The following is a 49,539-nucleotide window of genomic DNA, read 5'->3' on the forward strand; positions in this document are numbered from 1 at the left end:
CCGATGGTAGTGTGGGGTTTCCCCATGTGAGAGTAGGTCATCGTCAAGATTAAATTCCGAAACCCCAATTGCGAAAGCAGTTGGGGTTTTGTTTTGCCCGCAGGAAAGTCACCGAAAGCGCTTTTAACAAGATAATGGACAGCCGCCACCCAGCGCGCCGCAACCTGATAGGCCGAAGTGAGCCAGCAGCGAGGGAATTAACAGGTGAGTGTCTTTCTGGCAGGCATTAAAAAGCCGGCTTGTGGCCGGCTTCTCGGGGACTGGCTTGGTTCATTTTTGGTAAACCGCGCCAGCCTTCAAAACGTACACCCGGATCTTGCGTCCGGCTGTGGGACTTGGTCAGAGGTTGGTCTGCCGCGTCGGGCGCTATCAGAACCGCAGGGCGGGTCGATGCGCAAATGTGGGGCGAAGGATACTGATTTTTACCGCAGATTCCCAGCCCGAAGTGCGGATTAGAGCTGTCAAAGCATCAGAAATAGCGTTGTGCACTGACGATCATTAGAGAAACGGCACCACCGGCCGACGCTTGCTCAGTGTCGACCACCAGAACACCCAGCCCAGAATATGAATCCGCTGCTCGTCCAGTTGCGCTGCACGGAAGATCTCGTCCGGGTATTCGGCACTGTTGTGGCTACGCAGGCGCAAGCCATTGCCCGGCATGCGATGCAGATACTTGATGCGCAACATCCCGTCGTGTTCGATCGCATAGATCTCGCCATCGACGACCTGAGTCAGTCCTCGATCAATGGCAACGATGGATCCGTCTTCGATTCGCTCGGCCATGCTGTTGCCGATCATGCGTGCACAGATAGCGTCAGAGTGTTTTATTTCAAGTTGATCCAGCTGTGCGCGAAGCAGGCGGATGGATTGATCCGTATCTTCGATGACGTGTGTTTTGCCGGTATCGGTGAGAGGTTTCTCATTGAAAAACACCAGGTCGATGTCGTTGGGATCAATGACCGTATAGACGCCGCGCACAGATTGGGCGTCGAAGGTGTCGCCATTGCTGGCAGGGGCATGGAGACGCGGCGACTCCTTGTGGCCTTCGCCAGTCTTCAGCCATTCGCTGTTCACGGACAGCAGGCGTGAGACCTCTTCCATGCGATACGCCGGGACGCCCCGGGTGTACCAGTTGTGGACATTTTGGGCTTCCGTGCCCCAGAACTTTGCGAATCCCGTGGTGGAGGTGTTCGCTGCTTCCAGGAGTGCCTTGAATCTTGGACCGCTCGTGTTCTTTCTCATAAACACGGAGTCTACGGCCGTGCCAGAGCGGTTTGAATAAACCGAGCGTTCAAAAGCAGGCTGAATTTTACGACGGGATGTAAGACGTTCTTGTGGGAAATTAAACAGGTCACAACAATATCAAGAAAGCGATAAACAGCCTGTTTAAGCGGCTGGCTCACGTCGATAAAAAAACCCCGGATATCCGGGGTTTTCTTCAAGCATCACGCGAGTCGAAGCGTCTTAGCCTTTGTAGGCTGCAACCGACTTTGTGATTGCTTCGCGGGCGGCGTCTGCACCGGCCCAGCCTTCGATCTTGACCCATTTGCCTTTTTCGAGATCTTTGTAGTTCGCGAAGAAGTGCTCGATCTGCTGGATCAGCAGAGGCGGCAGGTCGGTGTATTCCTTAACGTCCACGTACAGCTGGGACAGCTTGTCGTGTGGCACTGCGATGACTTTGGCATCGCCGCCGCCGTCGTCGGTCATGTTCAGGATGCCAACTGGACGTGCACGGATAACCGAGCCTGGCGCAACCGGGTAAGGGGTTACAACCAGCACGTCGAGGGGATCACCGTCGTCAGCCAGGGTGTTCGGGATGTAACCGTAGTTGGCCGGGTAGAACATTGGGGTGGCCATGAAACGGTCAACGAACAGGCAATCGCTGTCTTTGTCGATTTCGTATTTGATCGGCGCGTGGTTGGCCGGAATCTCGATCGCGACGTAGATGTCGTTCGGCAGGTCTTTGCCAGCCGGAATCTTGCTGTAGCTCATTGGGCGTTGCCCCCGTAGTTGACCAAAAACACTTGGCCGGATTGCCAAAAAGTGGCGGCGATTATAGGCATATTCTGCCGTCGACGCCATTCACCGAAAGTCCTGAAGGTCGTGCAGACCTTAGTCGTGAGCCTGATAGACCGGGTCGCTGGCCTGAAGTTGCCGCAACCTGCTCAATGGATCCTGACGATAGAAAAGTCGCAACTGCTCATAGACCTGTGGATAAGTCTCATGGAGCAGATCGGGTGCGCTGAAGAAGTACTCACTGGTGACGGCAAAGAACTCTGCCGGATTCTCAGCCGCGTAAGGATCGATCGCGGTCTCGGCGTCAGGATTACGCTCCAGTTGACCGTCAAGATCATCGTAAGCGGCCTGCATCACCTCGGCCCAGTCGCTGACGCGCATGTCCGCGTGCAGCGGTGGCAGGCCATTGGCGTCGCCATTGAGCATGTCGAGTTTGTGCGCCAGCTCGTGGATCACCAGGTTGTAACCTTCCCAGCCACCACTGGCCATCACCCCAGGCCAGGCGAGAATAATCGGCCCCTGCTGCCAGGCTTCGCCGCTGTGTTCGCCATCCCATTCGTGCTCGACGCCGCTGGCATCGCGGTGTCGTTGCGGGCTGACAAAGTCATCGGGATAAAGGACGATTTCGTGAAAGCCCTGATACCAGTTCAGATCACCAAGATTGAGCAGCGGCAATTGCGCCTGAGCGGCGAGCAGCAGGCGTTGTTCCTGATGCAGTTCGACGCCGGGCAGGGCGGTCAGGTGTTTTTCTTCGAGGAACAGGACGCAGGCTTCGCGCAGCCACTGATCTTCGGCAGCAGTAATGCCGTCGAGAAAACTCAGGTGGTGGCGCACCCGTTGCCACATGTCGTCGGCAATCGGGTGCTTGGCGAGGATGCGTCGACGCCGCCAGGCGCTTAGCGACCACATCGCTTAGTGCGATTGGGCTTTGGTGCCGCCGAAACGGGCGCGAACCACGCCAAGAATCATCGGTATCAGCGACAACAGTATGATCGCGACCACCAGCAACGACAGGTTCTTCTTGATGAATGGAACGTTGCCGAAGAAATAGCCCAAGGTCACGAGGCCACCCACCCAGAGGATCGTACCCAGAACACTGAAACCGAAGAAGCGCGGATACGGCATACGCGCAACGCCTGCCACGAACGGAGCGAAGGTACGGATGATCGGTAGAAAGCGCGCAAGCGTTACGGTTTTGCCGCCGTGCTTGTCATAGAAGTCATGGGTCTTTTGCAGATAGTCACGACGGAAGATTTTCGAGTTCGGATTGCTGAACAGCTTCTCGCCGGCCGTTCGTCCGATCACGTAATTGGTACTGTCGCCGAGAATCGCCGCGAGCATCAGCAAACCGCCCAGCAGTACTGGATCCATGCCGCCGCCAGCCGCCACGGCACCGGCGATGAACAGCAGCGAATCACCCGGCAAGAATGGCATCACCACCAGACCGGTTTCGCAGAAAATCACCAGAAACAGGATGGCGTAGATCCACGGCCCGTAGTTGTTAACCAGCAAATCGAGATAAACGTCGAGATGCAGGATCAGGTCGAGCGGGTTGAAATCCATGGAGGCACCTGTATGGCGGCCCGACTCGGCAGGCCTGTGCGGATAACTTCGTGTAAGCCTACAGCGAGGTGTAGTTTTTCTTACAAGCTGGGAAGCTCGAGATTATACGGCCTGAAACATCAAAAGCGCGTTGGTTTTGTAGCGAGGGATGTCGGTGTGTGAGTAATTGTCAGGGAGTGGATCGCAGCCCCGTAGGAGCTGCCGAAGGCTGCGATCTTTTGACTTCAGAGCTCGTCGCTGATCGGCAACACGTAGTTCTTGAACTCGGTGTCTTCCTTGAACCCAATCGATTCGTAGGTTTTCTGCGCCACTTCGTTGTTGCTGCTGGTGGACACGCGCATGCGCACAGCCTGGGTTTCCTTGGCCATCTTCTTCGCAGTGCGGATCAGGTTGTCGGCGACCAGTTGGCGGCGGGCGTCTTCGGCGACGTAGATGTCGTTGAGGATCCACACGCGCTTGAGTGACAGCGATGAAAAGCTCGGATAGAGCTGACAGAAACCCATGAGCTTTTTGTCGTCATCATCGGCCAGCGCCAGATAAATCACCGATTCCTTGCGGCGCAGGCGTTTTTCGAGGAAGGCGCGGGACGAGTCGGGATAAGGCAGGGAGCCATAAAACTCGCGGTATTTGACGAACAACGGCGTGAGCAAATCGAGGTGTTCAAGGGTCGCTTGGATAATCCGCATGTCAGGTCTCGTCCTTCAAGTGGCTGTCTTCACGTGTTGTGACGGCGACGGTAAACCCTGGCGGCCGTGCATCGATCCTGCCTCAAACAGGATCAGAAACGCAATGCAGAAACGGTTCAGTTTGGCGGCGGATCCAGTAGGAAGTTTCCTTTCATGTCCTTATCAGCGTCCGACTCCAGCGTCTGAACTTGCGCTTCATCCTTCAGGTTGACCCCCGACAGCTGCCGCCGGCACGCTTCGCGCATCAGGTACAGCAAGCGATGCGCCGCCATGCCATAGCTCAAACCCTCCAGCCGGACATTGGAAATGCAGTTGCGATAGGCATCGGTCAGACCAACTTTTGGGTTGTAGGTGAAATACAGCCCCAAGCTGTCCGGCGAACTGAGCCCCGGACGCTCACCAATCAGCATCACCACCATTTTCGCGCCGAGTAATTGCCCGATTTCATCGCCGATGGCGACGCGGCCCTGTTCCACCAATACCACCGGGGCGATTGACCAGCCATCGCCGCTCATTTGTTCTTCCAGCCGGTTGATAAACGGCAGTGTGTGGCGATGCACTGCCAGTGCCGACAAGCCATCTGCGACGACAATGACCAGATCGACCCCGCCGGGGTGCGCGGCCAAGTAGTCGCGAAGACTTTGCGCCGAGTCATCGCTGAGTTTGCGTCCCAGATCCGGGCGTTGCAGGTAGCTGTTGCGATCCAGCGCCGCACTGTGAAGCAGCAAACTCTCACGCCCTCGTTCACTTAATTGCGCACTGAGCCCCGCGTGATCAAACGGCAAATGCACCGCATCTCGCGCCTGAGCGTGAGCAAACTGGAAATCCAGTTGCGCGCTGGTCGGCAGACTGGTGCCGGTGCGGCCAAGGGCAATCCGCGCCGGGGTCAGGCGGCGCAGTTCCAGCCAAGGGTTTTGCGGATCGACGGGCGGTTTATCCATGCGACTCATCCCAGTTGCGCCAACGCCTGGCGGAAGGCCGGCGGCAGATTGTTACCGAAGCGAACCTTGCCGTCCGCCTGCGTGAAGATGCCCATGTTGGCCAGCCATTGTTCAAATTCCGGGGCTGGTTTCAGGCCTAGTGTCTGGCGAGCGTAGAGCGCGTCATGAAACGAAGTGGTCTGGTAATTGAGCATGATGTCGTCGGAGCCAGGAATGCCCATGATGAAGTTGATCCCGGCGACACCGAGCAGAGTCAGCAGGGTGTCCATGTCGTCCTGATCGGCTTCGGCGTGGTTGGTGTAGCAGATGTCGCAACCCATCGGCACGCCGAGGAGCTTGCCGCAGAAGTGGTCTTCGAGGCCGGCGCGGATGATCTGTTTGCCGTTGTAGAGGTATTCCGGGCCGATAAATCCTACGACGGTGTTCACCAGAAACGGTTTGAAATGCCGTGCCACGGCGTAGGCTCGGGTCTCGCAGGTCTGTTGATCGACACCGTGGTGAGCGTTGGCCGACAGCGCGCTGCCTTGACCGGTTTCGAAATACATCAGGTTTTGCCCGAGGGTGCCGCGATTAAGGCTCAGGCCGGCGTCATAACCCTCCTGCAAGACATTCAGGTTGATACCGAAACTGGCGTTGGCCGCTTCGGTGCCGGCAATCGACTGGAACACCAGATCCAGCGGCACGCCCCGGTTGATCGCCTCGATCGAGGTGGTGACGTGGGTGAGCACGCAGGCTTGAGTCGGAATGTCGTAGCGCTGGATGATCGCATCGAGCATTTCCAGCATCGCGCAAATCGAGGCGATGCTGTCGGTGGCCGGGTTGATGCCGATCATCGCGTCGCCATTGCCGTAGAGCAGACCGTCGAGAATGCTCGCGGCGATGCCGGAGGGTTCGTCGGTCGGGTGGTTCGGTTGCAGACGCGTAGACAGGCGCCCGCGCAGGCCGAGAGTGCCGCGAAATTTCGTCACCACGCGGATCTTCTGCGCGACCAATACCAAATCCTGCACGCGCATGATTTTCGACACGGCGGCGACCATTTCCGGCGTCAGGCCGGGGGCGAGATTGCGCAGGCTGGTTTCATCGGCGGCGTCGCTGAGCAGCCAGTCGCGGAAGCCGCCGACGGTGAGGTGGCTGACCACGGCGAAGGCCTGTTTGTCGTGGGTGTCGATGATCAGTCGGGTGACTTCATCGGATTCGTAGGGGATCAGCGCTTCTTGCAGGAAATGCGTGAGCGGGATGTCGGCCAACGCCATTTGTGCCGCCACGCGTTCGCCATCATTGAGCGCGGCGACACCGGCGAGGAAATCTCCGGAGCGCGCCGGGCTGGCCTTGGCCATGACGTCCTTGAGGCTGTCGAAGCGATAGGTCTGGGCGCCGACGGAATGGGCGAATGCGGCCATGGGCGGTGTCCTCCAGTAATCGATTAACCCCTGTAGGAGCTGCCGCAGGCTGCGATCTTTTGATCTGGCTTTTAAAAGATCAAAAGATCGCAGCCTTCGGCAGCTCCTACAGGGTTCCAGCACAGTGCCTGAATGGGCGCTGTGCACTTTTATATGTCAGCTAGATACCTTCGAGCATAGCGTCTGTCGGTGCATCGGCGCGTTGCTTGGCGGTTAACTGGAAATACAGATAGCCAGCGGCCATAAAGCCAAGGAACACACAGCCGATCAGCGTGTTGAACCACGCCATCGCCACCAGACACACCATCGCCAGAAACAGTGCAATCGCCGGCACCACCGGATAACCCGGCGCACGGAAGGTGCGTTCCAGGTTTGGCTCGGTTTTGCGCAGTTTGAACAGGCTGAGCATGCTGATGATGTACATCACGATCGCGCCGAACACCGACATGGTGATCATCGCGGCGGTCAGGGTCATGCCTTGCAGGTTAACCAAACCATCGCTGTAGATTGCCGCAATGCCGATCACGCCACCGGCCAGAATCGCCCGGTGCGGGGTCTGGAAGCGCGAGAGTTTGGCCAGCCCTTTAGGCAGATAACCGGCGCGGGCGAGGGCGAAGAATTGTCGCGAGTAGCCGAGAATGATCCCGTGGAAACTCGCCACCAACCCGAACAGGCCGATCCACACCAGCATGTGCATCCACGAAGAGTTATTGCCGACCACGGCTTTCATCGCCTGCGGCAGCGGATCGTTGATGTTCGACAGCTGACGCCAGTCGCCAACGCCGCCAGCCATGACCATCACGCCGATGGCCAGAAACACCAGGGTCAGAATGCCGCTGACGTAAGCCTTGGGAATCGTCCGTTTCGGGTCTTTCGCCTCTTCGGCGGCCATCGCCGCGCCTTCGATGGCGAGGAAGAACCAGATCGCGAACGGTATCGCCGCGAAGATCCCGGGGATCGAGGCCATGGTGAATTCGTTGGAGCCCGACCAGCCATTCAATACAAAATTACTGAAGCTGAAGCCCGGCGCCACCACGCCCATGAATACTAAAAGCTCGGCAACGGCCAGCACGGTGACCACCAGTTCGAAGGTCGCGGCGATGCTGACGCCGAGTATATTCAGGGTCATGAACACGAAATACGCGCCGACCGCCGCGATCTTCGGATCAAGCTCTGGGTATTGCACATTTAGATAGGCGCCGATGGCCATGGCAATGGCGGGGGGCGCAAAGACAAACTCGATCAGCGTGGCGATGCCGGCGATCAATCCGCCTTTCTCGCCGAACGCCCGACGGCTGTAGGCAAACGGCCCGCCGGCGTGTGGGATAGCGGTGGTCAATTCGGTGAAGCTGAAGATGAAGCAGGTGTACATGGTCGCGACCATCAACGCCGTGACCAGAAAACCCAGGGTGCCGGCGGTGCCCCAGCCGTAACTCCAGCCGAAGTACTCGCCGGAAATCACCAGGCCGACGGCAATGCCCCAGAGGTGCAGGGTGCCGAGTGTGGGTTTGAGCTGTGTGGTTGAAGTCATAAGTCCTCGCTGTCTTTTTATTGTTCGATTTTTTGGACTTTCGGGTGATGCGGTTGGGGTGGATGGGGCTGTTCACGCAGCGGCAGTTTTTCTGCAAATCCTGAATGACGGGTACGCAAGGGCCGTGCCAGAGCGGCCAGGCATGTTGTGGGTGGTGTTATTGAGGACGCCATCGCTGGCAAGCCATGCTCCTACAGATCCTGCGTAACCCTGTAGGAGCAAAGCTTGCTCGCGAACGCCGTTACACGATCAAAAGTCAGGTTTAGAAGAAACCCAACGGATTGATGTCGTAGCTCACCAGCAGGTTTTTCGTTTGCTGATAGTGATCGAGCATCATCTTGTGCGTCTCACGCCCCACGCCGGACTTCTTGTACCCGCCAAACGCGGCATGCGCCGGATACAGGTGGTAGCAGTTGGTCCACACACGACCGGCCTTGATCGCGCGGCCCATGCGGTAGGCGCGGTTGATGTCGCGAGTCCACAGACCGGCACCGAGGCCGAACTCGGTGTCGTTGGCGATCGCCAGCGCTTCGGCTTCGTCCTTGAACGTGGTGATGCTCACCACTGGCCCGAAGATTTCTTCCTGGAACACGCGCATCTTGTTGGTGCCCTTGAGCAGGGTCGGCTGGATGTAATAGCCGGTCGACAGATTGCCCTCGAGTTTTTCCACCTTGCCGCCGGTTAACAGCTCGGCGCCTTCGCCCTTGGCGATTTCCAGGTACGAAAGAATCTTGTCGAATTGTTGCTCGGACGCCTGTGCGCCAACCATGGTGTCGGTGTCCAGCGGATCGCCACGTTTGATTTGCAGGACTTTCTTCATCACCACGGCCATGAACTCGTCGTAGATCGATTCCTGTACCAGTGCGCGCGATGGGCAGGTGCAGACTTCGCCTTGGTTGAAGAACGCCAGCACCAGACCTTCAGCGGCTTTCTCAATGAACGTCGGCTCGGCCTGCATGATGTCTTCGAAGAAGATGTTCGGCGACTTGCCACCCAGTTCCACGGTCGACGGAATGATGTTCTCTGCCGCGCATTTCATGATGTGCGAGCCAACCGGGGTCGAGCCGGTGAAGGCAATCTTGGCGATGCGTTTGCTGGTGGCCAGTGCTTCGCCGGCCTCTTTGCCATAGCCCTGAACAATGTTCAGCACGCCCGGCGGCAGCAGATCGCCGATCAGTTCCAGCAACACGGTGATGCCCAGCGGGGTTTGCTCGGCAGGCTTGAGTACCACGCAGTTACCGGCGGCCAGCGCTGGTGCGAGTTTCCACGCGGCCATCAGGATCGGGAAGTTCCACGGGATGATCTGCCCGACCACGCCCAGCGGTTCATGAATGTGATACGCCACAGTGTTGCCGTCGATTTCGGCAGCGCTGCCTTCTTGGGCGCGCAGGCAGCCAGCGAAGTAGCGGAAATGGTCGGCGGCCAGAGGGATGTCGGCGTTGAGGGTTTCGCGGATGGCTTTGCCGTTGTCCCAGGTTTCGGTGATCGCCAGCAATTCGAGGTTCTGTTCGATGCGGTCGGCGATTTTCAGCAGGATCAGCGAGCGCGCCTGCACGGAAGTGGAACCCCATGCATCGGCTGCGGCGTGAGCGGCGTCCAGTGCCTTGTCGATGTCTTCGGCAGTGGAGCGCGGGAATTCGGCAATCGGTTGGCCATTCACTGGCGAGGTGTTGGTGAAGTACTGACCTTTGACAGGCGCGACGAACTCGCCGCCGATGTAGTTACCGTACTTGCTCTTGAACGAGACTTTGGCGCCTTCAGTACCGGGGTGAGCGTAACGCATGATGATGTTCTCCTTGGCTTTGTACTTATTAGAGAAACGCGCAAGTGCGCTTGCTATAAGCGTAGAGCAAGGGTCGGGCCACTGCCGCGCGGAGCCGTGAAATCAAGGGGTTGGCAGGTTTTTGTCGGACGAGCGGAATGGCGCTGTGACGCTATCGGTACAGGCGGGGTGACAGTTTGTACCGCTTTTGGCACAGCCTGTGACCGGGCAGTCTTGCCAGCATTGCAATGGTGCGTGAGCTGGAGGATGCTCAACCCACAGCAACCCCTGTAGGAGCTGCCGAAGGCTGCGATCTTTTGATTTTGCTTTTTTGCAGATCAAGATCAAAAGATCGCAGCCTGCGGCAGCTCCTACACGGGGAATATGGAGAACAATAAGAAATGCACGACAATCATTTGAGTCGCCATGCCCAGCAGGTTCTCACCGTCAGTCAGGGCAAACCGCACCTGCACGGGCCCGGTGCTGATCCGTCGATCGCCCGCTCGTGGCTGCGCTGTCTTGAGGACTATCACCTCGACCCGGCGCTGACCATGGCGCCGACCGTGCTCGAACACGGACGTGTCCTCGAAAGCCGCGAACGTCTGCAACAAGTCCTGCAAATCGCCGGCAATGAAATGAGCAGCCTCCATCAACAGCTTTCCGGCGCCGGCCACGCGGTGTTGCTGACCGACGCGCGCGGGGTGATCCTCAATTGCGTCACCGCACCCGCTGAACGGAAGATTTTCGAACGCGCCGGTCTCTGGCTCGGTGCCGATTGGAGTGAGGCTTGTGAGGGCACCAACGGCATCGGCACCTGCCTGGTCGAACGTCAGGCGCTGACGATTCATCAGGACGAACACTTTCGCGGTCGCCACACCGGCCTGACCTGTTCGGCGAGCCCGGTGTTTGATCCGCATGGCGAACTGCTGGCGGTGCTCGACGTGTCCTCGGCCCGTCACGATGTCTCGCGGCAGAGCCAGTTCCACACCATGGCGCTGGTCAATCTGTCGGCGAAAATGATCGAGAGTTGCTACTTTCTGCGTTGTTTCGATAACCAATGGTTGCTGCGTTTCCACTTGCAGGCCGAGTCGGTCGGGCTGTTCAGCGAAGGTTTGCTGGCGTTCGACGGCGAAGGGCGGATCAGCGCGGTTAATCAGAGTGCGCTGAACCTGCTCGGGCATATTCGCGGCGGGCTATTGGGGAAACCGGTCGAGGCGTTTTTCGATTGCTCGCTGGATGAGTTGCTCGGCCGCGCCAGCGCGAATGCCAGCGCCAGTTGGCCGCTGCGCACCCGTGACGGGCGCCATCTGTTTGCTGTGTTGCGCGGTGAATCGCGCAAACCCGCGCCGATCATGCCGCTGGCAAAAATTGTCGAAGCGCCGCGCCTGTCCGGGATCTGTCTGGGTGACGCCGCGCTGCAAGCGGATTTCCGCAAAGCACTGCGCGTGTTCGAGCGGGATGTGCCGCTGCTGATCAATGGCGAAACCGGTTCGGGTAAAGAAGCCTTTGCCAAAGCTGTACATCAAGCCAGTCAGCGCTCGGACAAAGCTTTTGTCGCGCTCAACTGTGCGGCGATTCCTGAAAGTCTGATTGAAAGCGAGCTGTTCGGTTATCGCGGCGGCAGCTTTACCGGCGCAAGAAAGGATGGCATGCGCGGCAAGTTGCAGCAGGCCGATGGCGGCACGTTGTTCCTCGATGAGATTGGCGATATGCCGTTGGCCTTGCAGACGCGTTTGTTGCGGGTGCTGGAGGATCGACAGGTGGTGCCGATCGGTGGCGAACCGGAATCGGTCAACGTGCGCATCATCAGTGCGACGCACCGCAATCTGTTGGCGCGGGTTGAGGACGGCAGCTTTCGCGAGGATTTGTATTACCGCTTGAACGGGCTGGAAGTGGCGCTGCCGGCGCTGCGTGAACGCAGTGATAAATCGCAGCTGCTGGATTTTCTGCTGGCTGAAGAGGCGGGCGGTGAAACGATCCTGATCGAAGAGCCGGCGCGGCAGGCGTTACTGGCGTTCAACTGGCCGGGGAATGTGCGGCAGTTGCGTAATGTGTTGCGCACGTTGGCGGCGTTGTGTGATGAGGGGCGGATCGGGGTGGACGATTTGCCGGCGATGATTCGGCAGGTGCGCCCACCAGTGGTGGAGTCCGCTCTGTCCGAGCAACCACTTGAAGATGCCGAACGATTGGCGTTGCTCAGTACACTGGAGCGCACGCGCTGGCATATGACCCACACCGCCGAGCAACTCGGCGTGAGTCGCAACACCCTCTACAGAAAGCTGCGCAAACACGGCATCGTCCGAACTGCATAAATCCCCCTGTAGGAGCTGCCGAAGGCTGCGATCTTTTGATCTTGTTATTTTCAAGATCAAAAGATCGCAGCCTCGTTGCACTCGTCAGCTCCTACAGGTGGGGTAGTGATCGTGGTGGTGGGTGATGGTGATCACCTAAAGAGTGCGATTTCCCCCTCCCTACGCTAACCTGCGGCCATGTTTTACGAGGTCGACTATGCACATTCATATTCTGGGTATCTGCGGGACTTTCATGGGCTCGATGGCGGTTCTGGCCAAAGAGCTGGGCCATCACGTGACCGGCTCCGACGCCAACGTCTATCCGCCGATGAGCACGCAGCTTGAAGCCCAAGGCATTCAACTGACGCAAGGTTACGACCCGGCGCAACTCGATCCGGCACCGGATCTGGTGGTTATCGGCAATGCCATGTCGCGCGGCAATCCGGCGGTGGAATATGTGCTGAACAAAGGCCTGCCGTACGTTTCCGGCCCGCAGTGGCTGGCTGATCACGTGCTGCAAGGTCGCTGGGTGCTGGCGGTTGCCGGCACGCACGGCAAAACCACCACCAGCAGCATGCTCGCCTGGGTGCTGGAACACGCCGGCATGAGCCCGGGTTTCCTCATCGGTGGCGTGCCGCAGAATTTCTCGGTATCGGCGCGACTGGGCGGCACGCCGTTCTTCGTGATCGAGGCTGACGAGTACGACAGCGCGTTCTTCGACAAACGCTCGAAGTTCGTTCACTACCGCCCGCGCACCGCGATCCTCAATAACCTTGAGTTCGATCACGCTGACATCTTCCCGGATCTGCCGGCGATCGAGCGGCAATTCCATCACTTGGTGCGCACCATTCCGAGTGAAGGCCTGGTCATCCATCCGACCACCGAGCCTGCCTTGCAGCGGGTGATCGAAATGGGTTGCTGGACGCCGGTGCAGACCACCGGTGCTGGCGGGCAGTGGCAGGTCAAACTGTTGAGCGAAGACGGTTCGGCATTTGAGGTGATGTTTGAAGGCGTGTCGCAAGGCACTGTCGAGTGGGAACTGACCGGCCAGCACAACGTTGCCAACGCCTTGGCGGCTTTGGCAGCGGCGCGGCATGTTGGCGTGGTGCCATCGATGGGCATTGCCGGTTTGAGCGCGTTCAAAAACGTCAAACGTCGTATGGAGAAAGTCGCCGAAGTGCGCGGCATCACCATTTACGACGACTTCGCTCACCACCCGACGGCCATCGCTACGACCCTCGACGGCTTGCGCAAACGTATCGGCGACGCACCGCTGATCGCGATCATCGAACCGCGCTCCAACTCGATGAAGCTCGGCGCCCACCGTGACGGCTTGCCGGCCAGCGTGGTCGATGCCGACCAAGTGATCTGGTACGCCCCGGCCAACCTCGGCTGGGATCTGGCTGGCACCGCCGCGTTGTGCACCGTGCCGTCGATTGTCAGCGATTCGCTGGAAGGCATCATCGAACGCGTGAAGAGCCAGGCCCAGCCCGGCACGCACGTGGTGATCATGAGCAACGGCGGCTTCGGCGGCCTGCACGGCAAACTCGCCGAGGCGCTGCAATGAACACTTTTTCGCAGGGCAACGGCCCGGAGCGCATCACGCTGGCGATGACCGGCGCCTCGGGCGCGCAGTACGGTTTGCGCCTGCTCGATTGTCTGGTGCGCGAAGATCGCGAAGTGCACTTTTTGATCTCCAAGGCTGCGCAACTGGTCATGGCCACCGAGACTGATGTCACGCTGCCGCCGAAACCGCAGATGATGCAGGCGTTTCTCACCGAATACACCGGGGCGGCCGCCGGGCAGATCCGTGTGTACGGCAAGGAAGACTGGATGTCGCCGGTGGCTTCGGGCTCTGGCGCACCGGCGGCGATGGTCGTGGTGCCGTGCTCGACGGGCACGTTGTCGTCGATTGCCACGGGCGCCTGCAACAATTTGATCGAGCGCGCTGCGGATGTGACGTTGAAGGAGCGTCGCCAGTTGATTCTGGTGCCGCGTGAAGCGCCGTATTCGAGCATTCATCTGGAGCACATGCTCAAACTGTCGAACATGGGCGTGACCATTCTGCCGGCGTCGCCGGGTTTTTATCACCAGCCGCAGACGATTGATGATTTGATCGATTTCGTTGTGGCGCGGATTCTCAATCTGCTCGGTATTCCGCAGGACATGCTGCCGCGTTGGGGTGAGCATCATTTGAGCAGCGATGAATAAGCTGCTGCTGATCGGACTGGTGGTGTTGCTGACCGGGTGCGCCACGGCGCGCACGCTGGATGCGGCGAAACCGGGCGCGCCGGTGGTGTACTCCGGGACGCGGCTGAATTTGTACGCGATGAATGGCGGGTGCTGCGCGATGGATCGGTTCGGGGCTGAGGCGCCGAGCTATCCGGGGGTGGATCTGCCGGGGAGTGCGTTGCTCGATACGCTGTTGTTGCCGTTGTCATTGCTGACGGTGATCGGCGTTAGTTTTCAGGCGACTGGCGGGTTGTAGAAGCGCACACAACCCCCTGTGGCGAGGGGATTTATCCCCGATCGGCTGCGCAGCAGTCGTCGCTTTTAAGATTCTTGGGGGCGCTGCGCACCCCATCGGGGATAAATCCCCTCACCACAAAGTCCCGGAACTATTTGCCTAACTTGCGCAAATCATCCGACTCAATCACCCGAACCCCATCCTGCTCTTCCAGCGCCAATCGCCACATCGCCCGCGCCAGTTGGCACGCCTCGATGCCGCGATATTTACCCGGAATCAGCTTCGACAACGGCCCGGCCAACTGCTCGGCCAGTCGCGGCTCCGTGCGTTCGCCCAACAACAGCGAAGGCCGGCAAATGGTCAGCTGCGGCCAGTCCTGCGCGCGCAGTGCCTGCTCCATTTCGCCTTTGACCCGGTTATAGAACACCGATGACTTCGGATCCGCGCCAATCGCGCTGATCACGATCAGATGCCGCGCGCCCATCTCCCGCGCGCGCTTGGCAAACGCCACGACCATGTCCAGATCGACCGCGCGAAACGCCGCTTCGGAGCCTGCCTGTTTGATCGTGGTGCCGAGGCAGCAATAGGCGATATCGACGCGGCCGCTGAGCTGCGGCAGAAACGCCTGTGGATCGCCGACCGGGTTTTCCAGGTGCGGATGTTCCGCCAATGGCCGACGCGACGGGGCGAGCACGCGAGAAATCGTTGGCTCGTTGAGCAAACGGTCGAGTAGATGTTCACCGGTCAAACCGGTGGCTCCGGCAAGCAATACGTGCTGAGGCGTCAAGTACATAGTGTCTCTCCCTTGATACTGTTCAGCTTAGTTGCTCTTTGTCGCTCCGTCGTTCAATGCAGCACTTTGCAAAGCTTTTCTTGCTTGTTGTTTGCGCAGCGTTTGCCAGTGCGACAGCACGGTTTTCGGCGCCCAGATCTGCGGCTCCGAGGCTTCGAAATTGTCCGCCAGTTCACGCTCGGCGACGGTGGCCTTGGCCAGTTTGAAGGCTTGCTCCAGATCATCGGTCTGGTTCAGTGCCTGGGCGAACAGCGCATCGCCGAAGTAGGTGAAATTGGCCTCTTCCGAGCAACCGAAGGACACCCGATCGGCGCGCGAGGCGGTCATGATCAGCGTGCGTTCGTCTTTCAGCGCCGGGATGAAACCGCCGGAGTAGCACGAGGAAATCACGATGATTTTGTCGCGGTTTTTCAGCGGCGCCAGCACTGCAGCGAGTTCGTCGGCGGGCAAGTCGGCCAGTTCCATGCGCGGTTGATCGAGCACCAGTTCATGTTCGGCGGTGCCGTGGCTGGTCAGGTAGATAAACAGCAAATCTTCCGGGCCAGTACGTTCAGCGAGGGTTTGCGCGGCACGACGCAGGTTTTCGCGGGTGGCCATCGGTCGGTCGGCGAGGTGGTCGCGATGGTTGACCAGACGGATCTGGCCATAAGCACCGAACCGCGTGCGGAGCATATTGGCGACGAAGTCCGATTCGCGCAGGAACACGCTTTGCTTGCCGTCGCCGCCAAGAGTCAGCGTGTACAACTCGACCGCTGGCGTTGACGCCGGGATGGCGGCCAACGCTTCATCGAGCAAACGGCCCTGAGCGAGCAAACCGAGTTCGAGGGTGTCGGGCAGCAACTTGCCATCGGCGTCACGCACGCGCTGGCCGTTGATCCAGGTGCCGCTCATGACGCTGCCATCGGTCAGCACCAACGTGCCGCGCCCTGCGTAGCTGTCGTTGTCGAAACCACCGATGTAGAAACTGCCATCAGACAGATTCAAACGGCCCGGCCCGCTGAAGCGCCAATCGCTGAACGAGCCGATGTAATGGCTGCCGTCGGCGCCGATCAGTTCGCCCTTGCCGGTCAGCGCGCCTTCTTTGAACTGGCCGAGCCAGACATCGCCGTCAGCGTTTTCGTAGCGGCCCTTGCCGTGCAATTGATTGTTCTTGAAGCCGCCGACATAGATGTCGCCGTCAGCGCTGTTGAACGTGCCGTTGCCTTCCAGCTGACCGTTGACGAAATGCCCGCTGAACGTGTTGCCGCTGGAGTCGCCGCGCTGGCCTTCGCCGTTGGGTTTGCCGTGGGCGAACTGGCCTTGATAGGAGCTGCCGTCATCCATTTCCAGACGACCGAGCCCGGAATACTGGTCAGCCTTGAATTCGCCACGGTAGGTCATGGCGTTTTCTTTCAGCGTGCCTTCGCCATCGCGTCGGCCTTGTTTGAAACCACCGGTGTAGCTGCTGGCGTTGGTGGTCAGGCTGCCCTGACCGTCGAACAAGCCTTGCTGGAACTGGCCGCGATAGACCTCGCCATTGCTGCCGTGCCATTCGCCCTGACCATGCCACTGACCTTTGTCGAATTGCCCGGCGTACCAACTGCCATTGGGATAATCGACGCGCCCCTGACCTTGCAGCAAGCCATCGACCAGTTCGCCACGATAGCGTCCGCCGTCCGGCAGACGCGCATCCGGGGGCAACAGCGATTCGCCGTCGCCGCACGCGGTGAGCATCAGGGTCAAGGCAATGGGTGCGAGGGAAGCGAGTGAGCGCATAGCGGGATCCGGGCAATTAGGCGACCGAGTATGCCGCAGCTATGCGTCGCATATATAGAGACGTGACGCGAAACAGCGTGCGCTGCTTCGCATCCGGAACGCTTAGACGAAGCAGAGCGACAGTGGCTCAGCGATATAGGCCGGTTTGTCCGAGCCTTCTATCTCCAGTGTTGCCGTTGCTTTGAGCAGCCATTGGCCGGGTTTTTTCTCGGTCACTTCGCCCAGATCGACCTTGAGACGAACTTTCGAATTGACCTTCACTGGCTGGATGAAACGCACGCTGTCCAGACCGTAGTTGACGACCATCTTCACGCCTTGCGGCAGGATGAGGATGTCTTCCATCAATTTCGGGATCAGCGACAACGACAGGAAACCGTGGGCAATGGTGCTGCCAAATGGCGTTTGCGCGGCTTTGACCGGGTCGACGTGAATGAACTGAAAATCCCCGGTGGCTTCGGCGAACAGGTTGATGCGCTCCTGATCGATGGTGAGCCATTCGGAACGTCCGAGTTCCTTGCCGACATAATCTTTGAGCTCTGCAACTGGAACGTAGGGCATTGAGACTCTCCTTGGGTTCATCGGTTTTATAGTTTTTCAGGTGGGGGATTTGACCGCCCTGCGAACCACTGTAGATCAACATGGCAATTTGCTCCGGTCAACTGACCATGCTTTTGGCGAATGCCGATCCATAGCGCAGGCGTGCTTATAATGCCGGCGATGAACGGGAGAGAGACGGGGAGAGAAGTCGGATGTTGTTACGTGGCCTGACCATGCTGGTGCTGTTTCAATTGCTCGGCACGGCACTCAATCATTTGCTGTTGCCGGTGCTGCCGGGGCCGATTATCGGCCTGCTGCTGTTGCTGATCTTCCTGATCGTTCGCGGTGAAGTCGGCGAACCGCTGAACCTCGCGGCCGGCAGTCTGCTGCGTTATCTGCCGTTGCTGCTGGTGCCGCCGGCGGTAGGCGTGATGGTGTATGCGAGCGACATTGCCGCTGATTTTTGGGCAATCGCCGGTGCGCTGGTGTTGTCGCTGGTCTTGTCGATGGCCTTCGCCGGTGTGCTGATGCAGCGCATGGTCAAGCGTCACGCGCCGCCGTCGGAGGAGTCCTGATGCTCTTCGATTGGCAAGGTGCCTGGGCCTCGGTCATCCATCATCCATTGTTCGGCATCGGCATCACCCTCGGCGCCTATCAAGTGGTGCTGGCGGCGTTCGAGAAAACCCGCTGGATCTTTCTGCAACCGGTGCTGGTCTCCATGCTGTTGGTGATCGGCGTATTGCTCGGCTGCGGCCTGACCTACGCCGAATACCGCAAGAGCACCGAGATCCTCAGCATTCTGCTCGGCCCGGCGACCGTGGCACTGGCGGTGCCGCTGTATCTCAACCTGCGGCGCATTCGCCAATTGTTCTGGCCGATTTTTACTACGCTGGTGATAGGCGGGGTGGTCGCTACGGGCATGGGCGTGCTGTTGGGCTGGTGGTTCGGCGCTGAGCACATGATCTTGATGACCATGGCGCCGAAGTCGGTGACCTCGCCGATCGCCATGCTGGTCGCCGAACAGATCGGCGGCGTCGCGGCGCTGGCGGCGGTGTTTGTGTTGATCACCGGGGTGATCGGCGCGATTTTCGGCCCGGCGCTGTTGACCCGTCTGGGTGTACACAGCCCCGAAGCGCGCGGCATGGCGCTGGGCATGACCGCCCACGCGGTCGGCACCTCGGTGGCGTTGCAGGAAAGTGATGAGTGCGGCGCGTTTGCGGCGCTGGCGATGAGTCTGATGGGCGTGGCCACGGCGGTGTTCCTGCCGTTGGCGGTGTCGATGGTGGTGTAAGGAAATGTCTATGAGTCTGCCGCTTTTTCCGCTGAACACAGTGCTGTTTCCCGGCTGCAACCTCGACTTGCAGATCTTCGAGGCGCGCTACCTCGATATGATCGGCCGCTGCATGAAGCAGGGCGGCGGTTTCGGCGTTGTGTGCATTCTGCAGGGCAGCGAAGTCGGGCTGGCGCCGGAAGGCTATGCGCTGGTCGGCTGCGAGGCGCGCATTACCGATTTTCAGCAACAGGACAACGGCTTGCTGGGGATTCGCGTGCAGGGCGGGCGGCGTTTCAACGTGTTGCGCACCGAAGTGCAACGCGATCAGCTGATCCTCGCCGACGTCGAATGGCTCGACGATGAGCCCGAGCAACCGCTGCAGGACGAGGACGCCGATCTGGTCGCGCTGCTCAAAGCGCTGGCCGAACACCCGATGGTCGAAGCGCTGAACATGGGCACTGACGCGCTCGGTCAGCAGTCGTTGGCCAATCAGTTGGCGTATCTGCTGCCGTTCGCCGAAGAAGACAAGATCGATCTGCTGCAACTCGATGATCCGCAGCAGCGACTGGATGCGATCCAGGCGCTGCTTGATGAGTTGCAGGGCGAGTTGTTTGCCTGACGTTCGATTATTCCGGCCAGACAATATCGTTGGCGAACCAGTCTTTCCTGGCAGACAAGGTCAGTACGGGCTTACCAGCCTTCGCAACGGCGTCAATCAGTGCATCGTATTCACGCTGGTTGTTAACCCCGCTGTGGGTACGCGCTTCAATCTCGCTGCCCCAATCGCTGCTCTGGGCTTCGGCAGCCACGTCGTCTACCTTGGCCCCGCGAGTGAACGTCGAGTCGAGTAGCCAGAGCCGTTGCGATGGAATACCGCTTTTGGAGGTTGAGATCAGTGCCTCCAACTCGTCGTCAGGAAACCAGGCGCCCTTGTCCAGCGCCGCCCGATTGAGTAAGTGGTTTTCTTCATTGAGAACCACTTCCATCCCTCGCGTATCGATAATGTAAGAGAACACGAATTGCTGATCGTGACGTTTCGTTTCGTAGTTGCGCTCCAAGTCCAGATCCACGTCTGATGCGTCGGACCAATCGTCATCGGATTGACCGGAGTCGTTATCGGACTCGCCCGGTTTCTTTCCTGGATACTTATTCTTCTGATTGTTGTAGCGCAGGTATTCCGGATCAGGAGCATCGGTGCCTTTACCCGCATATGTCTTGACTGACTCCAGGCTGACCGTTGCACTGATTGGTTTGGCCGTCGTGGCCCCGCGTGGATGTTTCAAGCGCGGCAGCATTCGCCCGTCGTTATAGAACTCAAAGGACGTGCGCTCATCGGCCCGGAATAAAGCGGGGATGTCGGTTCGATACAGGCAGTCGTTTGCATTGCGCAAATAGCCGGTTTTGGCGAGAAAGGCGTCGAGAAACGCAGGGCTGACACTTTTATCAAAGTCCACCAGATGGCTATGCGATGCTCCGTTTCTCACGGACAGAAGCAGGGGTTCGATTTCTGCATACAACGGGTCGAACCGGTTCGGAGCAGTTGTATCCATCGAGCGCAACTTCTGCTGGTTGGCCCAACTTGGCATCTCACCGGGATTGAGGTTCAAGTCGTCGTGTAACTGCACATGTTGTCCGGGCGAAAGATTGTAAGAGCGCAGATATTCGACGCGCTGGCCGTGAGTCATGTGCGGGTACAAGCCAACCAGAAAGTTGCCTGTCAGTCGGGAGGTTGCCTCATTTACCGACACCGGCGAGTCGCGTAGTTTTTTATTCGGTACTGTTGAATCGCTGTCGTCGACAACGGGAACGGGACGTTTCGATGGCTTTGATGACTCAACGGGTGCGGCCAGTCGCCAGGTGGCTTCGCCGCTATTTTTGACCAGTACCGGGCCGGGTGGCAGCTTCTTGTAGAGATCCATTACCCGATATTCACCCGTGGCGCTATCAAGCGTCACGTGCACGGTGCCTATGCCCTCGATGTCGGCGAATCCACGCCCGACCACATAGCGAATGCCCTGGTCATCGGCAGCGCCCATGTTGCGCAGCAAGGCCGGGTTCAACAGGTAACGGTGCAGTTCATGGGAGAGGGCGGGTTGAGCGCTGTGAATATCGGTAATTTCGACACCCGATGGGCCTGGGCCATTATCGGCAACACTCATCTGAGGCTGACGGTCGCCATCGGGTCTACGGGTGCCGGTCAATTGTGGCTGATGGAGCAATGGCGGACTGGCGTCCGCGCGGACTCGGTTTGATCCCGGATCAAATTGCGTCGGCACTCTTGGTTTCGGGCTGTTGGGGGGCGCAGGGGGTTTCGGTCGCATGGGGTCATTCCTTGACAATTGAATAGCGCTCAGGCGCGTGATTGCTTTTCGGCTAATGACAAATCCTGAATGATCAGGTGTGCAGCGGTGATAAGGCGTGCCGGATCGCTGCTGATCTGCCAGCGGCGAGTGTCAGCGTTGTAAACAATCTGTCCTGGTGTGGAATCCGTCAGTCGAATGTTCTCAATGTGCACTTCATCACTCTCGAGATCATCCTGCTGTTTGTGCTCTTCGATCAGCGCAACAATTGCCTGAGGCGATACACAAGCCAATGCATTGATGGTGTGCAGACCGATGACTTCAAACAAGGCGTTGATCCGATAACGATGTCCGGCAGAAACAAACACATCAACACTCTCCAGGGGTAGTGCCGGGTCGCTGCTGTCTGGCAGATGAATATGGATACTGCCGATCTTCAACAGGTTGTTGCTGATGCTCAGTTGGCCGCGGGTGATCTTTTCTGGCAATTGCTCTGTGTGGATCTCCCAGGTCGAAGATCCCGTCAGCCTGGCATCGCCCGCCTTGGTCGATAACCGAATGGACATGTTGCTCGCCGGGTAGATTGCGTAGTGCGCTGACCTGCCTTCCAGTGCATAAACGGCGGTGTGCGGTGCGGATCGGAAGTCGATACGTTGCGCGCTGTTCTTCAGCGTTCGCTGGTCGAGTGCTGGTTGGACGAAGGTGTATTTCCCGGCACGCTTACGCAGCGATTCGCGTGTTTGAATCGTGTGGTAACCGGCTTTCTTTGCATCTTCCCGATAATTGTTATGAGGGTAATCGAGGTGGTAGGAAACGCCGTCGCGCATGACCAAAATGAACGTGTGATCAAGCTGCCAAGGCGAGGCCAGAATGCCGGCACCCATGTCGACTGTCTTGTTGGTCTGTTCACTCATCGCGCCGAACAACGAGAGCAGCCCGCCTCCTTGAGTAAAGGTAAGGGTGAAGTGCAAACTTTCATAACTCAGTACTGTGTAGGCGCCTTGCTTCGTTGTCTCCACGATGTAACTGGCCCTGACTTCATCTATTTCCGTACTGTCGTAGTCGACATACAGCGTGCTGTGAGCAATTGCGGGGCGTTTGCTTGCCCGCAGGGTGGTGTGACGGGTATCGCGTGAAACGTAGTAGTACGAATGCGGACTGTTCGAGACAGTCTGTGGGCGGTCGTGTAACAGGAATGGCGATGTTTTGCTGACACCTGCGTTAATGACGACGGCGTCGAGTGTGTGCTCCGTCAGATCCTCGGTATCGACTGGCCAGTCCGGTTGCAGGTGGTAGCCGTCCTGTGTGACGAAAAGCCATTTGTCGTTGAGCAGCCTGCGCTTGCCATTGATCGTCTGGAACACCGCTTCGATCGTCAGAGTGCGCTGCGACACTTGCGGGTCTTCGTCACGCAGGCTCTCGATCACCAGCGAATTGCCACGGACGTACCAGCGCTGGATCGCCTCCAGTTGCACGCCGAGGTACACGGTGCTTTGTTCCTGATCGTCATCGGTGATCGACACATCGAGGCTCATCGGGTCAATGTGATAGATGTCGGCTCCGCTACCGCCGTTGACACTGGCGTGGGTGCCCCGGATTGAAATCTGATCATCGCCGGCACTAGCATCGATATGGTCTGCACCGTTGGCAGTAATGATGTCTGGTTTGTCCGAGCCGGTTACCCGGTTGGCTGCGCCGGCCAGGGTTTCGACTCTTTCTATGGAGTCGAAGGTCGAGTGTGGAACGGGTTCGGCTGTCTTGTCGGATGAGCGCAAGCCGAGCTTGCCGTTCTTCAGGTCGAAGTCGTAACCGATGTAGTCCGGGGCACCAGGTTTGGGCTCCTGGTGGATGTGTTTGCCTTGTAGCCACAGAAGATCAGTGCCGTCGCCGCCGCTCAAGTGGTTGACCCGGTTCGGGGCCGAGGCCAGTCCTGCAGAACCCGCCTGAAAGAGAAATGAATCATCTTTGTCACCGCCGCTGAGGCGTTTTTCACCGGCGCCAAAGTTAAAGTGATTGGACTTGTTTCGCACGCCGTAAACCCGGTCGTCACCTCCCCCCAGGTTCCACAGCACGCCTTTGGCCGGGTCGCTCTGCACACTGATAATGTTGGCGTCGGCGGATGGCAGACCTTCCCGGGCATCGTAGACATCGTCGATTTCATGTATGACCGGCGTATTGACGGTCAGGTAGGCCGATTCACCGCTGTCCTCGTCCCACTGGTGTTTATAGACACGGGTCGGCTGCAGATGAACTTCGAACCGGCCAATCACCACTGAATCGACACTTTCTTTCAGTTCATTTTTGAGCCAGCTGAGGCTGCTGCTCTTGAGTGCCTTTTCGTAGTCGCTGTAAGTCTTGGCCGCGGTAAAACGATCGATGACATCTGCGTCCTGTTCTTGCCCGGTAAAGGCGAACCAGCCGGCGCGCCAGCGTTCATTGATCGTCAACTCGATGTAGTCGTCCATGTCATCGACCACTCGGGCCGCGCCGTAGATACGCGCGCCGACAATCAGGATCGCGGCAGCGGCAAGGCCGACCGGGCCAGCGCTTTGAAAACCCATCAGCGCAGCGGCGCCGAGCATGAGTGAGAGCCCGGCACTGAATACACTCAAGCCACCGGTGACGTACAAATCCTGAGCCTCTTTGCCCTCGGCTTTGGCTGCATCGCTGAAAGACTTGATGGCCGTATACAGGTCAAAAGGCAGCGTCAGCACGCTGGCGATCAGCCCCGCGCCGCGACACAGCCATTTGCCCATGCTGGTTTTGCCGAATTGTTCAAAGGCCAGGGCGCCTTGGCGCAGCATCTTGTCGCCGGTTTTGGTCAGGGCATATTCCAGGCCCAGTGAGCCTATCTCCGCAACGCCGCCGCCGATATTGATCAGCACCTCAGCGGTATCACCTTTCTTCAGAGCGTCGATGCTGCCGATGTAGGCACTGTACAGGCCATAGGCTTGCAGGCCCGCGCCCATGCTGGTCATGCCGCGACTTTTGGTTTTGTTGACCCAGGTTGGCAAGTGCTCGGGTAACGGGCTGCGGTGGATATCCAGGCGTTGGGTCGCGGTTAGCAGATTGCTGATTTTGCGGAGTGGGTCGGTAGCGGTGCTCGAGGGAAGATCTCGCAGCAGTGGCGCCGCATCTGAGGAGCGCTGCGTGACGATTTCATAAAGCAATTGCGGTATTCGCTGGCGGTCTTGCGCGTCGACGGATTTGATTCGTTGCTCGATCTGAACCGAGTCGAGTTCCAGAGAGTCGGTAAAAGTCTGGGAGGGCTCGGAAAAATAGGTGTCAGCCGCTGTAATGAGCTCGCCGCTGACTCGTGCTCCAAGCGCTTGAAGTTCCTGGCGGCTGACGGTCAACTCACCAAATCGAAGCGGTCCGAACAATTGATCCAGATCTCTCAGGCTGGGTTGATTGCCAGGATAGGCGCCCGCTTGCGCAGTCGATGGCGTCGCTTCAGTGTCGATGTCGGAAATGGTTATTGGCGCTGCATGACTAGTTTCAGCGCGGGTTGTAAAGGGTTCGGCCAAAATCAATACTCTGTTGTGATGTGTCGATGGAATCTGACACGAAGAGCAGCAGGCTTCATTGGTAATTGTTTTTCTGGTTGTATTGTTGAATTTTGTATTGTGTCTGAAGTGGTTTGTGTAGTGTTTTTAAATTAGGGTGAAGTTTGGCTTGCTCGGCGCAAGTTTTTATCGATGGTGAAAGTAAGTTGATGTTTTATAACAATGAGAAGGTATCTTGCAGTTGTATTGCAAAAAGTTTGATGGCGATGTGTGAATCTTGATTTGACGGCGGATAACACGGGGGGAAAGTTGCATTCATGATGTATTTGAATGATAGATAAGCCTGTCTTTAAGCTGCGATAAAACGACGCCGGGCACTATGCTTGCAAACCTGTGCCCGTGTCTTTTGTTTTTGGTACTTGGCTGTTGTTGACGTCTTCTGCCATTTAGTACGAATAACGCAGCAATGTATGTGGCAAATGCCGCAATACAAAGAAACCGAACAAAGCGAGCATCGCCGGCAGAACCAGCCACCAGACCTTGAACGGCATGGCATTCAGCGGCTCTTTGCGCTGGCTCAACCACAACCCCGCCGCACACACGCACGCCGCGAGCATCGCGCCGGCGAGAATGTCCGTCGGCCAATGCGCCCCCAGATACACCCGCGACAAGGCAATCGACAGAGCCGGAATGCAACCGACAAACAGCCAGGTCAGGCGCATGCGTGGCGGTTGGCCGCGACCAGCCAACACCGCGAGTACCAGAAACAGCGCGAACGACCCCGACGCGTGGCCGCTCGGCATGCTGTAACTTGTCAGCGGATCACTCAGTACTTCCGGGCGCACCCGGGCAAAAAACATCTTGGTGCCGGTATTGAGCATCGCTGTGCAGAGCAACACGCCGCCGGCAAAGATTGCCTGGCGCCATTGCCGGCACAGCAGCAACAGACCGGTGAGCAGGGCGCTGAACATCAGCATGTTGCGGAATTCGCCGATAAGGGTGAACGTCACCGCGATCTCATCGAGCAGCGGCTGGCGATGCTCCTGCACCAGCGTCATCACGCCTTGGTCGAGCGCCGTCAGATAGGGATACCCGATGAACAGGCCGATCAGGATCAACAGGCTCATGCTGCTGATCCAGATCGTCGCACGCCGATGGCGGCGCAGGCTGCTGTTGACGCTGAGGCCGACCATGACCGCAATGCTCGCGGCGACAATCCCGGCCTGTAGCCAGAAACCTTCCGGCAGCGGCAGACGAATCGCCGCGCCAGTGGCCCAGCCTGGCAGCAGATAGGCGACGCTCCAGCCGGCGGCGGCCAACAGGCTGACAGCGGCAAAACGCGGGAACGGCATGTCGCACATGCCGGCGACCATTGGCAGCATTGGTCGCAACGGGCCGATAAAGCGACCGACCAGCAAACTGGCGATGCCATAACGCTGGAAATAGCTTTCTGCGCCGGCCATCCATTCTGGGTGATGGCGCAAGCCCGGCAGACGGCGGATGTTCTGGTGAAAGTGGCGACCGAGGAAATACGAAATCGCATCGCCGAGAATTCCGCCGAGGAAACCCAGCAGCAAGGTTTCGCTCAACGACAGCGCACCGCTGCCGGCCAACACGGCCACGGCAAACAACAACACCGTGCCGGGCACGATCAATCCGGCAATCGCCAGGCATTCCACGCAGGCAACAATGAACACCGCTACGGCCAGCCACTGCGGATTGGCCGCCAGCCAACCGGTCACGCTATCGAGCCATGGGCCCATACCAAAAAACTCCAAACCATTGATGATCCCCTGTAGGAACTGCCGAAGGCTGCGATCTTTGTTTTTAAAAGATCAAAAGATCGCAGCCTTCGGCAGCTCCTACAGGGGTTTGTGTTTACAGCAAAAAATAATCCCGGCCTTCGACCTGACCGCGGCGCAGCGGGTTCCGCGTGCACCATTGCGCATAAGCGGCGTCGACAAAGCGGTACATCAGGTGTTCGTCACGGCCATGGGGGATGCCCAGTCGCGTGGTTTGAATGATCTGCGAGGGCGCCGGGCCGGTGTCTTCGACCAGAATCAGTTCATGATCGAAACGCTTGGCGTCCCACATCGGCACCTTCAACCCCAGCGCCTTGCACAGCAAAGTCTGCCCGGCACAGAGCTTCTGCGACGGTCGCGCACGCCCTTGAGCGTCAGGATTGTTCAGCAGCATCTGCGCCAGACTCGCCGGCCCGCTGACTTCATCGACCCACGGATAGGCCGATTTGATCAGCACCGCATTGCCCGGCCCTTGCGCGCTGAAGTTCAGCGAATCACCGCCACGGGCGTAATACATATAGATGTGTCCGCCATCCAGAAACAAAGCCTTACGCTTTTCCGTGTAACCGAGCGAGGCATGGCTGCCTTTTTCCGCGCAGTAATAGGCTTCGGTTTCGATGATTCGCGCGCTCAGCCACAGACCGCCAACGCGATGGCGAATGACTTTGCCGAGCAGATCCTTGGCGAGGACTTGTGCGTCACGGTCGAAAAAAGCGTCGGCAAGCCCCGCAGGCTGGCGCTCGGCGCTGGCGCGAACAGTCAGGTTGGACATGGCAAGCGATGTTTATCCGGGCTGATGAGGTCGTGATGATAACAATTCAATGCTTAATTACGGCTGAACGTCGGCAAATTGCAGTCCATTTCGACCATCCGCCTGTCACCGCTGTTAGTCCCGGGACGCGACAGCTATAATCTGCCGCTTTCCTCTTTGCCAAGACCCCAGCAGACCATGACTGAGTCCGTTCTTGACTACATGACCCGATTGGGTCGCGCCGCCCGCGAAGCTTCCCGGGTCATCGGCCGTGCCAGCACCGCGCAGAAAAACCGCGCCCTGCAGGCTGCTGCCAATGCCTTGGACGCCGCTCGCGCCGAGCTTGCTGCAGCCAATGAGCAGGATCTGGCCGCCGGTCGCGCCAATGGTCTGGAACCGGCACTGCTGGAGCGTCTGGAACTGACCCCGGCGCGCATCGACGGCATGATCGTCGGTCTGCGTCAGGTGGCAGCGCTGCCGGATCCGGTCGGCGCGATCCGTGACATGAGTTTTCGCCCGTCGGGCATTCAAGTCGGCAAGATGCGCGTGCCGCTGGGCGTGATCGGGATCATCTACGAGTCCCGGCCCAACGTGACCATCGATGCCGCCAGTCTGTGCCTGAAGTCCGGCAACGCGACGATTCTGCGTGGTGGCTCCGAAGCGATTCACTCCAATCGGGCGATTGCTGCGTGCATTCAGCGCGGTCTGGCCGAGGCCGAACTGCCCGCCGCCGTGGTGCAAGTGGTCGAAACCACCGACCGTGCCGCCGTTGGCGCGATGATCACCATGCCCGAGTACGTCGACGTGATCGTGCCGCGCGGTGGCCGTGGCCTGATCGAACGCATCAGCCGCGATGCCCGTGTGCCGGTGATCAAACACCTGGACGGCATCTGCCATGTTTACGTGAGTGCCCACGCCGATCTGGCGAAAGCCCAGCGCATTGCCTTCAACGCCAAGACTTATCGTTACGGTATTTGCGGTGCGATGGAGACGTTGCTGGTCGATCAAACTGTTGCGAAGGATTTCCTGCCGGCGATGGCCGCTCAGTTCCGCGAAAAAGGCGTCGAACTGCGTGGTTGCGAGCGCACCCGGGCAATCATCGAAGCGGTCGCGGCCAGCGAAGAAGACTGGAACACTGAATATCTGGCGCCGATTTTGTCGATCCGCGTGGTCGACGGGCTGGATCAGGCGATTGAACACATCAACCATCATGGCTCGCATCACACCGACTCGATCGTCAGCGAAAACCTCGCCGACACCCGCCGGTTTGTGGCGGAAGTCGACTCGGCGTCGGTGATGATCAACACCCCGACGTGCTTCGCCGATGGATTTGAATACGGATTGGGTGCCGAGATCGGCATTTCTACTGATAAGCTGCACGCCCGCGGCCCGGTGGGCCTCGAAGGACTGACCTGCGAGAAGTACATCGTGGTCGGTGATGGCCAGTTGCGCGGCCAGGCGACGGTCTGAGTTGACCGACCTCGACCTGACCACGGTGCCCGCCGGCAGCGACGTTCGACCTCAACGCATTGGCGTTCTGGGCGGTACGTTCGACCCGGTGCACATCGGCCATTTGCGCGGTGGGCTGGAAGTCGCCGAAGCGCTGGCGCTCGACGAGTTGCGCTTGATGCCGAACGCGCGGCCACCGCATCGCGGCATGCCGCAGGTGTCGGCGCAGGATCGGCTGGCGATGGTTGAATGCGCAGTGGCCGGCGTGCCGCCACTGGTGGTGGACGCCCGTGAGTTACAGCGGGACAAGCCGTCCTGGACTATTGATACCCTGGAGTTGATGCGCGCCGAAATGGCCGCCGAGACCCAGGTTTTTCTGCTTTTGGGCTGGGACGCATTTTGCGGCCTGCCCACTTGGCATCGCTGGGAAGAGTTGCTCCAGCATTGCCACATCCTGGTGCTACAGCGCCCGGACGCCGACAGCGAACCGCCGGATGCCTTGCGCAACCTGCTGGCAGCGCGTTCGGTGAGCGACCCGCTGGCCCTGAAAGGGCCGAGCGGACAGATTGCATTCGACTGGCAGACACCGCACCCGGATTACGCCACCCAGATCCGTCAACTGCTGGCCAGCGGTAAGTCGGTACGTTTCCTGGTGCCCGACGCGGTCCTGGCCTACATCGATGCGCACGGTCTATACCGTGCGTCGAACTGAACAAGGCGTGCTTCACTGATACGAATCACCGTGTCCCCAAGCCGCCGAATACACGAGCAAAACGAGTTTTATATGACTGACAAAGACGTAAGCAAAGTTAAGCGCAAAGGCACGTTCAAGAGCGCACCGCTGCCGGTCGAAATAAAAACCGGCCCAGAGCTGGCTGGCGAAGAGCTGGTAAAAGTCGCTGTCGCTGCCCTTGAAGACGTCAAGGCGCAAGACATCCAGATCCTGGATGTTCGCGACAAGCAAAGCATCACCGACTTCATGATCATCGCCACCGGTACCTCCAACCGCCAGATCGGCGCGATGCTGGACAAGGTTCGCGAAGCGGTCAAAGCCCAGGGCGTCAAGCCATTGGGTGAAGAAGGCAAGGGCGACAGCGACTGGGTTCTGCTGGATATGGACGACGTGATCGTGCACATGATGACCGCCTCGGCGCGTCAGTTCTACGACCTGGAGCGTCTGTGGGCCGGTGCCGAACAAAGCCGTGCGGCCGATGCCAAGCACCACAGCCCGGAAAACACCCACGAGCATTTCACCAAGCTCAACAAAGACCAGCTGTAAGGGATTGCTGTGCGACTGCGCCTGATCGCCGTCGGTTCACGCATGCCCAAATGGGTGGAAGAAGGCTGGCATGAATATGCCAAGCGTCTTCCTTCCGAGCTGGCGCTGGAACTGGTGGAAATTCCGCTCAACACCCGTGGCAAGAATGCCGACGTGGCCCGCTTCATCCGTCAGGAAGGCGAAGCCATGCTGGCCAAGGTCGGGCCGAATGAGCGAATTGTGACCCTCGAAGTCCATGGCAAGCCCTGGAGCACCGAGCAGTTGGCGGTTGAACTCGACCGTTGGCGGCTGGATTCGCGCACGGTCAATTTCATGGTCGGTGGCCCGGAAGGGCTGGCGCCGGAAGTCTGTGCCCGCGCTGATCAACGCTGGTCGTTGTCGCCGCTGACGTTGCCGCACCCGCTGGTGCGGATTCTGATCGGCGAACAGTTGTACCGTGCCTGGACCGTGCTGTCCGGTCACCCTTACCACAAGTAATCCTGCCCTCATGTCTCAGCCGATCCGCATCAAGGACCACGAAAAGGACGCACGCCTGGTGCGTAGCCGCGTCGTGTTCGGGGCCGTGGCGATTGTGCTGTTGATTGGCGTGTTGATCGCGCGGCTGTATTACTTGCAGGTGATCCAGTACGACTATCACTCGACGCTCTCGGAAAACAACCGCGTCCATGTGCAGCCGATTCCGCCTACGCGCGGGTTGATTTTCGACCGCAATGGCGTGGTGGTGGCGGACAACCGTCCGAGCTTCAGCCTGAGCATGACCCGCGAGCGTTCCGGCGACTGGCAGCAGGTGCTCGACGTCATCGTCGAAGTGCTTGAGCTGACGCCGGAAGACCGGGTGATTTTCGAGAAGCGCATGCGTCAGGGGCGCCGGCCGTTCGAGCCAGTGCCGATTCTGTTCGAGCTGAGCGAAGAACAGATCGCCCGCATCGCGGTGAATCAGTTCCGTCTGCCGGGCGTCGAAGTGGTGGCGCAATTGGTTCGTCACTACCCGCAGGGCGCGCATTTTGCGCACTCGGTGGGTTACATGGGGCGGATCAACGAGAAAGAGCTGAAGAGCCTCGATCCGGTCAACTACAGCGGCACCCACCACATCGGCAAGACCGGCATCGAGCGTTTCTACGAGCCGGAATTGCACGGTCAGGTCGGTTACGAAGAAGTGGAAACCAACGCCCGTGGCCGCGTGTTGCGCGTGCTCAAGCGTACCGATCCGATTCCCGGCAAAGACATCGTTCTGAGCCTGGACATCAAATTGCAGGAAGCCGCCGAAGCTGCACTGGGCGGGCGTCGTGGCGCGGTGGTGGCGCTCGATCCGAAGACCGGCGAAGTGCTGGCGATGGTCAGTCAGCCGAGCTTCGACCCGAACCTGTTCGTCACCGGCATCAGCTTCAAGGCTTACGCCGAGTTGCGCGATTCCATCGACCGGCCGCTGTTCAACCGCGTACTGCGTGGTCTGTACCCGCCGGGCTCGACGATCAAACCGGCGGTGGCGATTGCCGGTCTCGATTCCGGTGTGATTACGGCGTCGAGCCGAGTGTTCGACCCGGGCTACTACATGCTGCCCAACTACGATCACAAATACCGTAACTGGAACCGCACCGGTGACGGCTTCGTCGACCTCGACACGGCGATCATGCGTTCCAACGACACCTATTTCTATGACCTGGCGCACAAGCTCGGCATCGATCGGTTGTCGGCTTACATGAACAAGTTCGGCATTGGCCAGAAGGTCTCGCTGGACATGTTCGAAGAATCCCCCGGCCTGATGCCATCGCGCGAATGGAAGCGAGCGACGCGCAAGCAGGCCTGGTTCCCGGGCGAAACCCTGATTCTCGGGATCGGCCAGGGCTACATGCAATCGACCCCGCTGCAATTGGCGCAGGCCACCGCGCTGGTCGCCAACAAAGGTATCTGGAATCGTCCGCACCTGGCCAAGTCCCTCGAAGGGCAGAAGCCAGTGGACGAGAACCCGATGCCGGACATTGTTCTGCGCGATCCGTCGGACTGGAACAAGGTCAACCACGGCATGCAGCAAGTGATGCACGGCGCGCGGGGGACTGCGCGTAAAGCTGCGATCGGCGCGCAATACCGCATTGCCGGCAAGTCCGGTACCGCGCAAGTTGTGGCGATCAAGCAGGGTGAGAAGTACGACCGCTCCAAGGTTCAGGAGCGCCACCGCGACCACGCCTTGTTCGTCGGTTTCGCCCCGGCTGACGATCCGCGAATCGTTGTTTCGGTGATGGTGGAGAACGGTGAGTCCGGTTCCGGCGTTGCCGCGCCCGTAGTGCGTCAGGTCATGGACGCCTGGCTGCTCGATCCCGAAGGTCGATTGAAGGCCGAATACGCCAGCCCAATCAGTGCGGAGGCTACGGCCCGTGATGAATAATTTTGATCGCATGCTCTCTAGCGAGGATGTGATGCGTCGTCGTGCGACGTTGCTGCAACGTCTGCACATCGATGGCCCGTTGTTGATTCTGTTGCTGATCCTCGCCGCCGGCAGCCTGTTCGTGCTGTATTCAGCGAGTGGCAAGAGCTGGGATCTGCTGGCCAAACAAGCCACCTCGTTTGGCATCGGTCTGGTCTCGATGATCGTCATCGCCCAGCTCGAACCGAGGTTCATGGCGCGTTGGGTGCCGCTCGGTTATGTGGTCGGGGTGGTGCTGCTGATGGTCGTGGACATCATGGGCCACAACGCCATGGGCGCAACGCGCTGGATCAACATTCCCGGGGTGATCCGCTTCCAGCCCTCGGAATTCATGAAGATCCTGATGCCGGCGACCATTGCCTGGTACCTGTCCAAACGCACGTTGCCGCCGCAACTCAAGCACGTCGGTATCAGTTTGATGTTGATCGGTGTGCCGTTTGTGCTGATCGTCCGTCAGCCTGACCTGGGGACTTCGCTGCTGATTCTTGCTGGCGGGGCTTTCGTATTGTTTATGGGTGGCTTGCGCTGGCGCTGGATTCTCAGCGTGCTGGCGGCGGCGATTCCGGTGTCGGTGGCGATGTGGTTTTTCATCATGCACGACTACCAGAAGCAACGAATCCTGACGTTCCTCGATCCGGAAAGCGATCCGTTGGGCACCGGCTGGAACATCATTCAGTCGAAAGCGGCGATCGGTTCCGGCGGCGTGTTCGGCAAAGGCTGGCTGCTCGGTACTCAGTCTCACTTGGATTTTCTGCCGGAAAGCCACACCGACTTCATCATTGCCGTACTGGGCGAAGAGTTCGGCCTGGTGGGCATCTGCGCGTTGTTGCTGATTTATTTATTGCTGATTGGCCGGGGGCTGGTGATCACCGCTCAGGCGCAAACGCTGTTCGGTAAATTGCTTGCCGGTTCGTTGACCATGACGTTTTTTGTTTACGTTTTCGTCAACATCGGTATGGTCAGTGGCCTGTTGCCGGTTGTAGGGGTGCCGTTGCCGTTCATTAGCTACGGAGGAACTTCGCTGGTGACGCTGCTGTCAGCGTTTGGGGTTTTGATGTCGATCCATACCCATCGCAAGTGGATCGCACAGGTTTGAATAAGGTGAAGAGTTCAATGCAAGTAATGCGTGGCTGGGCGACTCGATGCGCGCCGTGGGTTGGCCTGGTTGGCCTCCTTGGGAGCGTACAGGAAGCGCTGGCTGGCGAATACGAAGGCTCACCTCAGGTGGCCGAGTTCGTCGGTGAAATGACCCGCGATTATGGTTTCGCCGGTGAACAACTGATGGGTGTGTTCCGCGAGGCGCAGCGCAAACAGTCGATTCTCGACGCCATCTCCCGACCTGCCGAGCGGGTCAAACAGTGGAAAGAATATCGCCCGATGTTCATCACCGACGCGCGCATCGCCCGTGGTGTGGACTTCTGGCGTCAGCACGAGGCCACGCTGGCCCGTGCCGAGCAGGAATACGGCGTGCCGGCACAAGTCATCGTGTCGATCATCGGCGTCGAGACCTTTTTCGGACGTAATACCGGTAATTTCCGGGTGATCGATGCCTTGTCGACGCTCGGTTTCGACTATCCTCCCCGTGCCGAATTTTTCCGTAAGGAACTGCGTGAGTTCCTGCTGCTGGCGCGTGAGGAACAGGTCGATCCATTGACCCTCAAAGGCTCGTACGCCGGGGCGATGGGCTTGCCGCAGTTCATGCCGAGCAGCTTCCGCGCCTACGCGGTGGATTTTGACGGTGACGGCCACATCAATATCTGGAACAACCCGGACGATGCGATCGGCAGCGTTGCCAGCTATTTCAAGCGTCACGGCTGGGTCGCGGGTGAGCCCGTGGTCAGCCGCGCCGATGTCCGTGGCGAGCAGGTCGATGAAGGCCTGACCACCGGCATCGAGCCGACAAAAACGGTCGGAGAGTTGCGGGCGCTGGGCTGGTCAAGTCATGATGCGCTGCGCGATGATATGCCGGTTACTGCATTTCGCCTCGAAGGCGAGAGCGGCCCTGAATACTGGATGGGCCTGAAGAATTTCTACGCGATCACGCGTTATAACCGCAGCGTGATGTACGCCATGGCCGTACATCAACTGTCTGAACAGCTGGTACAAGCACGGGGCGTCAAGTAATGCAGGCATTGCCTAACAATAAACCCCTGAAGCTGGTGGCCTTCGCTGCGTTGGCAGTACTGGTCGCCAGTTGCACGACCAGCCGTTCGCCGACGCCGAAAACAACCTCATCCACTGCTGTGCGTGCGCAGCCGGGTCTGGACATCAACCGTGCGCACAAAGACGGCGCACCGTGGTGGGACGTCGATGTCTCGCGTATTCCCGATGCCACACCGACCCTGCACACCGGCCCGTACAAGGCCAACCCGTACACGGTACTGGGCAAAACCTACTTCCCGTTGCAGGAATCCAAGACCTACGTCGCGTCCGGCACGGCGTCCTGGTACGGCACCAAGTTTCACGGTCAGAACACCGCCAACGGCGAGGTCTACGACCTGTACGGCATGAGTGCCGCCCACAAGACATTGCCGCTGCCAAGTTACGTTCGGGTGACCAACCTGGACAATAACCGCACGGTGATTCTGCGCGTCAATGACCGTGGGCCGTTCTATTCCGATCGCATCATCGACTTGTCCTACGCCGCCGCGAAAAAACTCGGTTACGCCGAAACCGGCACTGCGCGCGTCAAGGTCGAAGGCATCGATCCGCAGCAATACTGGGCCGCCAAGGGCCGTCCGGCACCGCTTATGCTCAACGAGCCGCAGGTCGCGCAGAACAGCGCGCCGGTGATCACGGCCTCGGCCGGCACCGTCGAGCAATGGACGCCGCCACCGCAGCAACATGCCTCCGACACCGTCCCTGTGCCGATGAGTGCAAAAAAAAACGCTTCTGCAACAGCAACTGGCCAGTATCTGCAGGTGGGCGCGTTCGCCAACCCGGACGCTGCAGAACTCCTGAGGTCGAAGCTCAGCGGGATGGTGAGCGCTCCGGTGTTTATCAGCTCGATCGTGCGCAATCAGCAGACCCTGCATCGGGTACGCCTGGGGCCGATCGGCTCGCCGGGTGAAATTGCCCAGGTGCAGAACAGCGTGCGCCTGGCCAACCTTGGTTCGCCAAGTGTGGTCACTGAATAAGTAGCAACGTAGAACTTGATTGACGGTTCACCAGCGATTGGGGGGTGAACCAGGTTGTTGGCTCGTCGAAGAACAAAAGCCCGGCAAGGGTGACTGGAGTGAGCAACTGAACCCGCGATGGCCCGTTAGAAAGCCATCTGATTAAATTTTGTCCGCAAGGGCAGTTTCCATTAGCGATTTCGAGAGACGGATGAACATCACCACCTTTGCCAAACGCCTGTGTCTGCTAGTCCCGCTGCTCCTCTCGCCAGCCGCCTTCGCGGCCGAGATGATGCCGTCGCCACCACAACTGGCCGCCAAAGCCTACGTTCTGATGGACGCCAGCAGCGGCAACGTGCTGGTAGAGAACAATGGTGACCAGCGTCTGCCACCGGCCAGCCTGACCAAACTGATGACCGCGTACATCGCGACCCTGGAAATCCGTCGCGGCCAGATCGGTGAAAACGATCCGGTGACCGTCAGCGAAAACGCCTGGCGCACCGGCGGTTCGCGGATGTTCATCAAGGTTGGCTCGCAGGTGACTGTCAGCGACCTGCTGCACGGCATCATCATCCAGTCCGGCAACGACGCCAGCGTCGCACTGTCCGAGCACATCGCCGGCAGCGAAGATGCATTCGCCGACCTGATGAACAAGACGGTCACCGATCTGGGCATGACCAATACCCACTTCATGAACCCGACCGGTCTGCCAAACCCTGAGCACTATTCGTCGGCTCACGACATGGCGATTCTGGCCCGCGCGATCATCCACGAAGACCCGGCTCACTACGCGATCTACTCGCAGAAAGAGTTCTTCTGGAACGGCATCAAGCAGCCTAACCGCAACCTGCTGCTGTGGCGCGACAAGACCGTTGACGGTCTGAAAACCGGTCACACCGACGAAGCCGGCTACTGCATGGTGTCCTCGGCTGTACGTGACGGCCAGCGTCTGATCGCCGTGGTGTTCGGCACCAACAGCGAAGTGGCCCGCGCCGCTGAAACCCAGAAGCTGCTGACTTACGGTTTCCGCTTCTTCGAAACCCAGACCTTCTATCAGAAGGGCACCGAACTGGCTCAAGCCCCGGTGTGGAAAGGCACCACCAATCAAGTCAAGGCCGGCCTGGCTGAAGACCTGACCATGACCCTGCCAAAAGGCCAGCTGAAGAAGCTCGCTGCGAGCATGACCATGAACCCGCAACTGATCGCGCCAATCGCCAAGGGCGACGTGATCGGTAAAGTCGAAGTCAAACTGGAAGACAAGGTGGTGCACAGCGCTGACCTGATCGCTCTGGATGGCGTCGAGGAGGGTGGTATCTTCCGCCGCATGTGGGATAGCATCCGTCTATTCTTCTTCGGCTTGTTCAACTGATTTGTGTTGACCTGCATGGCCCCGCCCCGATCCGGTGCGGGGCCATGCGCGTTAACACGGCTTGCGCTCTAGAGGCCGTTACGCCATGACCGATACCGAAGTAAAGGCGCCAAAGATCGAATTCCCTGTAACGGATTATCCCGTTAAGGTGATCAGCGATACCGGTGTGGGCAACAAAGACAAGATCATCGACATCGTCAAAAAACACGCGACCATCAATGATGAGCGCATCGACGAGCGTCAAAGCACCAACGGCAAATACACCACCATCCAGTTGCACATCGTGGCGACCGATCAGGATCAGCTGTACAACATCAACAGCGAACTGCGGGCAACCGGTTTCGTGCACATGGTGCTGTGATGTCCGGCACGCTGGGCTTTCGTGAGCTCGGCCAGATGGCGTACGAGCCGGTCTGGCATGCCATGCAACGCTTTACCAACGAACGTGGCAGCGATGCCGCCGACGAAATCTGGCTCGTCGAACACCCGCCGGTGTTCACTCAGGGCCAGGCCGGCAAGGCCGAACACTTGTTGCTGCCGGGTGATATCCCGGTGGTGCAGGTCGATCGCGGCGGGCAAGTGACTTATCATGGCCCCGGCCAATTGGTCGCTTACCTGTTGCTGGATGTACGCAAGCTGGGTTTCGGCGTGCGTGATCTGGTCAGCCGCATGGAGCTTTGCCTGATCGAACTGCTGGCCAGCTACGGGGTAACCGCAGCGGCCAAGCCAGATGCTCCCGGCGTCTACGTCGACGGAGCGAAAATCGCTTCTCTGGGTTTGCGGATTCGCCACGGTTGTTCCTTTCATGGCCTGGCCCTGAACGTGGATATGAACCTGGAACCGTTTCGACGGATTAATCCCTGCGGCTATGCCGGGCTGGCGATTACCCTGCTGAGCGACCACGCAGGATCGATTGAATTTGCCGAGGTAAGTGCCCGGCTGCGCGCGCCGCTCGTCAAACACCAAGAATATGCTTAGCATACCACACAGACGGGCGGAATAGACTGAATAGACTACTGATGAAGAGCAAACCATGATCCCGACGCTCGACGTGACCGAGCGCCCGGCCCCGCGTCCCAAGGTAGAAGCGGGCGTCAAGCTGCGCGGCGCCGAGAAGGTTGCACGCATCCCGGTAAAGATCATTCCGACCACCGAACTGCCGAAGAAACCTGACTGGATTCGTGTGCGCATCCCGGTTTCGCCGGAAGTCGACCGGATCAAGAGCCTGCTGCGCAAACACAAGCTGCACAGCGTTTGCGAAGAGGCGTCCTGCCCGAACCTAGGCGAGTGTTTCTCCGGCGGCACCGCGACTTTCATGATCATGGGCGACATCTGCACCCGTCGCTGCCCGTTCTGCGACGTTGGCCACGGTCGTCCGAAGCCACTGGACGTCAATGAGCCGGAAAGCCTGGCCATCGCCAACGCCGACCTCAAGCTCAAGTACGTGGTGATCACCTCGGTTGACCGCGACGACCTGCGCGACGGTGGTGCCCAGCACTTTGCCGACTGCATCCGCGAAATCCGCAAACTGTCGCCGAACGTGCAGCTCGAGACCCTGGTCCCGGACTACCGTGGCCGCATGGACGTCGCGCTGGAAATCACCGCCGCCGAGCCACCGGATGTGTTCAACCACAACCTGGAAACCGTGCCGCGCCTGTACAAGGCTGCGCGTCCGGGTTCGGATTACCAGTGGTCGCTGACTCTGCTGCAACGCTTCAAGCAGATGATGCCGCACATCCCTACCAAATCCGGCCTGATGCTGGGTCTGGGCGAGACCGACGAAGAAGTCATCGAAGTCATGAAGCGCATGCGCGAACACGACATCGACATGCTGACCCTCGGTCAGTACCTGCAGCCGTCGCGCAGCCACTTGCCGGTGCAGCGTTTCGTGCACCCGGACACCTTCGCCTGGTTCGCCGAAGAAGGTTACAAGATGGGCTTCAAAAACGTTGCCTCGGGCCCGCTGGTGCGTTCTTCGTATCACGCTGACGAGCAAGCGAAGCTGGTCAAGGCTGAGTTGATGGGTTCCTGATTCAGCACTGAATAAAATGCCCGCCGTGGCTTTAAGTCCGGCGGGCTTTTTTTTGCCTGCTTTCCTGACTACTGTGTGCGCATGACTTCACACTGGGAGCCCCATGGATGACCGTTCGACCGACCCACAGCCTTTTTCCGCATAAACCCGTGCCGGCGCTGCCGTCAGAGGGCGTGATCGGCGTTATCGCGCCTGCCGGGCCGGGTGCGCTGGACACCGACAAGGCTGTGCAGTGGATGCGCGCTCGCGGTTATGCGTTGAAGGTGTTTCCCGGCGTCTATGAAAAAGATGGCTATCTGGCTGGCAGCGATGAGGTGCGGCTCAACGATCTGCACGCAGCGTTCGCAGATCCCGAGGTCGATGCAATCATTTGCCTGCGCGGCGGCTACGGTACGCCGCGCCTGCTGGATCGGATCGACTACGACCTGCTCAGCCGATACGCCAAACCCTTTGTCGGTTACAGCGACATCACCGCGCTGCACCTCGCGATCAGTCGTTACGCCGGGTTTGTGACCTTTCACGGGCCGCTGCTCAACGCTGACCTGCTTGGTGACAAAGAGCCGCCAACGGTGACTTCATTCTTCGCCATGCTGCGCGGTCAGTTGAAAGCGGGGAGTGTGCTCAGCCATCCGGTGGCATATCCGTTGACCACCGTTGAGCCCGGCGTTGCCCATGGGCGTTTGCTCGGTGGCAATCTGGCGATGATCGCGGCGACGTTGGGCACGCCTTACGAAATTGATGTCGAAGGGGTGATTCTGCTGATCGAAGACATCAACGAGCCGCTTTATCGCATCGATCGATTGCTGACGCAGATGCGCCTGGCCGGGAAGCTGGCCAGGTTGCGCGGGGTGTTGGTCGGGGATGTCGCGGGGGTGGATATTGATGCGTTGAACCGTTTGCTCAAGCAGACGTTCGAGCCGTTACGGATTCCGGTGTTGTCGGGGTGGCGCAGCGGGCATTGTGATCCGAACCTGACGCTGCCGATGGGCGCGCTGGTGCGGCTGGATGCCGGGAAGAAGGAATTGATGCTGGAGCAGGATGTGGTGACCCGATAAAGCAAAAGATCGCAGCCTTCGGCAGCTCCTACGGGGAACGCATTCCAATGTAGGAGCTGCCGAAGGCTGCGATCTTTTGATCTTGCTTTACTGTGTACGCAAGCTCTCAAGCAGCTTATGCGTCGGATACCCATCCGCCGGCCAGCCAAACGACTGCTGCGCACTGCGGATCGCCTTACGCGTGTTAGCGCCGATAATCCCGTCCGCCGTGCCCGCATCAAAGTTGCGCGCGCTCAACAGGTTCTGCAGTTCAATGCGCTCGCTGCGGCTGAGCGGCATGTCATCTTTCGGCCAGGTGCCGTTAATCAAACCACCGCCACTGAAGCGCTCAGACAACAAGCCAACCGCCAACGCATACGACGAAGAATTGTTGTATTTGAGGATCGCGCGGAAGTTATCCAGCACCAGAAACGCCGGGCCACGATAACCGGCCGGCAGCAGCAGGGCGGCGGACAATTGCTCGGAGCCCGCCGGAGCCTGACCGCCATTCGGCAGAATCACACCCAGTTGGCGCCATTCAGCGACGCTTTTACGCATCGCACCGTCAGCCAGTGTGTAGTTGAAACCGCTCGGCAGTTGCACCTCGAAGCCCCACGGCTGACCCCGCTGCCAGCCGGAGCTTTGCAGGTAGTGCGCGGTCGAGGCCAGCGCATCGGCCGGGCTGCCCCAGATGTCGCGGCGACCATCACCGTCAAAATCCACGGCGTGCGTGTTGTAGGTAGTCGGAATGAACTGGGTCTGACCCATCGCGCCAGCCCAGGAGCCAAGCATCTTCTCCGGCGTGATATCGCCCTGTTGCAGGATCTGCAGCGCGGCAATCAATTGCGCATGGGCAAAGCCAGGACGGCGACCTTCGTAGGCGAGGGTGGCCAGCGAATTGATCACTGACTTTGTGCCCTGGAACTGGCCGAAGTTACTTTCCATGCCCCACACCGACACCAGCGCCTGACGGTCGACGCCGTAACGCTGTTCGATGCTTTGCAGAATGTCGGCGTACTGATTGATCAGCGCCTGACCTTTGCGTACGCGCAACGGCGAAAGCGCGCCATCGAGGTATTCCCACACTGGGCGGGAGAACTCCGGCTGGCTGCGGTCAGCGCGGATGATGCTCGCGTCGAAGCTGACGTTGGCAAATGCGCGATCAAACAGCTCAGGGCTGATGCCGGCGGCCAAGGCATCCTTACGGAAGCCTGCTTGCCATTCGGCAAAGGTCTGGGTCGGCTGAAGATCGAGAGGGTCGGCGGACGGCACTACCGGCGGGATGATCGCTGGGGCCGTGGCGACAGGGGCAGCTTGAAGAGGTTGCGCATCGGCGGCGGTGGGTTTTTCCGCGCAGGCGACAAGCAGGATGAAGCTGGAGGCAGCGATCAATTGGCGAACGGGCCAACGATGGGAAAGACTTAGGGGCATGCACAGTTCCAGGGGAAACGAGTCAAGTGCAGACCTTAACATGAGCGGGGGGTACTGCGCTTTAAGCAGCCAGAAAGTAAGAAGCCTCCCAGCTGTCAGACTGGAAGGCTTCGCGGCGGTAGCTGCCTTTACCCTTGGTTGGTCGTTCCTGGCGACTGCGGAACAGGGGCTGGGCGACGATGGATTTGGCCTTGTTGGGGCCATGCTTTGCTGGCTTTTTGCTCATGAGGGTTCTCTCATTGGGGTGGGTTTTGCGGGGGAAATAATCTGCCGATGTTGGGCGTCTGTCTATAGGGCAAATGTGGGCGCGCATTGTAGGAAACAAGAGCAAAAGATCGCAGCGTGCCGCAGCTCCTACAAGGATCGGTGTAGGAGCTGCCGAAGGCTGCGATCTTTTGCTCTTATTCAGCAGGCAGTGTCAGACGCTGGCCAGCCATCAACAATGCCAATCGGCTCAGGCTCATCCACGGCGAACCCGCCGCCTGGCCCTTGATCTGCGCATCAATGCGCTGAGCTTCCAGCAGCAACTGCGCCCAGCGTTGCGCCGAGTAGCGTTGCAGGGCTTTGCTCATCAGCGGTTTGCGCTTGTCCCAGACCGGCGGTTTCGCCTGACTGAAACATTTGTCCAGCGGCGTGCCCTGACTGTACTGCAGCGAGATATTGGCCAGCAGGCGCAACTCCCGCGCCAGTGCCCAGAGAATCACCGGCGGCTCGACACCTTCACCGCGCAAGCCTTCGAGCATGCGCAGCGCATGTGCCGGTTCGCCGTTGAGCACAGCGTCGGTCAGGCCGAATACGTCAAACCGTGCGCTGTCGGCCACGGCAGCCTGCACGGTTTCAACGGTGATCTGTCCGCCTTCCGCCATCAGCTTGAGCTTTTCGATTTCCTGCGCGGCGGCGAGCAAGTTGCCCTCGACACGCGCGGCAATCAATTCGACCGCGTCCTGACTGGCGGACAACCCGGCCTGCGACAGACGCTGACGAATCCAGCTCGGCAACTGACTAGCATCCACCGGCCAGATCTGAATGAACTGGGTCTGCTGGCCTTCGACCAGCGCCTTGCCCCACTTGGTTTTCTGCGCGCTGCCATCGAGCTTGGGCAAGCTGATCAGCAGCACCGTGTCTTCAGCGGGGCGCGAGCAATATTCGATGAAAGCGGCAGCGCCTTTGTCACCGGGTTTGCCCGAGGGCAGACGCAGTTCCAGCAGGCGTTTTTCCGCGAACAACGACATGCTGGCACCGGCTTGCAACAGCGTACCCCAATCGAAATTGGCGTCGGCGGCAAAGACCTGGCGTTCGTCGAAACCTTGCTCGCGGGCAGCACGGCGGATGGCGTCGGCAGCTTCCTGACACAGCAGCGGGTCATCGCCACTGATGATGTAGATCGGCGCGAGGGCGCCTTGCAGGTGTTTACCGAGTTGGGCGGGGGCGAGCTTCATAAGAGAGGTCGAACGGGGCGCCTGAGCGCCCCGAACATCTTACTGCTGCGGTACTTCGAGCGGCGACTGACGCGGGGTTTCCGCTTCAGCTTTCTGCGCCGCTTCCAGGGCCTGGGCTTCTGCCTTGGCGCGGGCATCGGCGGTCGCCTGCAGTTGATCCAGTTGCGCCGGAGTCAGCTGTTGCAGACGCAGCATCATGCGCTGTACCAGTTCGCGACGGGTTTCGCGACGGGCGTCGTTGGCTTCCTGATCGGAACCGACGAGGTTGTTACCGTCGTGAATGAACACCTTCTGCACTTCAAGCTTGTCGCTCAGCAGGTTCAGGTTGTTGGCGCCGAGAATGTCGTAGCTGAGCACGGTGCTCACCTGATATTCGCCGGTGGTGCCGTTACCCGAGTAGCTGAGGATGCGCTGGTTTTCCTGCTCGTTGGACAGGAACAGCTTGTACGGCGCGCCGGAAACAACCTTCACGCCGCTGGATTCCAGCACTTGGCGCAGTTGCGTCACGGTTTCGCCGTAAGCGTTACGGGCGCTCAGATCGAGTTCCTTGATCGCCAGTTCGTTGGTGCCAGTGCCGCGCAGCTGGAAACCGCAGGCGCTCAACAGAACGGCGAGGCCCATCACCAGCAGATTGCGTTTGATCATTGTGTTGCTCCCCTTGAAACCAGGTGGGCCGACCGTGCGGCCCGAAAGGTTTTACTTGGCGTCAGGCGAACCTGACGCCCGATCCAATTAGCTGGCGACGATGTTGACCAGTTTCCCCGGTACAACGATCACTTTACGAATAGTCAGACCGTCGACGAAACGCAAAACGTTTTCGTTGCCACGGGCTGCCGCTTCAACTTCTTCACGGGTGGCGCTGGCCGGCATTTCGATCTGGCCGCGCAGCTTGCCGTTGACCTGGATCACCAGGGTCAGGCTGTCCTGCACCAGCGCGCTTTCGTCCACGGCTGGCCAACCGGCGTCGATCACTGCATTGGCGTGACCCAGTTGATTCCACAGTTCGTGGCTGATGTGCGGGGTGATTGGCGCCAGCAACAGCGTTACGGCTTCCAGACCTTCGTGAACCAGAGCGCGATCCTGTTCGGTGCCTTGGGCGGCTTTTTCCAGCACGTTCATCAGCGTCATCACCTGAGCGATGGCGGTGTTGAATTTGTGGTTCTGGCCGACGTCGTGGCTGGCTTGCTTGATGGCCACATGGATCGAACGGCGAACGGCTTTCTGCTCGTCATTCAGGCTCGCGATGTCGAGCTTGCCCGGCAGGCCCTGAGCAACGTGGGCTTGCGCCAGACGCCAGACGCGCTTGAGGAAACGGTGCGAGCCTTCAACGCCAGAGTCCGACCATTCGGCGCTCATGTCAGGCGGCGAGGCGAACATCATGAACAGGCGGCAAGTGTCAGCGCCGAACTGATCGATCATCGACTGTGGGTCGACGCCGTTGTTTTTCGACTTGGCCATTTTCTCGGTGCCACCGATTTCCACCGGCAGACCGTCGGATTTCAACTTGGCGCTGATGACCTTGGCTTTGCTGTCACGCTCGAGTTCTACGTCCGCCGGGTTGAACCAGGTGTAAGCACCGTTGGCTTCGCGACGATAGTAGGTTTCGGCGATCACCATGCCTTGGGTCAGCAGGTTCTTGAACGGCTCATTGGAACTCACCAGACCTTCGTCGCGCATCAGCTTGTGGAAGAAGCGCGCGTACAGCAGGTGAAGAATCGCGTGTTCGATACCGCCGATGTACTGATCGACCGGCAGCCAGTGATCAGCTGCGGATTTTTCCACCAGACCGCCTTCAAAGTGCGGCGAGGCGTAACGGGCGTAGTACCACGATGACTCGACGAAGGTGTCCATGGTGTCGGTTTCACGCTTGGCAGGCTGACCGCATTTCGGGCAGCTGCATTCGTAAAACTCAGGCATGCGCGCCAGCGGCGAACCAGCGCCGTCCGGCACCACGTCTTCCGGCAGAACGACAGGCAGTTGATCTTCCGGCACCGGCACGTCACCGCACGCATCGCAGTGGATGATCGGGATCGGGCAGCCCCAGTAGCGCTGACGGCTGATGCCCCAGTCGCGCAGGCGGAACTGAGTACGCGAGGCGCCCAGTTCTTTCTTGATCAGGGCGACTTCCATGGCGTCGAACGCGCCAGCGAAGTCCAGACCGTCGAACTCGCCGGAGTTGATCAGTGTGCCGTGCTCGCCGTAGGCGTCTTGCCACGGCGCAGGGTTGCTGTCGCCAGAGCTGGTACGTACGACCGATTTAACCGGCAGGTTGTACTTGTGGGCGAATTCGAAATCGCGCTCGTCGTGCGCCGGTACCGCCATCACAGCGCCGTCGCCGTAGTGCATCAGCACATAGTTGGCGACCCACACCGGCAGTTTCTCGCCAGTCAGCGGGTGCTCGACGAACAGGCCGGTCGGCAGGCCTTTCTTCTCTTGCGTGGCGACGTCGGCTTCAGCGACGCTGCCGCCCTTGCATTCAGCGATGAACGCTTGCAACTCAGGGTTGTTTTTCGCGGCCAGGGTGGCCAGCGGGTGCTCGGCAGCCACGGCGACATAGGTCGCGCCCATCAGGGTGTCCGGACGGGTAGTGAAGACTTTGAGGGTGCCGGCTTCGCCGATCGAATCGACGTTGTACGGGAACTGCACTTCCATGCCGCGGGATTTGCCGATCCAGTTGCGCTGCATGGTCTTGACCTGTTCAGGCCAGCCAGTCAGTTCGTCGAGGCTCTCCAGCAGCTCATCCGCATAAGCGGTGATCTTGAAGTAGTACATCGGGATTTCGCGCTTTTCGATCAGCGCGCCGGAACGCCAGCCGCGACCGTCGATCACCTGTTCGTTAGCGAGAACGGTCTGGTCGATCGGATCCCAGTTCACGGTGCCGTTTTTACGGTAGATCACACCTTTTTCGAACAGGCGAGTGAACAGCCATTGTTCCCAACGGTAGTAATCCGGCTTGCAGGTGGTGACTTCGCGCGACCAGTCGACCGCCAGACCCAGGCTGCGCAGCTGGGTTTTCATGTAGGCGATGTTTTCGTAAGTCCACTTGGCCGGGGCTACGTTGTTCTTCATTGCGGCGTTTTCTGCCGGCATGCCGAAAGCGTCCCAACCCATCGGTTGCAGAACGTTCTTGCCGAGCATGCGCTGGTAGCGGGAGATCACGTCGCCGATGGTGTAGTTGCGCACGTGCCCCATGTGTAGCTTGCCGCTGGGGTAAGGGAACATCGACAGGCAGTAGAAAGTCTCCTTGCCTGGCTGTTCACTGACTTCAAAGGACTTTTGCTCATCCCAGAACGACTGGGCGGCGGCTTCAATTTCACGGGGCTGATATTGTTCGTGCATGGCTACTTTTGTACTGGATAGGGGTGGCCTAATCCTCTTCAACGCAGGTTCCGGGGTTGGCCCGGACGAGCTGGAAGTGGAATTACAGGAAGCGCCGTAGCATACATGACCGCGCTTGGCCTAGGGAAACCCTGATTACAGCTACATGTCCCGCAATACTTGCGTCGGGGCCGTTGGTCGCGGCGTACAGCCGGTTTGTGCAGCGAAGCTAAGCTCTAACTGGGGAGTGAGTCTTATCTTCAATGAGGTGAGGGATGGTGGAGCAACGGCAAAAAAACGTGAATAAACCCGAGTTGTACGAGAGGTTGATCGACCGTCTGGGTATGGCCCTGGACGCAGTAAAAACCGCTGACCGGCTGCGCGACGAGCGCCCCCTGGAACTGGAATTGCGTGGCTTGAGCCCCGCTGAGTTCAAACTGGTCAAGGCCTATCTGGATCGCAGTGAGCGTGAAACGCACGGCTGCCTGTCACAAGCAGTGAAGCAGCTCGATGCAGCACATTCGGCCAAGGTCATCTGGCTCAAGGACAAGGCGCCCGGCAGAGACACCGTCAAAGTACGGGCTATGCAGGCCAAGTAAGCGCATGGCAGGTCAAGAAACGGATCTTTTTCAACGGGATCCCACCTACTGGTTGTAACGCGTTATTAACACTCTTAGGCTTCGGGCATCTTTGGAGATGCCCGATGCCCTTTCGCTATTTCATCAAACAACTTCTATTGCCGCCCGGCATTCTTTTGCTGCTGTTGCTGGCTGCGTGGTGGCTGCGCCGCTCGCGACCGCGATTGGCTGGATTGTGTTTTGCCATTGGTTTTGGCGGGTTCTGGCTGATGAGCCTGCCGGTGGTTGTGCAATGGGGCGCCAAGGCGCTGGAGCGTGAGCCGCCGCTGGCGCGTGAGGAATGGGCGACGCTGGCGCAACGGGCTGACGCGATTGTGGTGTTGGGCTCCGGACGTGAGCGTGGCGATTTGGCCTGGGGTGAAGACCAGCCGACCGGCGTCGGGCTTGAACGTCAGCGTTATGCGGCGCGCCTGGCCAAGGCCTCGGGCTTGCCGATTTTGACTTCAGGCGGCCTGCATTATGGGACGCCGCCGACCGAGGCGAAGTTGATGGCCGATTCGCTGCGTGATGACTTCGGCGTGACCGTGCGTTGGCAGGAAGGGGAAAGCCGTACGACATGGGAAAACGCCAAATTCAGCGCCGACATTCTATTGCCACAAGGGATCAAGCGCGTGGTTGTAGTGACGCAGGCGTGGCACATTCCGCGCTCGGTGTGGAGTTTTGAGCAGGCAGGATTTGAAGTGGTGCCAGCGCCGGTGGGCTTTTTGGGCACTGATAACGCGAGACCGTTTGGTGGCTGGTTGCCGGAATTCAAATCGATCTGGCAGAGCGGGCAGTTGCTGAATGAAGCGGTGGGGCAGGTGGGGTATTCGCTGTTTTACCGCTGAAGATCAAAAGATCGCAGCCTGCGGCAGCTCCTACATGGGATTTGTGTTTTTCCCTGTAGGAGCTGCCGAAGGCTGCGATCTTTTGCTTTAAAGGGTTTTTGAGATTCGGCTAGCCATCAGTGCCCAGCCAAACAGCAGCAAACACAAAATCATCAGCGGCCACGAGCGGTATTGCAGATACGGCGTCAGGTTGTGCATCGGCACCACTTCGCCGTACAGCACACCCTGTTCAAACTGCGGAATCTGCTCGGTGATCTGCCCGAACGGGTTGATCAAACCGGTCACGCCATTGTTGGTCGCGCGGATCATCCAGCGACCCGCTTCCAGTGCGCGCATCTGCGCCATCTGCAAATGTTGCAGCGGGCCGATTGAGGTGCCGAACCAAGTGTCGTTGCTGATCGTCAGCAGCAAATCACTGCGCGCCGACAGGCCGGCAGCGAAGTCCGGGTACACCACTTCGTAGCAGATAAACGGCGCAATCTGATACCCCTTGGCTTGCAGCAGCGCCTGATCGGCCGGGCCACGGGCGAAGTCAGACATCGGCAAATCAAAGAACGCGATCAAGCCACGCAGCACGTCCTGCAACGGCACGTACTCGCCGAACGGCACCAGTTTCTGCTTCAGGTAAGTGCCATCGCCTTCGCCGACCACGGTGATGCCGTTGAAGAAGCGTTTTTCGTGACGAACCATTTCGCGGATCGGCACGCCGGTAATCAATGCGGATTTACGCTCGGCGGCGAAGTTGCCCATCATGCTCAGGTAGCCTTCGGCAGATTCCTTGAGCACCGGCACGGCGGTTTCCGGCCAGATCAGCAGATCCACCGGTTTCGAGCGGAAACTCAGATCACGGTACAACGCCAACTGTGCGTTGAGCTCGGCCGGATCCCATTTCATGCTTTGCGCGACGTTGCCCTGAATCGCAGCAACGCTCAAAGGCGCGCCCGACGGACTCGTCCAGGCGTGACCCTTAAGCGCGAAACCCGCCACCCAAGGCCCGACCAACAGCACCAGACCGGCGACAACAAAAGCTTTGCGGCGGCTTTGCAGCAAACGCGGCGCGTTGTAGATCAGCGCAGCGGTCAGTGCCAGCACGAACCCCACCAGCCACATGCCACCGACCGGCGCGAGCCCCGCTAGCGGGCCGTCGAGCTGGCTGTAACCCGAGTACAACCACGGGAAACCAGTCAGGAACCAGCCACGAAACATTTCCTGACCAACCCACAGCGCAGCAAACGCGAGGGCATCGGCCAGCGGCGCTTCGTTGCGACGCAACCAGCGCGCCCAAATCCAGGCGGGCAGGGCGAAGAACCAGGCAATCGCGGCGGTAAACAGCAGCATCAGGAACCCGGCCAGCAGCACCGAAGCGCCGCCGAAATGGTGGATGCTGTAATAGATCCAACTGGTGCCGGCGCCGAACAGGCCGAAACCGAAGCACCAGCCACGGCCCAGCGCCTGACGTGGGCTTAGCTCGCGCAGACCGGCGTAGAACAAGCCGACTGCGAGCAGGGCCAGCGGCCAGATGTTGAAAGGCGCCAGAGCGAAGGTGGTGATTGCACCGGCCGCCACGGCCAGCAGGTTACCGGGCCAGCCGGGGCGGGTTGTCCAGCGCATTTCAATCCTTAGAGGTATTACCGGGCGATTGGCGTGAGTCGCAGCAAATGAATCCGACGGCTGTCGGCGTTCAGGATGCGGAAACGATAGGCGCCGATTTCAGTGATTTCGTTGCGTTTTGGCAAGTGCCCGAACGCGGTCATCAGCATTACGCCGACGGTGTCGAACTGGTCTTCAGAGATCTCTCTGTAGTTGTAATC

45 protein-coding genes are annotated in these 49,539 nt (G+C 59.3%); 22 read left to right on the forward strand and 23 right to left on the reverse strand.

The annotated features are described in order from the left end of the window. Positions 1 to 498: 498 nt before the first annotated feature. The 9 genes from ACIOMO_RS25930 to ACIOMO_RS25970 form a co-directional block, all read right to left on the reverse strand. Positions 499 to 1,242: a helix-turn-helix transcriptional regulator gene (locus tag ACIOMO_RS25930; protein ID WP_401244316.1), complete on the reverse strand. Its 744-nt coding sequence runs from the start codon at positions 1,240 to 1,242 to the stop codon at positions 499 to 501. A 222-nt stretch (positions 1,243 to 1,464) separates the two neighbouring features. Beyond that, positions 1,465 to 1,992 carry an inorganic diphosphatase gene (ppa, locus tag ACIOMO_RS25935; protein ID WP_003205933.1) on the reverse strand — a complete coding sequence of 176 codons (528 nt, stop codon included), beginning with the start codon at positions 1,990 to 1,992 and terminating at the stop codon, positions 1,465 to 1,467. A 120-nt stretch (positions 1,993 to 2,112) separates the two neighbouring features. Further along, positions 2,113 to 2,925 carry a zinc-dependent peptidase gene (locus ACIOMO_RS25940; protein ID WP_053124213.1) on the reverse strand — a complete coding sequence of 271 codons (813 nt, stop codon included), beginning with the start codon at positions 2,923 to 2,925 and terminating at the stop codon, positions 2,113 to 2,115. A gap of 3 nt (positions 2,926 to 2,928) precedes the next feature. Further along, positions 2,929 to 3,579: a DedA family protein gene (locus ACIOMO_RS25945; protein ID WP_400649779.1), complete on the reverse strand. Its 651-nt coding sequence runs from the start codon at positions 3,577 to 3,579 to the stop codon at positions 2,929 to 2,931. Positions 3,580 to 3,803: 224 nt separating this feature from the next. Continuing rightward, positions 3,804 to 4,265 (reverse strand): N-acetyltransferase, encoded by a 462-nt coding sequence (locus ACIOMO_RS25950; RefSeq protein WP_003228592.1) that lies wholly within the window; start codon positions 4,263 to 4,265, stop codon positions 3,804 to 3,806. Between the two features lie 116 nt (positions 4,266 to 4,381). Beyond that, entirely contained in the window at positions 4,382 to 5,215 is an 834-nt protein-coding gene (eutC, locus tag ACIOMO_RS25955; RefSeq protein WP_401244319.1) for an ethanolamine ammonia-lyase subunit EutC, read from the reverse strand. Next, entirely contained in the window at positions 5,212 to 6,606 is a 1,395-nt protein-coding gene (locus ACIOMO_RS25960; RefSeq protein ID WP_053124208.1) for an ethanolamine ammonia-lyase subunit EutB, read from the reverse strand. The genes eutC and ACIOMO_RS25960 overlap by 4 nt, the downstream gene beginning before the upstream one ends. Before the next feature lie 160 nt (positions 6,607 to 6,766). Continuing rightward, a complete protein-coding gene (gene eat / locus ACIOMO_RS25965; protein ID WP_401244321.1) occupies positions 6,767 to 8,137 on the reverse strand; it encodes an ethanolamine permease in 1,371 nt (456 codons plus the stop codon). Between the two features lie 262 nt (positions 8,138 to 8,399). Beyond that, positions 8,400 to 9,920: an aldehyde dehydrogenase family protein gene (locus tag ACIOMO_RS25970; protein ID WP_008083670.1), complete on the reverse strand. Its 1,521-nt coding sequence runs from the start codon at positions 9,918 to 9,920 to the stop codon at positions 8,400 to 8,402. 380 nt (positions 9,921 to 10,300) lie between these two features. On the opposite strand from ACIOMO_RS25970, the gene ACIOMO_RS25975 reads away from it, so the two are divergent. The 4 genes from ACIOMO_RS25975 to ACIOMO_RS25990 all read left to right on the forward strand — a co-directional run bounded on the left by ACIOMO_RS25975 (position 10,301) and on the right by ACIOMO_RS25990 (position 14,678). After that, entirely contained in the window at positions 10,301 to 12,211 is a 1,911-nt protein-coding gene (locus ACIOMO_RS25975; protein ID WP_401244323.1) for a sigma-54-dependent Fis family transcriptional regulator, read from the forward strand. A 196-nt stretch (positions 12,212 to 12,407) separates the two neighbouring features. Then, positions 12,408 to 13,757, forward strand: coding sequence for a UDP-N-acetylmuramate:L-alanyl-gamma-D-glutamyl-meso-diaminopimelate ligase (gene mpl / locus ACIOMO_RS25980; RefSeq protein ID WP_008083666.1), 1,350 nt, complete (start codon positions 12,408 to 12,410; stop codon positions 13,755 to 13,757). Next, positions 13,754 to 14,401, forward strand: a complete 648-nt coding sequence (gene ubiX / locus ACIOMO_RS25985; protein ID WP_401244325.1) for a flavin prenyltransferase UbiX — start codon at positions 13,754 to 13,756, stop codon at positions 14,399 to 14,401. Before mpl ends, ubiX begins: the two co-directional genes overlap by 4 nt. Further along, a complete protein-coding gene (locus ACIOMO_RS25990; protein ID WP_159814966.1) occupies positions 14,394 to 14,678 on the forward strand; it encodes a YceK/YidQ family lipoprotein in 285 nt (94 codons plus the stop codon). The genes ubiX and ACIOMO_RS25990 overlap by 8 nt, the downstream gene beginning before the upstream one ends. Before the next feature lie 130 nt (positions 14,679 to 14,808). Here ACIOMO_RS25990 and ACIOMO_RS25995 read toward each other — a convergent pair whose 3' ends face one another. From ACIOMO_RS25995 to ACIOMO_RS26005, 3 genes are all read right to left on the reverse strand, one after another. Next, positions 14,809 to 15,450: an oxidoreductase gene (locus tag ACIOMO_RS25995; RefSeq protein ID WP_053124198.1), complete on the reverse strand. Its 642-nt coding sequence runs from the start codon at positions 15,448 to 15,450 to the stop codon at positions 14,809 to 14,811. Positions 15,451 to 15,477: 27 nt separating this feature from the next. Further along, positions 15,478 to 17,205, reverse strand: coding sequence for a C13 family peptidase (locus tag ACIOMO_RS26000; RefSeq protein ID WP_053124196.1), 1,728 nt, complete (start codon positions 17,203 to 17,205; stop codon positions 15,478 to 15,480). 102 nt (positions 17,206 to 17,307) lie between these two features. Next, positions 17,308 to 17,763: a MaoC family dehydratase gene (locus ACIOMO_RS26005; protein ID WP_282358506.1), complete on the reverse strand. Its 456-nt coding sequence runs from the start codon at positions 17,761 to 17,763 to the stop codon at positions 17,308 to 17,310. 191 nt (positions 17,764 to 17,954) lie between these two features. Between ACIOMO_RS26005 and ACIOMO_RS26010 the strand changes: the two genes are divergently transcribed. Genes ACIOMO_RS26010 through ACIOMO_RS26020 form a run of 3 tightly spaced genes read left to right on the forward strand, consistent with a single transcriptional unit; the run spans position 17,955 to position 19,634 of the window. Further along, positions 17,955 to 18,317 (forward strand): CidA/LrgA family protein, encoded by a 363-nt coding sequence (locus ACIOMO_RS26010; protein ID WP_212550862.1) that lies wholly within the window; start codon positions 17,955 to 17,957, stop codon positions 18,315 to 18,317. Next, positions 18,317 to 19,033: an LrgB family protein gene (locus tag ACIOMO_RS26015; RefSeq protein WP_401244328.1), complete on the forward strand. Its 717-nt coding sequence runs from the start codon at positions 18,317 to 18,319 to the stop codon at positions 19,031 to 19,033. The genes ACIOMO_RS26010 and ACIOMO_RS26015 overlap by 1 nt, the downstream gene beginning before the upstream one ends. A gap of 10 nt (positions 19,034 to 19,043) precedes the next feature. Beyond that, entirely contained in the window at positions 19,044 to 19,634 is a 591-nt protein-coding gene (locus tag ACIOMO_RS26020) for an LON peptidase substrate-binding domain-containing protein (protein WP_053124190.1), read from the forward strand. A gap of 7 nt (positions 19,635 to 19,641) precedes the next feature. Here the strand turns inward: ACIOMO_RS26020 and ACIOMO_RS26025 are convergent, their stop codons facing one another. The 4 genes from ACIOMO_RS26025 to ACIOMO_RS26040 form a co-directional block, all read right to left on the reverse strand. Continuing rightward, on the reverse strand, positions 19,642 to 21,174 hold the full coding sequence (locus ACIOMO_RS26025) for a hypothetical protein (RefSeq protein ID WP_401244330.1): 1,533 nt from the start codon (positions 21,172 to 21,174) through the stop codon (positions 19,642 to 19,644). 191 nt (positions 21,175 to 21,365) lie between these two features. After that, a complete protein-coding gene (locus tag ACIOMO_RS26030) occupies positions 21,366 to 24,842 on the reverse strand; it encodes a calcium-binding protein (RefSeq protein ID WP_401244332.1) in 3,477 nt (1,158 codons plus the stop codon). Between the two features lie 425 nt (positions 24,843 to 25,267). Continuing rightward, positions 25,268 to 26,584, reverse strand: coding sequence for a bifunctional DedA family/phosphatase PAP2 family protein (locus ACIOMO_RS26035; protein WP_053124184.1), 1,317 nt, complete (start codon positions 26,582 to 26,584; stop codon positions 25,268 to 25,270). A 115-nt stretch (positions 26,585 to 26,699) separates the two neighbouring features. Continuing rightward, positions 26,700 to 27,395: a DNA-3-methyladenine glycosylase gene (locus tag ACIOMO_RS26040; RefSeq protein WP_282356979.1), complete on the reverse strand. Its 696-nt coding sequence runs from the start codon at positions 27,393 to 27,395 to the stop codon at positions 26,700 to 26,702. A 177-nt stretch (positions 27,396 to 27,572) separates the two neighbouring features. Here ACIOMO_RS26040 and ACIOMO_RS26045 point away from each other — a divergent pair, with 177 nt between their 5' ends. From ACIOMO_RS26045 to ACIOMO_RS26105, 13 genes are all read left to right on the forward strand, one after another. Then, positions 27,573 to 28,844, forward strand: coding sequence for a glutamate-5-semialdehyde dehydrogenase (locus tag ACIOMO_RS26045; protein WP_401244334.1), 1,272 nt, complete (start codon positions 27,573 to 27,575; stop codon positions 28,842 to 28,844). Beyond that, the gene (gene nadD / locus ACIOMO_RS26050; RefSeq protein ID WP_401244336.1) at positions 28,813 to 29,535 is read left to right on the forward strand and encodes a nicotinate-nucleotide adenylyltransferase; all 723 of its coding nucleotides are present in this window, start codon (positions 28,813 to 28,815) and stop codon (positions 29,533 to 29,535) included. The genes ACIOMO_RS26045 and nadD overlap by 32 nt, the downstream gene beginning before the upstream one ends. A 72-nt stretch (positions 29,536 to 29,607) precedes the next feature. Next, on the forward strand, positions 29,608 to 30,102 hold the full coding sequence (rsfS, locus tag ACIOMO_RS26055; protein WP_401244338.1) for a ribosome silencing factor: 495 nt from the start codon (positions 29,608 to 29,610) through the stop codon (positions 30,100 to 30,102). A 9-nt stretch (positions 30,103 to 30,111) separates the two neighbouring features. Continuing rightward, on the forward strand, positions 30,112 to 30,579 hold the full coding sequence (rlmH, locus tag ACIOMO_RS26060; protein ID WP_003185785.1) for a 23S rRNA (pseudouridine(1915)-N(3))-methyltransferase RlmH: 468 nt from the start codon (positions 30,112 to 30,114) through the stop codon (positions 30,577 to 30,579). Positions 30,580 to 30,589: 10 nt separating this feature from the next. Continuing rightward, the gene (gene mrdA / locus ACIOMO_RS26065) at positions 30,590 to 32,485 is read left to right on the forward strand and encodes a penicillin-binding protein 2 (RefSeq protein ID WP_053124174.1); all 1,896 of its coding nucleotides are present in this window, start codon (positions 30,590 to 30,592) and stop codon (positions 32,483 to 32,485) included. Between the two features lie 31 nt (positions 32,486 to 32,516). Then, entirely contained in the window at positions 32,517 to 33,620 is a 1,104-nt protein-coding gene (gene rodA, locus ACIOMO_RS26070; RefSeq protein ID WP_053124173.1) for a rod shape-determining protein RodA, read from the forward strand. Positions 33,621 to 33,637: 17 nt separating this feature from the next. Then, complete coding sequence (gene mltB / locus ACIOMO_RS26075) at positions 33,638 to 34,648, forward strand: lytic murein transglycosylase B (protein ID WP_401244341.1); 1,011 nt, start codon at positions 33,638 to 33,640, stop codon at positions 34,646 to 34,648. Further along, positions 34,648 to 35,661 carry a septal ring lytic transglycosylase RlpA family protein gene (locus ACIOMO_RS26080; RefSeq protein ID WP_159814959.1) on the forward strand — a complete coding sequence of 338 codons (1,014 nt, stop codon included), beginning with the start codon at positions 34,648 to 34,650 and terminating at the stop codon, positions 35,659 to 35,661. The genes mltB and ACIOMO_RS26080 overlap by 1 nt, the downstream gene beginning before the upstream one ends. Before the next feature lie 190 nt (positions 35,662 to 35,851). Continuing rightward, positions 35,852 to 37,009 carry a D-alanyl-D-alanine carboxypeptidase family protein gene (locus ACIOMO_RS26085; RefSeq protein WP_053124166.1) on the forward strand — a complete coding sequence of 386 codons (1,158 nt, stop codon included), beginning with the start codon at positions 35,852 to 35,854 and terminating at the stop codon, positions 37,007 to 37,009. A gap of 85 nt (positions 37,010 to 37,094) precedes the next feature. After that, a complete protein-coding gene (locus ACIOMO_RS26090) occupies positions 37,095 to 37,370 on the forward strand; it encodes a DUF493 domain-containing protein (RefSeq protein ID WP_039761816.1) in 276 nt (91 codons plus the stop codon). Further along, the gene (gene lipB / locus ACIOMO_RS26095; RefSeq protein ID WP_401244343.1) at positions 37,370 to 37,987 is read left to right on the forward strand and encodes a lipoyl(octanoyl) transferase LipB; all 618 of its coding nucleotides are present in this window, start codon (positions 37,370 to 37,372) and stop codon (positions 37,985 to 37,987) included. Before ACIOMO_RS26090 ends, lipB begins: the two co-directional genes overlap by 1 nt. Positions 37,988 to 38,042: 55 nt before the next feature. Continuing rightward, entirely contained in the window at positions 38,043 to 39,041 is a 999-nt protein-coding gene (gene lipA, locus ACIOMO_RS26100) for a lipoyl synthase (RefSeq protein WP_401244345.1), read from the forward strand. Between the two features lie 107 nt (positions 39,042 to 39,148). Beyond that, positions 39,149 to 40,096: an LD-carboxypeptidase gene (locus ACIOMO_RS26105; protein WP_401244347.1), complete on the forward strand. Its 948-nt coding sequence runs from the start codon at positions 39,149 to 39,151 to the stop codon at positions 40,094 to 40,096. Positions 40,097 to 40,183: 87 nt separating this feature from the next. On the opposite strand, the gene ACIOMO_RS26110 is transcribed toward ACIOMO_RS26105, so the two are convergent. From ACIOMO_RS26110 to leuS, 5 genes are all read right to left on the reverse strand, one after another. Continuing rightward, on the reverse strand, positions 40,184 to 41,506 hold the full coding sequence (locus ACIOMO_RS26110) for a lytic murein transglycosylase (protein WP_401244349.1): 1,323 nt from the start codon (positions 41,504 to 41,506) through the stop codon (positions 40,184 to 40,186). A 61-nt stretch (positions 41,507 to 41,567) separates the two neighbouring features. Next, positions 41,568 to 41,732, reverse strand: a complete 165-nt coding sequence (gene arfA, locus ACIOMO_RS26115; protein ID WP_053124158.1) for an alternative ribosome rescue factor ArfA — start codon at positions 41,730 to 41,732, stop codon at positions 41,568 to 41,570. 175 nt (positions 41,733 to 41,907) lie between these two features. Next, entirely contained in the window at positions 41,908 to 42,945 is a 1,038-nt protein-coding gene (holA, locus tag ACIOMO_RS26120; protein ID WP_401244351.1) for a DNA polymerase III subunit delta, read from the reverse strand. 39 nt (positions 42,946 to 42,984) lie between these two features. After that, positions 42,985 to 43,590 (reverse strand): LPS assembly lipoprotein LptE, encoded by a 606-nt coding sequence (lptE, locus tag ACIOMO_RS26125; protein WP_053124154.1) that lies wholly within the window; start codon positions 43,588 to 43,590, stop codon positions 42,985 to 42,987. Positions 43,591 to 43,677: 87 nt separating this feature from the next. Next, on the reverse strand, positions 43,678 to 46,284 hold the full coding sequence (gene leuS / locus ACIOMO_RS26130) for a leucine--tRNA ligase (RefSeq protein WP_401244354.1): 2,607 nt from the start codon (positions 46,282 to 46,284) through the stop codon (positions 43,678 to 43,680). Positions 46,285 to 46,538: 254 nt separating this feature from the next. Here leuS and ACIOMO_RS26135 point away from each other — a divergent pair, with 254 nt between their 5' ends. Next, complete coding sequence (locus ACIOMO_RS26135; protein ID WP_053124151.1) at positions 46,539 to 46,862, forward strand: hypothetical protein; 324 nt, start codon at positions 46,539 to 46,541, stop codon at positions 46,860 to 46,862. Positions 46,863 to 46,966: 104 nt separating this feature from the next. Continuing rightward, positions 46,967 to 47,728, forward strand: coding sequence for a YdcF family protein (locus tag ACIOMO_RS26140; protein WP_401244356.1), 762 nt, complete (start codon positions 46,967 to 46,969; stop codon positions 47,726 to 47,728). A gap of 87 nt (positions 47,729 to 47,815) precedes the next feature. On the opposite strand, the gene lnt is transcribed toward ACIOMO_RS26140, so the two are convergent. Beyond that, complete coding sequence (gene lnt / locus ACIOMO_RS26145; RefSeq protein WP_212545748.1) at positions 47,816 to 49,339, reverse strand: apolipoprotein N-acyltransferase; 1,524 nt, start codon at positions 49,337 to 49,339, stop codon at positions 47,816 to 47,818. Positions 49,340 to 49,356: 17 nt separating this feature from the next. Then, on the reverse strand, positions 49,357 to 49,539 hold a 183-nt coding region (locus ACIOMO_RS26150), incomplete at its 5' end, for a transporter associated domain-containing protein (protein WP_401244358.1).

Origin of the sequence: Pseudomonas sp. NPDC087804 (assembly GCF_044742965.1) — a bacterium.
Taxonomy (GTDB): Bacteria; Pseudomonadota; Gammaproteobacteria; order Pseudomonadales; family Pseudomonadaceae; genus Aquipseudomonas; species Aquipseudomonas rustica.

Bases quoted from the DNA above. Each gene is read 5' to 3' on its own strand.
- ACIOMO_RS25930 (WP_401244316.1), bottom strand. From the start codon at position 1,242: ATGAGAAAGAACACGAGCGGTCCAAGATTCAAGGCACTCCTGGAAGCA.
- ppa (WP_003205933.1), bottom strand. From the start codon at position 1,992: ATGAGCTACAGCAAGATTCCGGCTGGCAAAGACCTGCCGAACGACATC.
- ACIOMO_RS25940 (WP_053124213.1), bottom strand. From the start codon at position 2,925: ATGTGGTCGCTAAGCGCCTGGCGGCGTCGACGCATCCTCGCCAAGCAC.
- ACIOMO_RS25945 (WP_400649779.1), bottom strand. From the start codon at position 3,579: ATGGATTTCAACCCGCTCGACCTGATCCTGCATCTCGACGTTTATCTC.
- ACIOMO_RS25950 (WP_003228592.1), bottom strand. From the start codon at position 4,265: ATGCGGATTATCCAAGCGACCCTTGAACACCTCGATTTGCTCACGCCG.
- eutC (WP_401244319.1), bottom strand. From the start codon at position 5,215: ATGAGTCGCATGGATAAACCGCCCGTCGATCCGCAAAACCCTTGGCTG.
- ACIOMO_RS25960 (WP_053124208.1), bottom strand. From the start codon at position 6,606: ATGGCCGCATTCGCCCATTCCGTCGGCGCCCAGACCTATCGCTTCGAC.
- eat (WP_401244321.1), bottom strand. From the start codon at position 8,137: ATGACTTCAACCACACAGCTCAAACCCACACTCGGCACCCTGCACCTC.
- ACIOMO_RS25970 (WP_008083670.1), bottom strand. From the start codon at position 9,920: ATGCGTTACGCTCACCCCGGTACTGAAGGCGCCAAAGTCTCGTTCAAG.
- ACIOMO_RS25975 (WP_401244323.1), top strand. From the start codon at position 10,301: ATGCACGACAATCATTTGAGTCGCCATGCCCAGCAGGTTCTCACCGTC.
- mpl (WP_008083666.1), top strand. From the start codon at position 12,408: ATGCACATTCATATTCTGGGTATCTGCGGGACTTTCATGGGCTCGATG.
- ubiX (WP_401244325.1), top strand. From the start codon at position 13,754: ATGAACACTTTTTCGCAGGGCAACGGCCCGGAGCGCATCACGCTGGCG.
- ACIOMO_RS25990 (WP_159814966.1), top strand. From the start codon at position 14,394: ATGAATAAGCTGCTGCTGATCGGACTGGTGGTGTTGCTGACCGGGTGC.
- ACIOMO_RS25995 (WP_053124198.1), bottom strand. From the start codon at position 15,450: ATGTACTTGACGCCTCAGCACGTATTGCTTGCCGGAGCCACCGGTTTG.
- ACIOMO_RS26000 (WP_053124196.1), bottom strand. From the start codon at position 17,205: ATGCGCTCACTCGCTTCCCTCGCACCCATTGCCTTGACCCTGATGCTC.
- ACIOMO_RS26005 (WP_282358506.1), bottom strand. From the start codon at position 17,763: ATGCCCTACGTTCCAGTTGCAGAGCTCAAAGATTATGTCGGCAAGGAA.
- ACIOMO_RS26010 (WP_212550862.1), top strand. From the start codon at position 17,955: ATGTTGTTACGTGGCCTGACCATGCTGGTGCTGTTTCAATTGCTCGGC.
- ACIOMO_RS26015 (WP_401244328.1), top strand. From the start codon at position 18,317: ATGCTCTTCGATTGGCAAGGTGCCTGGGCCTCGGTCATCCATCATCCA.
- ACIOMO_RS26020 (WP_053124190.1), top strand. From the start codon at position 19,044: ATGAGTCTGCCGCTTTTTCCGCTGAACACAGTGCTGTTTCCCGGCTGC.
- ACIOMO_RS26025 (WP_401244330.1), bottom strand. From the start codon at position 21,174: ATGAGTGTTGCCGATAATGGCCCAGGCCCATCGGGTGTCGAAATTACC.
- ACIOMO_RS26035 (WP_053124184.1), bottom strand. From the start codon at position 26,584: ATGGGCCCATGGCTCGATAGCGTGACCGGTTGGCTGGCGGCCAATCCG.
- ACIOMO_RS26040 (WP_282356979.1), bottom strand. From the start codon at position 27,395: ATGTCCAACCTGACTGTTCGCGCCAGCGCCGAGCGCCAGCCTGCGGGG.
- ACIOMO_RS26045 (WP_401244334.1), top strand. From the start codon at position 27,573: ATGACTGAGTCCGTTCTTGACTACATGACCCGATTGGGTCGCGCCGCC.
- nadD (WP_401244336.1), top strand. From the start codon at position 28,813: ATGGCCAGTTGCGCGGCCAGGCGACGGTCTGAGTTGACCGACCTCGAC.
- rsfS (WP_401244338.1), top strand. From the start codon at position 29,608: ATGACTGACAAAGACGTAAGCAAAGTTAAGCGCAAAGGCACGTTCAAG.
- mrdA (WP_053124174.1), top strand. From the start codon at position 30,590: ATGTCTCAGCCGATCCGCATCAAGGACCACGAAAAGGACGCACGCCTG.
- rodA (WP_053124173.1), top strand. From the start codon at position 32,517: ATGCGTCGTCGTGCGACGTTGCTGCAACGTCTGCACATCGATGGCCCG.
- mltB (WP_401244341.1), top strand. From the start codon at position 33,638: ATGCAAGTAATGCGTGGCTGGGCGACTCGATGCGCGCCGTGGGTTGGC.
- ACIOMO_RS26080 (WP_159814959.1), top strand. From the start codon at position 34,648: ATGCAGGCATTGCCTAACAATAAACCCCTGAAGCTGGTGGCCTTCGCT.
- ACIOMO_RS26085 (WP_053124166.1), top strand. From the start codon at position 35,852: ATGAACATCACCACCTTTGCCAAACGCCTGTGTCTGCTAGTCCCGCTG.
- ACIOMO_RS26090 (WP_039761816.1), top strand. From the start codon at position 37,095: ATGACCGATACCGAAGTAAAGGCGCCAAAGATCGAATTCCCTGTAACG.
- lipB (WP_401244343.1), top strand. From the start codon at position 37,370: ATGTCCGGCACGCTGGGCTTTCGTGAGCTCGGCCAGATGGCGTACGAG.
- lipA (WP_401244345.1), top strand. From the start codon at position 38,043: ATGATCCCGACGCTCGACGTGACCGAGCGCCCGGCCCCGCGTCCCAAG.
- ACIOMO_RS26105 (WP_401244347.1), top strand. From the start codon at position 39,149: ATGACCGTTCGACCGACCCACAGCCTTTTTCCGCATAAACCCGTGCCG.
- ACIOMO_RS26110 (WP_401244349.1), bottom strand. From the start codon at position 41,506: ATGCCCCTAAGTCTTTCCCATCGTTGGCCCGTTCGCCAATTGATCGCT.
- arfA (WP_053124158.1), bottom strand. From the start codon at position 41,732: ATGAGCAAAAAGCCAGCAAAGCATGGCCCCAACAAGGCCAAATCCATC.
- holA (WP_401244351.1), bottom strand. From the start codon at position 42,945: ATGAAGCTCGCCCCCGCCCAACTCGGTAAACACCTGCAAGGCGCCCTC.
- lptE (WP_053124154.1), bottom strand. From the start codon at position 43,590: ATGATCAAACGCAATCTGCTGGTGATGGGCCTCGCCGTTCTGTTGAGC.
- leuS (WP_401244354.1), bottom strand. From the start codon at position 46,284: ATGCACGAACAATATCAGCCCCGTGAAATTGAAGCCGCCGCCCAGTCG.
- ACIOMO_RS26135 (WP_053124151.1), top strand. From the start codon at position 46,539: ATGGTGGAGCAACGGCAAAAAAACGTGAATAAACCCGAGTTGTACGAG.
- ACIOMO_RS26140 (WP_401244356.1), top strand. From the start codon at position 46,967: ATGCCCTTTCGCTATTTCATCAAACAACTTCTATTGCCGCCCGGCATT.
- lnt (WP_212545748.1), bottom strand. From the start codon at position 49,339: ATGCGCTGGACAACCCGCCCCGGCTGGCCCGGTAACCTGCTGGCCGTG.